General features: G+C 53.8%; 46 protein-coding genes, 1 tRNA gene, 3 other RNA genes and 1 pseudogene (2 of these 51 running past the window's edge). 34 read left to right on the forward strand and 17 right to left on the reverse strand.

Going from position 1 to position 57,671, the window contains the following annotated elements:
* Positions 1-223, forward strand: the 3' portion of a protein-coding gene (locus tag J4617_RS16115) for a DUF1778 domain-containing protein (protein WP_000965886.1). 65 nt of this gene lie to the left of the window's left edge; only the last 223 of its 288 coding nucleotides appear in the window; its start codon lies beyond the left edge, outside the window; its stop codon occupies positions 221-223.
* Positions 211-696, forward strand: coding sequence for a GNAT family N-acetyltransferase (locus J4617_RS16120; protein ID WP_000533909.1), 486 nt, complete (start codon positions 211-213; stop codon positions 694-696). The genes J4617_RS16115 and J4617_RS16120 overlap by 13 nt, the downstream gene beginning before the upstream one ends.
* 373 nt (positions 697-1,069) lie before the next feature.
* On the opposite strand, the gene cueP is transcribed toward J4617_RS16120, so the two are convergent.
* From cueP to J4617_RS16135, 3 genes are all read right to left on the reverse strand, one after another.
* Positions 1,070-1,609 carry a copper-binding periplasmic metallochaperone CueP gene (gene cueP / locus J4617_RS16125; RefSeq protein ID WP_000047140.1) on the reverse strand — a complete coding sequence of 180 codons (540 nt, stop codon included), beginning with the start codon at positions 1,607-1,609 and terminating at the stop codon, positions 1,070-1,072.
* 172 nt (positions 1,610-1,781) lie between these two features.
* Positions 1,782-1,994, reverse strand: coding sequence for an RNA chaperone/antiterminator CspA (cspA, locus tag J4617_RS16130; RefSeq protein WP_000014594.1), 213 nt, complete (start codon positions 1,992-1,994; stop codon positions 1,782-1,784).
* A 287-nt stretch (positions 1,995-2,281) separates the two neighbouring features.
* Complete coding sequence (locus J4617_RS16135) at positions 2,282-2,572, reverse strand: HTH-type transcriptional regulator (RefSeq protein ID WP_000455790.1); 291 nt, start codon at positions 2,570-2,572, stop codon at positions 2,282-2,284.
* A gap of 438 nt (positions 2,573-3,010) precedes the next feature.
* On the opposite strand from J4617_RS16135, the gene J4617_RS16140 reads away from it, so the two are divergent.
* Positions 3,011-3,721: a DUF3053 domain-containing protein gene (locus J4617_RS16140; RefSeq protein WP_000190524.1), complete on the forward strand. Its 711-nt coding sequence runs from the start codon at positions 3,011-3,013 to the stop codon at positions 3,719-3,721.
* Positions 3,722-3,770: 49 nt separating this feature from the next.
* On the opposite strand, the gene ghrB is transcribed toward J4617_RS16140, so the two are convergent.
* Positions 3,771-4,745, reverse strand: coding sequence for a glyoxylate/hydroxypyruvate reductase GhrB (gene ghrB, locus J4617_RS16145; protein ID WP_017465308.1), 975 nt, complete (start codon positions 4,743-4,745; stop codon positions 3,771-3,773).
* Between the two features lie 218 nt (positions 4,746-4,963).
* The gene (locus tag J4617_RS16150) at positions 4,964-5,626 is read right to left on the reverse strand and encodes an OmpA family lipoprotein (RefSeq protein WP_000747548.1); all 663 of its coding nucleotides are present in this window, start codon (positions 5,624-5,626) and stop codon (positions 4,964-4,966) included.
* A 152-nt stretch (positions 5,627-5,778) separates the two neighbouring features.
* Here J4617_RS16150 and J4617_RS16155 point away from each other — a divergent pair, with 152 nt between their 5' ends.
* A complete protein-coding gene (locus J4617_RS16155; protein ID WP_017465309.1) occupies positions 5,779-8,112 on the forward strand; it encodes a molybdopterin guanine dinucleotide-containing S/N-oxide reductase in 2,334 nt (777 codons plus the stop codon).
* On the opposite strand, the gene J4617_RS16160 is transcribed toward J4617_RS16155, so the two are convergent.
* Both J4617_RS16160 and tag read right to left on the reverse strand, forming a co-directional pair.
* On the reverse strand, positions 8,081-8,521 hold the full coding sequence (locus J4617_RS16160) for an N-acetyltransferase (protein WP_000619902.1): 441 nt from the start codon (positions 8,519-8,521) through the stop codon (positions 8,081-8,083). The genes J4617_RS16155 and J4617_RS16160 overlap by 32 nt on opposite strands.
* Positions 8,499-9,080, reverse strand: a complete 582-nt coding sequence (gene tag, locus J4617_RS16165; protein WP_001188418.1) for a DNA-3-methyladenine glycosylase I — start codon at positions 9,078-9,080, stop codon at positions 8,499-8,501. The genes J4617_RS16160 and tag overlap by 23 nt, the downstream gene beginning before the upstream one ends.
* A 156-nt stretch (positions 9,081-9,236) precedes the next feature.
* On the opposite strand from tag, the gene J4617_RS16170 reads away from it, so the two are divergent.
* The 11 genes from J4617_RS16170 (at position 9,237) to J4617_RS16220 (ending at position 18,514) form a co-directional block, all read left to right on the forward strand.
* Positions 9,237-9,941, forward strand: a complete 705-nt coding sequence (locus J4617_RS16170; RefSeq protein ID WP_000637070.1) for an autotransporter outer membrane beta-barrel domain-containing protein — start codon at positions 9,237-9,239, stop codon at positions 9,939-9,941.
* 517 nt (positions 9,942-10,458) lie between these two features.
* Complete coding sequence (gene lpfA / locus J4617_RS16175; protein ID WP_001519917.1) at positions 10,459-10,983, forward strand: long polar fimbria major subunit LpfA; 525 nt, start codon at positions 10,459-10,461, stop codon at positions 10,981-10,983.
* 84 nt (positions 10,984-11,067) lie between these two features.
* A complete protein-coding gene (gene lpfB / locus J4617_RS16180; protein ID WP_001082123.1) occupies positions 11,068-11,766 on the forward strand; it encodes a long polar fimbrial chaperone LpfB in 699 nt (232 codons plus the stop codon).
* 22 nt (positions 11,767-11,788) lie between these two features.
* The gene (gene lpfC, locus J4617_RS16185) at positions 11,789-14,317 is read left to right on the forward strand and encodes an outer membrane usher protein LpfC (protein WP_017465310.1); all 2,529 of its coding nucleotides are present in this window, start codon (positions 11,789-11,791) and stop codon (positions 14,315-14,317) included.
* A 17-nt stretch (positions 14,318-14,334) separates the two neighbouring features.
* Complete coding sequence (lpfD, locus tag J4617_RS16190; protein WP_000914255.1) at positions 14,335-15,414, forward strand: long polar fimbrial protein LpfD; 1,080 nt, start codon at positions 14,335-14,337, stop codon at positions 15,412-15,414.
* A 5-nt stretch (positions 15,415-15,419) separates the two neighbouring features.
* On the forward strand, positions 15,420-15,947 hold the full coding sequence (lpfE, locus tag J4617_RS16195) for a long polar fimbrial protein LpfE (RefSeq protein ID WP_000792957.1): 528 nt from the start codon (positions 15,420-15,422) through the stop codon (positions 15,945-15,947).
* Between the two features lie 217 nt (positions 15,948-16,164).
* Complete coding sequence (eptB, locus tag J4617_RS16200; protein ID WP_017465311.1) at positions 16,165-17,856, forward strand: kdo(2)-lipid A phosphoethanolamine 7''-transferase; 1,692 nt, start codon at positions 16,165-16,167, stop codon at positions 17,854-17,856.
* Positions 17,857-17,946: 90 nt separating this feature from the next.
* Positions 17,947-18,023 (forward strand) — tRNA-Pro (locus tag J4617_RS16205).
* Positions 18,024-18,057: 34 nt separating this feature from the next.
* Positions 18,058-18,191: non-coding RNA, RtT sRNA (locus tag J4617_RS16210), on the forward strand.
* Positions 18,192-18,226: 35 nt separating this feature from the next.
* Positions 18,227-18,360, forward strand: a non-coding RNA gene (locus J4617_RS16215) — RtT sRNA.
* A gap of 35 nt (positions 18,361-18,395) precedes the next feature.
* Positions 18,396-18,514, forward strand: a non-coding RNA gene (locus tag J4617_RS16220) — RtT sRNA.
* Here the strand turns inward: J4617_RS16220 and J4617_RS16225 are convergent.
* Complete coding sequence (locus tag J4617_RS16225; protein ID WP_000290707.1) at positions 18,505-19,512, reverse strand: substrate-binding domain-containing protein; 1,008 nt, start codon at positions 19,510-19,512, stop codon at positions 18,505-18,507. The two genes, J4617_RS16220 and J4617_RS16225, sit on opposite strands and share 10 nt — an antisense overlap.
* 149 nt (positions 19,513-19,661) lie before the next feature.
* Here J4617_RS16225 and J4617_RS16230 point away from each other — a divergent pair, with 149 nt between their 5' ends.
* From J4617_RS16230 to dppF, 7 genes are all read left to right on the forward strand, one after another.
* Complete coding sequence (locus J4617_RS16230) at positions 19,662-20,786, forward strand: aryl-sulfate sulfotransferase (RefSeq protein WP_017465313.1); 1,125 nt, start codon at positions 19,662-19,664, stop codon at positions 20,784-20,786.
* 57 nt (positions 20,787-20,843) lie between these two features.
* Positions 20,844-22,169: a uracil-xanthine permease family protein gene (locus J4617_RS16235; RefSeq protein WP_001136080.1), complete on the forward strand. Its 1,326-nt coding sequence runs from the start codon at positions 20,844-20,846 to the stop codon at positions 22,167-22,169.
* A gap of 555 nt (positions 22,170-22,724) precedes the next feature.
* Positions 22,725-24,332, forward strand: a complete 1,608-nt coding sequence (dppA, locus tag J4617_RS16240) for a dipeptide ABC transporter periplasmic-binding protein DppA (RefSeq protein ID WP_000028047.1) — start codon at positions 22,725-22,727, stop codon at positions 24,330-24,332.
* A 156-nt stretch (positions 24,333-24,488) separates the two neighbouring features.
* A complete protein-coding gene (gene dppB / locus J4617_RS16245) occupies positions 24,489-25,508 on the forward strand; it encodes a dipeptide ABC transporter permease DppB (RefSeq protein WP_000938843.1) in 1,020 nt (339 codons plus the stop codon).
* Positions 25,509-25,517: 9 nt separating this feature from the next.
* Positions 25,518-26,420, forward strand: a complete 903-nt coding sequence (gene dppC / locus J4617_RS16250) for a dipeptide ABC transporter permease DppC (protein ID WP_000084690.1) — start codon at positions 25,518-25,520, stop codon at positions 26,418-26,420.
* Between the two features lie 10 nt (positions 26,421-26,430).
* On the forward strand, positions 26,431-27,414 hold the full coding sequence (gene dppD, locus J4617_RS16255) for a dipeptide ABC transporter ATP-binding protein (RefSeq protein WP_001196509.1): 984 nt from the start codon (positions 26,431-26,433) through the stop codon (positions 27,412-27,414).
* Entirely contained in the window at positions 27,411-28,424 is a 1,014-nt protein-coding gene (dppF, locus tag J4617_RS16260; RefSeq protein WP_000103563.1) for a dipeptide ABC transporter ATP-binding subunit DppF, read from the forward strand. Before dppD ends, dppF begins: the two co-directional genes overlap by 4 nt.
* Before the next feature lie 100 nt (positions 28,425-28,524).
* On the opposite strand, the gene J4617_RS16265 is transcribed toward dppF, so the two are convergent.
* Together J4617_RS16265 and J4617_RS23070 are read right to left on the reverse strand one after the other, a co-directional pair.
* Positions 28,525-29,823 carry an aromatic amino acid transport family protein gene (locus tag J4617_RS16265; RefSeq protein WP_017465314.1) on the reverse strand — a complete coding sequence of 433 codons (1,299 nt, stop codon included), beginning with the start codon at positions 29,821-29,823 and terminating at the stop codon, positions 28,525-28,527.
* 117 nt (positions 29,824-29,940) lie between these two features.
* Positions 29,941-30,093, reverse strand: a pseudogene (locus J4617_RS23070) (PLP-dependent transferase); the annotation flags it as partial.
* Between the two features lie 373 nt (positions 30,094-30,466).
* Here J4617_RS23070 and J4617_RS16275 point away from each other — a divergent pair.
* Positions 30,467-30,574, forward strand: coding sequence for a type I toxin-antitoxin system toxin Ldr family protein (locus J4617_RS16275; RefSeq protein ID WP_001537650.1), 108 nt, complete (start codon positions 30,467-30,469; stop codon positions 30,572-30,574).
* Between the two features lie 81 nt (positions 30,575-30,655).
* On the opposite strand, the gene bcsG is transcribed toward J4617_RS16275, so the two are convergent.
* The 3 genes from bcsG to bcsE are packed head-to-tail and all read right to left on the reverse strand — an operon-like array spanning position 30,656 to position 34,091.
* Positions 30,656-32,335 (reverse strand): cellulose biosynthesis protein BcsG, encoded by a 1,680-nt coding sequence (gene bcsG / locus J4617_RS16280; protein WP_000192026.1) that lies wholly within the window; start codon positions 32,333-32,335, stop codon positions 30,656-30,658.
* Entirely contained in the window at positions 32,332-32,523 is a 192-nt protein-coding gene (gene bcsF / locus J4617_RS16285; RefSeq protein ID WP_000988321.1) for a cellulose biosynthesis protein BcsF, read from the reverse strand. Before bcsF ends, bcsG begins: the two co-directional genes overlap by 4 nt.
* Entirely contained in the window at positions 32,520-34,091 is a 1,572-nt protein-coding gene (bcsE, locus tag J4617_RS16290; RefSeq protein WP_072100722.1) for a cellulose biosynthesis c-di-GMP-binding protein BcsE, read from the reverse strand. The genes bcsF and bcsE overlap by 4 nt, the downstream gene beginning before the upstream one ends.
* Positions 34,092-34,335: 244 nt before the next feature.
* Between bcsE and bcsR the strand changes: the two genes are divergently transcribed.
* The 9 genes from bcsR to J4617_RS16335 all read left to right on the forward strand — a co-directional run bounded on the left by bcsR (position 34,336) and on the right by J4617_RS16335 (position 50,192).
* Positions 34,336-34,539 (forward strand): cellulose biosynthesis protein BcsR, encoded by a 204-nt coding sequence (gene bcsR, locus J4617_RS16295; RefSeq protein WP_000282616.1) that lies wholly within the window; start codon positions 34,336-34,338, stop codon positions 34,537-34,539.
* Positions 34,540-35,292 carry a cellulose biosynthesis protein BcsQ gene (gene bcsQ / locus J4617_RS16300; protein WP_000996122.1) on the forward strand — a complete coding sequence of 251 codons (753 nt, stop codon included), beginning with the start codon at positions 34,540-34,542 and terminating at the stop codon, positions 35,290-35,292.
* Positions 35,289-37,913 (forward strand): UDP-forming cellulose synthase catalytic subunit, encoded by a 2,625-nt coding sequence (gene bcsA, locus J4617_RS16305; RefSeq protein ID WP_017465316.1) that lies wholly within the window; start codon positions 35,289-35,291, stop codon positions 37,911-37,913. The genes bcsQ and bcsA overlap by 4 nt, the downstream gene beginning before the upstream one ends.
* Before the next feature lie 10 nt (positions 37,914-37,923).
* Positions 37,924-40,224 carry a cellulose biosynthesis cyclic di-GMP-binding regulatory protein BcsB gene (gene bcsB / locus J4617_RS16310; protein WP_000823809.1) on the forward strand — a complete coding sequence of 767 codons (2,301 nt, stop codon included), beginning with the start codon at positions 37,924-37,926 and terminating at the stop codon, positions 40,222-40,224.
* A gap of 3 nt (positions 40,225-40,227) precedes the next feature.
* The gene (bcsZ, locus tag J4617_RS16315; protein ID WP_017465356.1) at positions 40,228-41,337 is read left to right on the forward strand and encodes a cellulose synthase complex periplasmic endoglucanase BcsZ; all 1,110 of its coding nucleotides are present in this window, start codon (positions 40,228-40,230) and stop codon (positions 41,335-41,337) included.
* Positions 41,319-44,861, forward strand: a complete 3,543-nt coding sequence (gene bcsC, locus J4617_RS16320; protein WP_017465317.1) for a cellulose synthase complex outer membrane protein BcsC — start codon at positions 41,319-41,321, stop codon at positions 44,859-44,861. The genes bcsZ and bcsC overlap by 19 nt, the downstream gene beginning before the upstream one ends.
* Positions 44,862-45,034: 173 nt before the next feature.
* Positions 45,035-47,041 (forward strand): biofilm formation regulator HmsP, encoded by a 2,007-nt coding sequence (hmsP, locus tag J4617_RS16325; RefSeq protein ID WP_017465318.1) that lies wholly within the window; start codon positions 45,035-45,037, stop codon positions 47,039-47,041.
* A 157-nt stretch (positions 47,042-47,198) separates the two neighbouring features.
* A complete protein-coding gene (gene dctA, locus J4617_RS16330) occupies positions 47,199-48,485 on the forward strand; it encodes a C4-dicarboxylate transporter DctC (RefSeq protein ID WP_000858228.1) in 1,287 nt (428 codons plus the stop codon).
* A 219-nt stretch (positions 48,486-48,704) separates the two neighbouring features.
* The gene (locus tag J4617_RS16335) at positions 48,705-50,192 is read left to right on the forward strand and encodes a pitrilysin family protein (protein WP_001163180.1); all 1,488 of its coding nucleotides are present in this window, start codon (positions 48,705-48,707) and stop codon (positions 50,190-50,192) included.
* Between the two features lie 53 nt (positions 50,193-50,245).
* Here the strand turns inward: J4617_RS16335 and J4617_RS16340 are convergent, their stop codons facing one another.
* Positions 50,246-51,175, reverse strand: coding sequence for a sugar kinase (locus J4617_RS16340; protein ID WP_000037575.1), 930 nt, complete (start codon positions 51,173-51,175; stop codon positions 50,246-50,248).
* 228 nt (positions 51,176-51,403) lie between these two features.
* On the opposite strand from J4617_RS16340, the gene pdeH reads away from it, so the two are divergent.
* Both pdeH and J4617_RS16350 read left to right on the forward strand, forming a co-directional pair.
* The gene (gene pdeH / locus J4617_RS16345; protein ID WP_000595626.1) at positions 51,404-52,171 is read left to right on the forward strand and encodes a cyclic-guanylate-specific phosphodiesterase; all 768 of its coding nucleotides are present in this window, start codon (positions 51,404-51,406) and stop codon (positions 52,169-52,171) included.
* 109 nt (positions 52,172-52,280) lie between these two features.
* Complete coding sequence (locus tag J4617_RS16350) at positions 52,281-54,341, forward strand: AsmA family protein (RefSeq protein ID WP_017465319.1); 2,061 nt, start codon at positions 52,281-52,283, stop codon at positions 54,339-54,341.
* 39 nt (positions 54,342-54,380) lie between these two features.
* Here the strand turns inward: J4617_RS16350 and J4617_RS16355 are convergent, their stop codons facing one another.
* From J4617_RS16355 to J4617_RS16365, 3 genes are all read right to left on the reverse strand, one after another.
* Entirely contained in the window at positions 54,381-55,703 is a 1,323-nt protein-coding gene (locus J4617_RS16355) for an MFS transporter (RefSeq protein ID WP_001148981.1), read from the reverse strand.
* Between the two features lie 350 nt (positions 55,704-56,053).
* Positions 56,054-57,082, reverse strand: coding sequence for an inner membrane protein YhjD (gene yhjD / locus J4617_RS16360; RefSeq protein ID WP_001748883.1), 1,029 nt, complete (start codon positions 57,080-57,082; stop codon positions 56,054-56,056).
* A gap of 72 nt (positions 57,083-57,154) precedes the next feature.
* Positions 57,155-57,671, reverse strand: the 3' portion of a protein-coding gene (locus tag J4617_RS16365) for a LysR family transcriptional regulator (protein WP_000358042.1). 383 nt of this gene lie beyond the right edge of the window; 517 of the gene's 900 nt are visible here — the last part of the coding sequence; its start codon lies off the right edge, out of view — the gene reads right to left on this strand; the stop codon is at positions 57,155-57,157.

Consider the following 57,671-nt stretch of genomic DNA (forward strand, 5'->3'; position numbering starts at 1 on the left):
GCGGGCGCTCATTGATGCAGCTGCGGAAATCCTTCACAAGTCACGTACAGATTTCATTCTGGAAACGGCCTGCCAGGCTGCCGAGAAAGTGATCCTTGACCGCCGTGTATTTAACTTTAACGATGAGCAATATGAGGAGTTCATCAATCTGCTTGATGCACCGGTCGCAGATGATCCCGTTATCGAAAAACTGCTGGCAAGGAAACCTCAGTGGGACGTGTAACAGCACCAGAACCTTTGTCCGCTTTTCATCAGGTAGCTGAGTTCGTCAGCGGTGAAGCTGTGCTCGATGACTGGTTGAAGCAAAAGGGCCTCAAAAACCAGGCTCTCGGAGCGGCCAGAACATTTGTGGTGTGCAAGAAAGACACGAAGCAAGTAGCCGGTTTTTACTCTCTGGCCACCGGTAGCGTCAACCATACAGAAGCGACAGGCAACCTTCGGCGTAACATGCCAGATCCCATCCCTGTCATTATACTTGCCCGTCTTGCTGTCGATCTCTCATTCCATGGAAAAGGGCTTGGTGCTGATTTACTTCATGATGCAGTGCTTCGTTGCTATCGGGTTGCCGAGAATATTGGTGTACGTGCAATCATGGTTCATGCACTTACCGAAGAAGCCAAAAATTTCTACATTCACCATGGTTTCAAATCATCACAAACTCAGCAGCGAACATTGTTCCTTAGGCTCCCTCAATAGAATGCAAAGACTGTTACGTTCAAATCGCTATAAGCGATAATTTGATAGAACGTCTAAGGTTAGATTCAGGAAGAATACGACGAACAAAATATTGATGAGACAGGAATCCGCGTGATGCAAGAAAGCAACGGAATGGATAATCCGATTGCGGACAATGTTATTTAGTTATAGCCAGAAACAAAAAAGAGCCCATGTATTAAACGGATACTCTTTCTCTGATGCCCCGGTTAATCTGTCCAGGTTTTTGGGGTCAGTACAAAGTGAGGCCACCTCTGCCATTCTTGTGGCGTTATGCATTCTCAAGGCACCCTGTTAATTTTATCTTGTTGGCGCTTTGTAGGCCCGATAACCCATTATGTTATCGGGCATTTTTTTAACGTAATGGTAATTCCGTCAGACAGGTCTGGCTGTCATCTCTGGTGGCAATGGCATGTGACGCCGTTTTACCGTTGTAGCTTACTTCGAGCGTCCCTTCCATATTGCGCGGTAGCCAAACACCGATAAATCCGTTTCGATAGCTTTGCATCTCTTTTTGTACGATGACAGCGCCTTTACTGTCTGTCACTTTTACAGTGAACGGTTTATTCGGCATTTCTCCCTGACAGCCGGAAAGGCTGTGGTTAAAACAGGGGTGTGTCCGCCATTCATAGGGCGCAAAAGAGAGATAGAATTTGTCGCCTAACGGCAGCGTATAAATCTGCTCTCCGTCAGATAATTTGAGTTCGGTACTGGTAATCGACGCGGAGTAAGGCAAAGGACGGCTCTGCGGCGTCTGATCAATCGTATCCACGATCTGCTCAACCGTTTTTCCCGCCAGCCCGTGTTGCGCCAGAAAAGCGGATTCTGCGGATGCCGCAAGCGCGGAGCCGCTGGCGCATAAACCCAGAAGTAATAACCATGATGATTTCGACATAACTTCAATTCCTTGTGAACAATCTCCTTGCTTACTATAGGGGTTCCCCTAAGGGAAAGGTCAAAGGGACGCAGGGTAAAGTAATGCAAAGTTATGCTGGGGGAGAGGGGGGAATTGGAATAAAAAAATCCCCGCCATCAGGCAGGGATTCAAAATTCTGAGCTTTTTAAGCTTACAGGCTGGTTACGTTGCCAGCTGCCGGGCCTTTAGCGCCGCTTTCGATGGTGAAGGAAACTTTCTGACCTTCGTCCAGAGATTTGTAACCATCGTTCTGAATAGCGGAGAAGTGTACGAACACGTCTTTAGAACCGTCATCAGGAGTAATAAAGCCGAAGCCTTTATCAGCGTTGAACCATTTTACGATACCAGTCATTTTACCGGACATAGTGTATTACCTTTTAAAAAATAAGTGTGCCTTTCGGCGTTATGGCGTGCTTTACAGATTTTTTAAGCGTTAAGGAAATGCGCACTACGAGGGGTATCTAATGGATAACTCTTGAAGGGACTTGCCTTACTAAACTGCTTTAATGGTCTGTACGTCAAACCGTTGAGCACATTAACTCATGTAATGCCGGGCGATGCAACTTTTATTTTACTTTATTTCTCCAGGCCAGGAATCAGGCGGGGAAAACGGTCCTTACGCAGGACCGTTAAAACAGAAAATGGTAAAAATTACTCCATCAATTGCTTACTTAAGCGTGGGTTCGCCTGTATCAGGCGCATCAATTTAAGCTCTGCTGGCGTGGGTTTTTCGCGTTTCGATTCCCATTCCTGAACCATGGCAACCGTTACGCCCAGCGCTCTGGCGAATTCATCTGTTTTTAGTCCCGTTCCTCTCCGTAACTGTTCAAATTCGGTAAAAGGATTGGGTTTTTGCGTCAGGGTGATCTTTCGCGTTTCATCTTTAAAAACAATTTGTTCCAGGCTGCTCAGCAGCTCAAACATCGGATCTTTATATTCCATTGAGAACTCCTGTAAATCACACAGCGGGATCGTGAAATGCATCGAAGCCTCTTAAGAATAGTCGGGAAACTTGCGGGTGGGGGGCGACGCGCCGCCAGGAAGCGCTATCGATTCGTTTCGATGCCTTACGCTACGCGACTTTTAGGACGCTAACAATTTGATCCAGGAAGATATATCCGTCTTTCAGAAAATAATTGTAAAGATTAAAAAAATATTACATCGCCCGCTGGAAAGCTTTCTTGCCGCGTTTTTTATCGCAGTGTCAGGCCAAAAATTAACAATAAAATAACAAATTAAGCATTGATGCAGATAAACATAATTTTCCGCTACAAGATCGCGTGGAAAGGGTATCCTGCAAGCCTGACCTGGACTATCCTTGTAAGCCGTCAGGCACGCAGGTGTCGTTGTGCGCATTTTTGGGTGAAAGGAGTATTAACAATGGCGACAGGTAAGTCCTGCTCTCGCTGGTTTGCGCCTGTTGTGGCGTTATTAATGGTGTTTAGCCTGAGCGGGTGTTTTGATAAAGAAGGCGATCAGCGCAAAGCGTTTGTCGATTTCCTGCAGAATACAGCAATGCGTAGCGGAGAGCGTTTACCAACGCTGACGGCCGATCAGAAAAAACAGTTTGGTCCGTTCGTGTCTGATTACGCGATACTGTATGGCTACTCGCAGCAGGTAAACCAGGCGATGGATTCCGGTCTGCGCCCGGTGGTCGATAGCGTTAACGCCATCCGCGTTCCGCAGGATTATATGACGCAACGCGAGCCGCTGCGGCAGGCAAATGGTTCGTTAGGCGTGCTGGCGCAACAGTTGCAGAATGCAAAACTGCAGGCTGATGCCGCGCATGGCGCGTTAAAGCAGGCCGATGACCTGAAACCTGTGTTTGATCAGGTCTACAAAAAAGTAGTCACCGTGCCGGCAGATGCTTTGCAGCCGCTGATCCCGGCGGCGCAGATCTTTACGCAGCAGTTGGTACAAGTGGGCGATTATATTGCGCAACAGGGCGAGCAGGTGAGCTTTGTCGCGAACGGCATTCAGTTCCCGACCTCACAGCAGGCCAGCCAATATAATGCGTTGATTGGGCCGTTGGCCTCGCAGCATCAGGCGTTTAATCAGGCCTGGACGGCGGCGGTAAACGCGACCCAGTAATGACAGTCTGCCCGATAAGCGCAAGCCAGCGCTTATCGGGCCTGTAGCGTTATCCCGCCGCTTGCGGATTGACGCAGTTCTTCTCTATTTTTCCCTGCAGCGCATCAATCAAATTATCCACCGCACAGGCCATCATGTTGTAGCGCGTCTCATGCGTTGCCGAGCCAATATGCGGCACCGCGACGACATTAGACATGTTCAGCAGGGGCGAATCCACAGATAGCGGTTCATGCTCAAAGACATCCAGACCTGCCGCATATATTTCACCGTTTTGCAGCGCGGCAATCAGCGCGTTTTCATCGACCACCGGGCCGCGTCCGGCATTAATAAAAATGGCGGACGATTTCATTCTGGCAAACTGTGTTGCGCCAAACAGATGTCGCGTTTCTGCCGTTAGCGGCAGGATCACGCAGACAAAATCAGCCTCCTGCAACAACGTATCCAGATCGCAGTAGCGGGCGTTAAACCGGTCTTCCGCCTCCTGATGCCGACGACGGGCGTGATAGAGAACCGGCATGGTAAACCCAAAGTGCGCTCGCTGCGCCAGCGCCATCCCGATACGCCCCATCCCAACGATACCGAGTGTTTTGTGATGCACATCGACGCCAAACCATGCCGGGCCAATGCTTTCCGTCCATTCACCCGCCTTAACCCGTTCTGCGACGTCCACCACGCGGCGGGCAGTGGCCAGCATTAACGCCATCACCGTATCGGCAACGGTTTCCGTCAAAACGGTAGGCGTGTGCATCAGGACTATTTTGCGGGCAGTAAGGGCGTCCACCTCGACATTATCGTATCCCACCGAGATGGTCGACGCCGCGCGTAGCGCCGGCATTTTTTCCAGCAGCGCGCGGTTAACGGTTTCGCTGGTGCCCAGAAGGCCTTGCGCGCTGGCAAATGCCTGCGCGTGTCGCGCGACCGTTTCCGGATGCAGGTTCGGTACCTGGGTGACGGTAAAATGCGCCTCCAGGCGATGCAGCAAATCATCAGGCAGGGTTTTGTAGAGAATGATGGACGGCTTCATGCGACTCTCCATAAATCAAAAGGTAAGCGCGGCATGCGCCAACCGGAACAGGCTTATTATTAACCCGCTTAGCAATAATCGACCAGCCGATTTTCCCGTTGTCGGCAGCCGTATCGTGGTAAATGGTGAATGAATACCGAATAATGCGAGGTGTATCCGGTCTGGCGAGGGAATAATGCAGGCCGGGTAAAGCATGCCGCCTTACCCGGTACGGTAGTTTACTGCAATGGACTCAAGGTAATTTCGACGCGGCGGTTTTGCGCTTTACCTTCTGCCGTACTGTTGCTGGCGATCGGGTTCGCCGGACCCATTCCGCTGGTACGGATACGGCTGGCGTCGACGCCCTGGGTGATCAGCGAGCTGGCGACGGAGTCAGCACGCTGCTGCGACAGACGCATATTCAGATCGTGGCTACCGGTACTGTCGGTGTAGCCCACCACATTGACGGCGGTCTTGGGATACTCTTTTAGCACCATCGCCACGCCGGTCAGCGTGTTAGCGCCTGCCGGTTTCAGCGTCGCGCTGCTGCTGTCGAAGGTGACATTATTCGGCATATTCAGAATGATATTATCGCCGCTTCGCGTCACGCTAACACCTGTGCCCCGCATTTTGTCACGCAGTTTCGCTTCCTGTACGTCCATGTAGTAACCCACGCCGCCGCCCAGCGCCGCGCCAGCCGCCGCGCCAATCAGCGCGCCTTTACCGCGATCTTTTTTTGAGGAGGAGAGCGCGCCGATGCCTGCGCCGACCAGCGATCCAATACCCGCGCCAATGCCGGATTTACCTGCTTCGCGTTCGCCGGTGTAAGGGTTTGTTGTGCAGCCAGATACTGCCAGGGCGCCGCTCACGATGGCAGCAATCACAAATACACGTTTTTTCATCTTAAATCCTTATCACTTTTTTATTTTTACCACAGCGACCGTGGCGGTTGATTATGACGTCTGCACATGAAGAAAATTCCAGGGAAAACTCTGAAATTTGTAAGTAACATTGATCGGCAAAATAAATAATCCCAATAATTCAGGAGCGAACCTTGACCCACGCACCATCGCGTCATTCGGTATTGACCGCCGCACACTGGGGGCCAGTCCGTGTTGAAACCGACGGAGAACGCATTTTTGCTTCATATGGCGAACTCCCGACGGCACACCAGAACTCCCTGCAAACCGTTGTGCATGACCAGGTACACAGCAAAACGCGGGTTCGCTTCCCGATGGTGCGTAAAGGGTTCCTGGCTTCTCCCGATAAGCCGCAAGGCATACGCGGGCAGGATGAATTTGTTCGCGTAAGTTGGGATGACGCGCTGGATCTGATCCACGCTCAGCACAAACGTATTCGCGAAAGTTATGGGCCATCGTCCATCTTCGCCGGCTCCTACGGTTGGCGTTCGAACGGCGTATTGCATAAAGCGGCTACACTATTGCAGCGTTACATGGCGCTGGCGGGAGGGTATACCGGCCATCTTGGCGATTATTCCACCGGCGCGGCGCAGGCTATCATGCCTTATGTGGTGGGTGGCAACGAGGTTTACCAGCAGCAGACTAGCTGGCCGGTGGTGCTGGAACACAGCGAGGTGGTGGTGCTCTGGAGCGCGAACCCGCTGAATACTCTGAAAATTGCCTGGAATGCCTCGGATGAACAGGGGCTCGACTATTTTGCGGCGTTGCGACAAAGCGGCAAGCGCCTGATCTGCATCGATCCGATGCGATCGGAAAGCGTCGACTTTTTTGGCGATAAGATGGAGTGGATCGCCCCACATATGGGCACCGATGTAGCGTTAATGCTGGGGATCGCCCATACGCTGGTGGAAAACGGTTGGCAGGATGAAACGTTCCTTGCCCGCTGCACGACGGGTTATGACCGCTTCGCCGACTATCTTTTGGGCACGACCGACGGTACGGCCAAAACAGCGGAATGGGCGGCGGAAATTTGCGGCGTTTCTGCGGTGAAAATCCGCGAACTGGCGGAAATATTTCATCATAACACCACCATGTTGATGGCCGGTTGGGGAATGCAGCGTCAGCAGTTCGGCGAGCAAAAGCACTGGATGATCGTTACGCTGGCCGCAATGCTGGGGCAAATTGGTACGCCTGGCGGCGGGTTTGGTTTTTCTTATCATTTTGCTAACGGCGGAAACCCGACGCGCCGCGCCGCCGTGTTAGCGTCGATGCAGGGAAGCATCCCTGGCGGGGTCGATGCGGTAGATAAAATACCGGTGGCGCGTATTGTCGAGGCGCTGGAAAACCCCGGTGGGTTTTACCAACACAATGGGATGGATCGCCGCTTCCCGGATATTCGTTTTATCTGGTGGGCGGGCGGCGCGAACTTTACCCATCATCAGGATACCAACCGTCTGATTCGCGCGTGGCAAAAACCGGAACTGGTCGTTATCTCGGAATGTTTCTGGACGGCCGCCGCGAAACACGCGGATATTGTTCTGCCTGCGACCACCAGCTATGAGCGTAACGATTTAACCATGACCGGCGACTATAGCAATCAGCATTTGGCGCCGATGAAGCAGGTCGTGTCGCCCCGGTGGGAGGCGCGGAATGATTTTGACGTTTTTGCTGAACTGAGCGAACGGTGGGAAGTCGGCGGTTACGCTCGGTTCACCGAAGGAAAAAGCGAGCTGGCGTGGCTGGAGACTTTCTACAATATTGCCGCCCAGCGTGGCGCCAGCCAGGGGGTGACGCTGCCGCCGTTTGCCGCATTCTGGCAGGCTAACCGTTTACTGGAGATGCCGGAAAATCCCGCCAACGCGCAGTTTGTGCGCTTCGCGGATTTTCGCCGCGATCCTGATAACCATCCGCTAAAAACGGCCAGCGGCAAAATCGAAATCTATTCTGCGCGCATTGCCAGCTATGGTTACGCGGATTGTCCCGGTCATCCGATGTGGCTGGCGCCGGATGAGTGGCACGGGAACGCCGATGCGGGGCAGGTTCAGCTACTTTCCGCGCATCCGGCGCACCGTCTGCATAGCCAGCTTAACTACAGTTCGTTACGGGAGCGGTATGCGGTGGCCGGACGCGAACCGGTGACGATTCATCCGCAGGATGCGACAACGCGCGGAATCGTCGATGGCGATACGGTACGCGTCTGGAATCATCGCGGGCAGGTTCTGGCGGGCGCGGTCGTTACCGACGGAATTCGGCCTGGCGTTATCTGTATTCACGAAGGCGCATGGCCGGACCCTGAACCTACCGCAGGCGGCATATGCAAAAACGGCGCGGTAAACGTCCTGACAAAAGATCTTCCCAGTTCCCGGCTGGGGAACGGTTGTGCGGGCAACACCGCGCTGGTCTGGTTTGAGAAATATACCGGCCCGGCGCTACCGCTTACGGCGTTTGATCCGCCTGCCAACTCATAATCCAGGTGGGGTGGGCGGTATCCTCCTGCCAGGCGCTATCTTCAATACGAAAACCAAGCGCATGGTAGAAGTTTACGGCGGATTGATTTTTCTGGTAAACCTCAAGGCTCAGCAGAGGAAAACGTTGCTGGACATATTCCAGAAGCGCTTTGCCAATGCCGTGTCTTAACGCGTCGGGGGCGACAAACAGCGCCCCGACAAAACGGGCTTCCAGTACGCTGACGAAGCCTTTCAGTTGTCCATTTTCCTCCCATACCCAGGTTTGTGCGGCGGGTAAATAGACGTCGCGTACAATTGCTTCGCTCTCGTGCCAGTAACGTTCTTCGATAAAGGGATGGGCATAAATGGTACTTTTCATCCACAGCGCCAGAATAGACGCCATGTCTTCACTCTGGGATTTGCGAATCATGTTTTTCTCCCGGATGGCAAAAACAGCCGGTAATATGGTCGTTGACCAGTCCGCACGCCTGCATAAAGGAGTAACAGATAGTCGTACCGACAAACTTGAAACCGCGTTTTTTCAATGCCTTAGCAAGCGCATCGGACGCAGGTGTTGAGGTGGGGATCTTATCCAGGCTGGCCGCCTGGGTGATCTGCGGCTGGCCATCAACGAATGACCAGACAAAATCGGCGAAAGACTCGCCGTTTTGCTCCATCGCAAGCCAGGCGCGGGCGTTACTGATAATGGCCTGAATTTTACCGCGATGTCGTATGATGCCCGTGTTCTGCAGCAGGCGTTCAACATCCTCCTCCTGCATAGCTGCGATGCGTACCGGGTCAAACTGATGAAAACAGGCGCGGTAGTTCTCCCTCTTTTTAAGCACGGTGATCCAGGATAAACCGGCCTGTTGACCTTCAAGACAGATCATTTCAAACAGCTTTCTGCTGTCAGTTTCCGGTACGCCCCACTCGTTATCATGATAGGCAATATAAAGGGGGTCCTGGCTGACCCAGTCGCAACGCTGCATAGACTTCCTCGTTATTGTGGTTACCGCGAAAATTTCCTTCAACCCGCCTTGACGGGCCCGCTAAAAGGACAATAGTTAATACAGGGCTGATGCCCGACATCCTTCATTCAATGACAATAATATCGCCGAATTCGGCTCTACTCTGGAGTCGCGTTGATGATTGTAAGAAAACGCCGTGGTCGCCGGACATTGCGTTGTCTGGCGGGCCTTATGGCCTGCTCGTTTTTTATCAATACCACGTATGCCTGGCAACAAGAATATATCGCTGAAGCGGCTCCGGGGCATACGACGGAACGCTATACCTGGGACAGCGATCACCAACCGAATTACAACGACATACTGGCCGAACGTATTCAGTCTACGCAAAATACAGTGGGGCCGGTGCTTAGCCTGGCGGATGAAACCCCGCTTGATGCGACCAGCGGTATCAGTATGGGCTGGAATTTTCCGCTTTCCCGACGCGTGACCACTGGGCCGGTCGCGGCGCTGCATTACGACGGTTCGACGTCATCAATGTATAACGAATATGGCGATAGCGCGACGACATTAGCGTTTACCGATCCGTTATGGCACGCCAGCGTCAGTACGTTAGGCTGGCGGGTAAACTCGCAGTTCGGCGATGTCCGTCCCTGGGCGCAAATCAGCTATAACCAACAGTTTGGGGAGAATATCTGGAAAGCGCAGTCCGGGTTGAGTCGTATGACCGCAGGAAATCAGGCGGGAAACTGGCTGGATGTCACCGTAGGCGCGGACGTGTTACTTAACCCGCACCTGGCGGCGTATGCGGCGTTTTCCCAGGCGGAAAATAGCGCTACGGATAGCGATTATTTGTATACCCTGGGGGTGAGCGCCAGGTTTTAACTTAAAAATTATAATCGAAACGCAGTGATAACAGCTCTTGTGGCGGAAGTAGGGTGCTAACCTTCTGCGTTATCTTTGCGCTGTTAATTATCTCGCTGGCACTTTCCACCACTATTCGCCAGCCGCAGTGGGAGGGGGTTAGCGAAGCGTCTGCGTAACACATGCAACACCAGGCGTACAGTGCACCCATTTGGTGCCCTTTTTTTTATTTAGCACAAATACCTAATCAATTGTAGTTAAAAAAACGTCTAATAAATAAGGAAGACATTTAACTTATTTATGAATAGGAAGAAATAATATATTAATTATATTAATTTATTCTTAATAAAAAATTACATTTATGTACGTTGCATTTGTAACATATTGATTTCTATTCTTTTTAAGATTAACTAACAATTATTTTTATATATACTAATTATAGTATCCAATACCCACCTCTATACACTCCATTTCCTCACAGAATGCAGATAATCCTAAGGATGCGTTCTGTTATCTACCGTCATAAATGGAGTTTTTAATGAAAAAGGTTGTTTTTGCTCTGTCTGCTCTCGCTGTAGTTTCCACTTCTGCTTTCGCTGCTGAATCTGGTGACGGCACCATTAAATTCACAGGTGAAATCGTTGACGCGCCATGCGTCGTTTCTACTGACTCCCAGAACCAGGAAGTTGTGCTGGGTCAGGTTAAGAAAAATATCTTCAAAGCCATTGGCGACAAGTCTTCTTCTAAGCCTTTCCAGATCAAACTGGAAGACTGTGACATCACCTCTAATACCAAAGTTAACGTAAGCTTCAATGGCGTTGGTGATACAGACGATGCGACACTGGTTTCTGTTAACACTGAAGCAGGTGCGGCAACTGGCGTGGGCATCGGTATCTACGACAACGCTAACAAGCTTGTTGAAATGAACACCGGTAAATCCACCACTACGTTGGCTGCTGGTCAGACCGTGCTGTACTACACCGCTAACTACGTTGCAACAAAAGATACTGTAACCACTGGTTACGGTAACGCAGAAGTGGACTTCAACCTGTCCTACGAATAATCGAATTTTCGTTAATACAGACAATCATAATGGCAACGGAAATCCCGTTGCCATTTTTTCCAGCGGAGGCTCAGGAAGAGAATCATGAACCGCTCACGTTTGATATCTTGCACAGCACTGGTGCTGGCGTTGATTGCTCAAAACAGTTTTGCCGGAGGCGTGGCATTAAGCAGCACGCGTGTTATTTATGACGGTAGTAGAAAGGAAGCTTCTCTTACGGTAAATAATAAAAGCACCACGGATGAATTTCTCATTCAGTCATGGATTGATGATGCTAACGGTAATAAAAAGACGCCCTTTATCATCACTCCACCGTTATTTAAATTAAGCCCGACTAAAAATAACGTTTTACGTATTGTTAATACGACGAACACGTTACCGCAGGATCGCGAGTCCGTTTATTGGATTAACGTAAAAGCTATTCCTGCCAAAAGTGAAGACGCGGAAGCTAAAAACGTACTGCAGATCGCCGTACGTACCCGCTTAAAACTGTTCTATCGCCCGGCGGGCCTGAAAGGCAATAGCATGGACGGCTGGAACAAACTGCAGTTCACCAGCGCAGGGGCTAACCAGATCAAAGTGGAAAACCCATCTGCCTTTAACCTGACGTTTAATAAATTTTATGCCAACGGCCGTGATATTGAAAAAACGGGAATGGTTCCGGCAAAAGGCTCATTGAATATTGAACTGCCAGCCGGCACCGGCAAGGTAAGCGAAGTTAAATACAACATTATTAATGACTTTGGCACGGCTGGCGACATGTTGACACAGCGCGTTAACTAACACGTTTTAAAGGATTATTACTATGACATGGACGCATCTTCCTCTGGGCAATAAGACCTTGCGTTTCACGCAGTCTGCGCTTGCGCTGATGATAGCGGGTACGCTCCCCGCGTATGCGGGAACATTTAACCCGCGCTTTCTGGAGGATGTGCCGGGTATTGATCAGCACGTTGACCTTTCAATGTATGAATCCAATAAAGCTGAACACCTGCCAGGTAAATACCGCGTCTCGGTGGTGGTCAACGAAAAAAAAATGGAGTCTCGCACCCTGGAGTTTAAGGCAGCGACAGAGGCGCAGCGCGCAAAAATGGGTGAATCCCTGGTGCCGTGCTTAAGCCGCGTGCAGCTTGAAGATATGGGCGTGCGTATTGATAGCTTCCCGGCGCTGAAAATGGCCCCGCCTGAAGCCTGTGTTGCTTTTGACGACATTATTCCCCAGGCCGCCAGCCATTTCGACTTTGCAGACCAGACCCTGATCATGAGCTTCCCGCAGGCTGCGATGAAGCAGACAGCGCGCGGTACGGTGCCAGAATCGCAGTGGGACGAAGGGGTGAATGCCCTGCTGGTGGATTATAACTTTTCCGGCAGCAACGCCAGCTATGACGCACACGACAGTGAAACCAGCTACAACAGCGACAGCTACTATCTGAATCTGCGCAGCGGTATGAACCTGGGGGCATGGCGGTTACGTAACTATAGCACCTGGACGCGAAACGACGGTAACAACACATGGGATAACATTGGCACATCCTTAAGCCGTGCCATTGTACCGTTGAAATCACAGCTGACGTTGGGGGATACCTCCACTGCCGGTGATATTTTTGACAGCGTTCAGATGCGCGGTGTGCAGTTAACTTCCGACGAAGAGATGCTGCCTGACAGCCAGCGCGGGTTTGCGCCCGTCATCCGGGGTATTGCCAAAAGTAACGCCGAAGTTACCGTTGAGCAGAACAACTACGTTATTTACCGTACGTTTGTTCAGCCGGGTGCGTTTGAAATTAACGACCTGTATCCAACCTCAAACAGCGGCGACCTGACGGTCACCATTAAAGAATCGGACGGCAGTGAGCAGAAGTTCGTTCAGCCGTTCTCCTCGGTGGCGCTCCTCCAGCGCGAAGGCCATCTCAAATACAGCCTTTCCGCCGGGGAATACCGTGCCGGGAACTATAACAGCGCCGAGCCGAAATTCGGGCAGCTTGATGCCATGTACGGCCTGCCGTATGGCTTTACCGTTTACGGTGGTGCGATCTTCTCTGACGACTATTACTCGCTGGCGGGAGGATTAGGTAAAAACTTCGGCTATATCGGCGCGATCTCCATCGATGTAACCCAGGCAAAAAGCAAGCTGGCAAATGAGGATAATTCGGAAGGTCAGTCTTATCGTTTCCTCTACTCCAAGAGCTTTAACAGCGGTACAGATTTCCGTCTGCTGGGTTACAAGTATTCGACCAGCGGCTATTACACCTTCCAGGAAGCGACGGATGTGCGCAGCGATGCGGACAGCTCTTATAGCCAGTACCACAAACGTAGTCAGATTCAGGGCAACGTGACGCAGCAACTGGGCGCCTGGGGCTCGGTCTATTTTAACGTCACGCAGCAGGACTACTGGAACGATGAAGGTAAACAGCGTTCGCTGAATGCCGGTTATAACGGCCGTATTGGCCGCGTGAACTACAGCGTTGCTTACACCTGGACGAAAAGCCCGGAGTGGGATGAGAGCGATCGTTTACTGTCATTCTCCATGTCGATTCCACTGGGACGCGTGTGGAGTAACTACCACCTCACGACCGATCAGCATGGCCGAACCAACCAGCAGTTAGGGGTGAGCGGCACCGCGCTGGAAGACCACAACCTGAACTATAGTGTGCAGGAAGGCTACGGCAGCAACGGCGTGGGTAACAGCGGCAGCGTGAACCTGGATTACCAGGGCGGCGTGGGTAGCGCCAGCCTGGGTTACAACTACAACCGTGACGGCCAGCAGGTGAACTACGGTTTGCGCGGCGGTGTGATAGCCCATAGCGAAGGTATCACTCTTTCTCAACCGCTGGGTGAATCCATGGCCATTATCTCCGCGCCGGGCGCGCGCGGCGCGCACGTGATCAACAACGGTGGTGTGGAAGTGGACTGGATGGGTAATGCGGTCGTGCCTTACCTTACTCCGTACCGTGAAACGGAAGTCTCACTGCGAAGCGACAGCCTGAACAACCAGGTTGACCTGGATACCGCCTCCGTCAACGTAGTGCCGACACGCGGCGCGATTGTTCGTGCCCGCTTCGATACCCGAGTGGGCTATCGCGTGCTGATGAATCTGACGCAGGCCAATGGCAAAGCGGTGCCGTTTGGTGCTACCGCCACGCTGCTGGATACCACAAAAGAGTCCAGCAGCATTGTGGGTGAAGACGGTCAGCTTTATATCAGCGGGATGCCGGAGAAAGGTGCCCTTCAGGTGAACTGGGGTAAAGACCAGGCACAGCAATGCCGCGTGGCGTTTACGCTGCCGGAACAACAGGATAATACCGGCGTGGTGATGGCGAATGCCGTCTGCCGGTAACAGGGAAGGAAACGATTATGTTGAAAAAGTTGATAATGTTTACGGGCCTGTTGGGCGGGTCGGTGCTGTTTTCGGGGCAGGCGCTGGCAGCGGCAGATTTTGGACCATGTACTCCTGAAGGTGGAACACATATCTTCAGTGCCACCATAAATAAAACAGTTTCAGATACGTCAAAGAACACAACGGGTGCGACCTTCGTAGATTTCGATAGCTGGAATTTAGGTGGAACCTATGCGATGTCCTGTGAATGCCCTGATGATACCTCTCTTATAAATGACACCTTATTTAAGGCTGTGGTTCCTCTGGCCTTTGTTACGAATATAGAGAGTCGCTCCTATTACCAGATCAATAATAATATTGCCATTGCGAGCGATGTACTGATTTCGGGGGGACGAGGAGAATACGTTAACACACCGTTTGAGAATGTAGGTAACCTGACAAACAACCGCTCTCAGTGTTCGCAAAATGCAAGTAGTAAAGATGCAATATGGACATCCGGTGGCAAAGGTCACTTATCGCTCTATATTCTCCATCCGTTTGTGGGTGAAAGTATTATACCTAGCACCAAAATAATGGACCTTTTTGTGACAAAGAAACCCAGTGTATATGGCAGTATACCTGCGTCGTCTGTATATATCAGTGGTTCAATTACGGTACCTCAGGGCTGTGAACTCTCCAGCGGCAGCACGCTGGAAATTCCGTTTGGGGAATTTAAGGCCACTGATTTTAAAGATCGCAAAGGACAAGTTGCAAAGAACGCCACGAAATTCACCAAAGAGCTGCAGTTTAAATGCACCAATATTTCCGATGGCGTAAAGATCTTCCTGCGTATTGAGGGAATGCCAAACGCTAATGATTCGAATGCCATCGACATGGGCAACCCGGATATCGGTGCCGTCATTGAGGGCGCTAACGGTAAAATTTTGGTGCCAAATGACGCCAGTGTTAATCAGGAGCTGAGCGTATCGGGTCTTGTTGACGACACGCACCGTACCGCCTCAACGACCATTTCGGCTTACCCCATCAGTACCACCGGCAAATTGCCGGCCGCCGGGGATTTCGAGGGAATTGCCACCATGCGTATTGATGTGGAGTAAGCAGGATGAAAAACCTTCATGCTTTGATGCCAGCGTGTTTACTGCTTACCGCTTCCGCGATGGCGGCACCGTCGAATATCGGTTCTGCTGGTGATATCCACTTTACCATTACTATTAAGGCGGCTACCTGTGAACTGGAAAACGACAGTATCGACGTCAATATGGAGACCGTGGTGCTTCAGCGCCCGGTAAAAGTGGGTAAAGAGCTGAACCAGAAAAACTTTAGCATCGGCTTAAAAGATTGCGCGTATGCCACAAAGGCCAGCGTTACGATGGACGGTTCTCCGGACCCGACTGACCCCTCGCTTTTTGCCCTGGATAGCGGCGGCGCGACGGGCGTGGCGTTAAAAATTAAAACATCTGGTGGGGAGCAACAATACCCCTCCAGTACCGACTCTACGCCTGTCGAACACACTGTCTGGTTTGATGGTACGAACAAGCTGAACTATATCGCCAGCTATGTGCCTGTTAAGCCGGATGCCACCGTTGGCACAGCGAATGCGACGGTGAATTTTAGCGTCACATACGAATAATCACTGAGGGCCAGTTCGCTGGCCCTTTTCCATTTTTAGTGATTTTTTGTAAAAATCTTCTCCGATCACACTCTCCGTTGCCACTTTCCCCTCTGCTTGTGGTCTACTTAACCGTGCTTGTAGACTTTCTTACATCTGCGTTAGCCGCATATTTACCTGTTTGATTACAGAATCGTTGTACAGGTCGTTTTTATCCCGATTCCCAGGGTTTGTTTGCATGAGATACATTAAATCGATGACGCAACAGAAACTTAGTTTCTTGCTTGCGCTCTATATCGGTCTGTTTATGAATTGCGCCGTGTTTTACCGCCGTTTCGGCAGTTATGCACAAGAATTTACCATTTGGAAAGGCCTCTCCGCAGTTGTCGAACTGGGCGCCACGGTGCTGGTCACTTTCTTCTTACTTCGTCTTCTTTCACTGTTTGGCCGACGCGTCTGGCGTGTGCTGGCCACGCTGGTGGTGCTGTTTTCCGCTGGCGCCAGTTATTACATGACCTTCCTGAACGTGGTGATTGGCTACGGCATTATTGCGTCTGTTATGACCACCGATATCGATCTCTCGAAAGAGGTGGTGGGGCTGCACTTTGTATTGTGGCTGATTGCCGTGAGCGTGCTTCCGCTCATCTTTATCTGGAGTAACCACTGTCGCTACACGTTGTTGCGCCAGCTACGTACGCCGGGGCAGCGTTTTCGCAGCGCCTCTGTAGTGATACTCGCAGGCGTAATGGTGTGGGCGCCTATCCGCCTGCTGGATGTACAACAAAAAAAGGTTGAACGGGCGACAGGTATCGACTTACCCAGCTATGGCGGCGTGGTGGCGAACTCCTACCTGCCCTCAAACTGGTTATCTGCGTTAGGGCTGTATGCCTGGGCGCAGGTAGATGAGTCGTCGGACAATAATTCGTTAATAAACCCGGCCAGGAAATTTACCTATGTTGCGCCGAAGGATGGGGATGACACCTACGTCGTTTTCATTATCGGTGAGACGACCCGTTGGGATCACATGGGGATTTTCGGCTACGAGCGTAATACCACGCCGAAGCTGGCGCAGGAAAAAAATCTGGCGGCGTTCCGCGGCTATTCCTGCGATACCGCGACGAAGCTTTCTTTACGCTGTATGTTTGTACGGGAAGGCGGGGCGGATAATAACCCGCAGCGTACCTTAAAAGAGCAGAATGTGTTTGCCGTTCTCAAACAGCTCGGATTCAGTTCCGATCTGTACGCCATGCAGAGCGAGATGTGGTTCTATAGCAATACCATGGCGGATAATATCTCCTACCGCGAGCAGATCGGCGCCGAGCCGCGTAACCGCGGTAAAACGGTTGATGACATGCTGTTGATTGATGAGATGCAGAACTCGCTTGCCCAGAACCCGGAGGGTAAGCACCTGATTATCCTGCATACTAAGGGGTCGCATTTTAACTATACGCAACGTTATCCGCGCAGCTACGCTCAGTGGAAGCCCGAATGTATTGGGGTCGATAGCGGCTGCACGAAAGCGCAGATGATCAACTCTTATGATAACTCCGTGACCTATGTGGATCACTTTATTACCAGTGTGTTCGATCAGCTACGTGATAAAAAAGCGATTGTGTTCTACGCGGCTGACCACGGCGAGTCGATTAACGAACGCGAACATTTGCACGGTACGCCGCGCAATATGGCGCCGCCGGAGCAATTCCGTGTTCCGATGCTGGTATGGATGTCGGATAAATATCTTGCCAGTCCGCAACATGCGCAGATGTTCGCTCACCTGAAACAGCAGGCGGAGATCAAAGTGCCGCGTCGTCATGTGGAGCTGTACGATACGATAATGGGCTGCCTGGGGTATACATCGCCGAATGGCGGCATTAACCAGAACAACAACTGGTGCCATATTCCCGATGCGCAGAAAGTCGCCGCGAAGTAGGTTGTCTGCCGACTTTCTCGCCGATTGAATTGTATTTTGCGACTAAGGGATTGACGGGCGTGCGCCTGAGCAGTAAGATGCGCCCGCATTCGGTGATTGGCGCAGCCTGGTAGCGCACTTCGTTCGGGACGAAGGGGTCGGAGGTTCGAATCCTCTATCACCGACCAAATTCAGAAACCCTGCTCAACGAGCAGGGTTTTTTGTATCTGAAGTCTGACGAGGATGAGAACCTCCGGGGGCAAGAGGTTCGACTCGAGCGAAGCGAGAGAACGTTGCGTCAGCAACGGCCCGCAGGGCGAGCCACGCAGTGGCGAGTCATCCTCTATCACCGACCAAATTCAGAAACCCTGCTCAATGAGCAGGTTTTTTTTGTATCTGAAGTCTGACGAGGATGAGAACCTCCGGGGGCAAGAGGTTCGACTCGAGCGAAGCGAGAGAACGTTGCGCCAGCAACGGCCCGCAGGGCGAGCCACGCAGTGGCGAGTCATCCTCTATCACCGACCAAATTCAGAAACCCTGCTCAACGAGCGGGGTTTTTTGTATCTGAAGCCTGACGAGGATGAGAACCTCCGGGGGCAAGAGGTTCGACTCGAGCGAAGCGAGAGAACGTTGCGTCAGCAACGGCCCGCAGTGGCAAGTCATCCTCTGTCACCGGCAGGTTGACGCTCGCACCACCAGTTCAGGCATGATCCCGTCGCTGTGACTGACCTTCTTGCCCGCCAGCAAATCAAATAATAGTGTGATTGCCTGTCGCGCCACCTCATCAAGATGCATATTCACTGCCGTCAGCGGCGGCAGCGATTCGCGCGCGCGGATACCGTCATAGCGAGTAACCACCCGCATTTGTTCAGGTATGGCGATGTCTTGTTCCTGAAAAGCGCGTACCGCGCCGCTGGCAAAGGTGTCGATCAGCACCAGCACGCCGTCAACGTCGGGATGTGCCTGTAATAGCTGCTGCGCGGCCTGGTAGCCGGCATTTTCACCCTCGCTTTCATTGAGAGAGTAGACGACGGGGGCCTGGCGTCCCGCGCACCAGCGCTGGTAAGCCGCTTCGCTCTCCAGAACTGATGTTCGCCGTGTGTTACCGACAAATAACGCACATTTGCTGGCGCCGGAGGCCTCCAGATGCGTTAGCAGAAGCTGTGCTGTTGCCGCCGAGTGCAGCTCCACCCACGGCACAGGCGTGTCGGTCCCCGGCGTGCGGCCAATGGTGACGCAGGGAATGCCCGCTTGCGCCAGCGCCTGGAGCTGCGGGTCGTTCTCCGCCGGCTCAATCAGGATCGCCGCGTCAAAGCTGACGGCATCCAGTGGATTTGCCCCCGGCGGCACCAGAATCAGCGCATGCTGTTTTTCCAGCGCCATCATCGCGGACGTTAACGCCACCTCCATCATAAATCCCAGTCGTGACGCGCCGGAGGCAATCGCCAGCGGCACCGAAGAGAGCAAGGCAATGGTATTGGTTTTGCCGGTTCGCAACTGGCGGGCGCGAATATTCGGCGTGTAGTTGAGCGCAACAATGGCCTCTTCAATACGCCGTCGCGTCTGCGGCTCGACAAAGCGGGTGTTGTGCAAGGCATTGGATACCGTCCCTGGCGACACGCCTGCATGGCGGGCAACATCAATCAACTTTGCGCGTTTTTTATTTTGAACAGCCATCTGCTTCCTGACCTGCGAAAATTTGCGCACAGGGTAGCATATTTACCAGACGGTAACGTTTGCTTTTTTTCAGTGAGGATCGTAAAAAACTCTTCATTAAAACGTTTTAATGGGGTATTTTGGCGCAAATTTATTCCTCAGGAGGCGATGTGGCACACTTAACTCAGGACTCGACTTTCACCCTTGGACGCCGTCTGGCGGGCCTTATCTACGCTGATAATGCGAAGAGCTTTGGCGGCTATACGCTTTTTGCGCCGCAAACCGCCGAAGGGCGGGTTTACCTGGTGGACGAGCAGGGCGAAGTCGCGCATCAGTGGCAGCTTCCGGTTCGCGCCGGGCGTGATGCGGTGCTGCTGCCGAACGGTAATCTGGGGTATAACGGCAGCCACCGCACTTCAGCGAACCTCTATCCGGCGTGGGATCTCTGGCACGGCGGCGACTTCTACGAAGTGACGCCGGATAACGAAATCGTCTGGCATTACGAAGATATTTACCATCACCATGATGCGCAATGGTTGGCGAACGGTAATCTGCTGTATACCGCCGCGTCGCCGTTGCCTGCCGATATCGCCGCCCGTGTTACCGGCGGCGACCCGCGCCGCGATGCGCCGGACGGCATCATTCAGAGCGACGTCGTCAAAGAGGTCAATCGCGACGGTGAAGTGGTCTGGGAATGGCGCGCCTGGGAGCATTTGAATCCGGAAGATTTCCCGATTCATGATATTTTCGACCGCCGCCACTGGCCGATGATTAACGGCCTGTCCGTCACCCGTGATGGCCTGGTACTGATGAGCCTGCGTACCACTTCCGGCGTCATTGCCGTGGATAAAGAGAGCGGGAAGGTTATCTGGCATGCAGGGCCGGAAGTCGTAGCGCAGCAGCACACGCCGGTTGAGATGGAGAACGGGTCGATTCTGGTTTTCGATAACGGCAACCTGCGTCCCGGCGTCACCTCGCCGCATTCCACGGTGCTGGAGTTCGATCCGCAGACCAAAGCGATTACCTGGCAGTATCGCGATATCTTCCCGCCGGCGTTTTTCTCGCCGTATATGGGGAGCGCGCAGCGGCTGGCGAACGGCAACACCTTTATCTGTGAATCGGCGTTTGGCCGCCTGTTTGAAGTCACCCCGGAAGGCGAAACGGTATGGGAATATATCATTCCGTTCTTTAATGAATATCCGGAGCACCTCAGTAAAGGCATTATTCCTGGAAAACAGAACAGCGCCTTCCGTGCGCATCGCTATGCCGCTGATGCCATTAGTTGGTTGAAATAATACAGACCGCCAGCCCGCGCTGGCGGTTATTTTTTTGATGTTTTATGGGAGTTAATCATGCCGCAACCTGGCCTTACTACGCCGGATAACGATGCATTACCCTGGCAAACCACCTTACTTTTGGCGCTTCAGCATGTGCTGGTCGTTGCCGCCACCCCCATTACCTCCGTCTTTCTGATCGCCAAAGCGCTCCACTTTACCGATACGGTGACCGCCTCGGTACTTAGCGCGACCTTTCTGATGTGCGGTCTGGGCGCTATTCTGCAAAGCCTGGGTGTGAAAGGGGTGGGCGCGCGTTTGCCGTTTATTATGGTACCGGGGGGCGCGCCGATTGCGATTTTCGTTGCGATCGCTTTACAGACCAATATCCAGACCGCGATTGGCGCTGTAATTCTAACCTCGCTGTTCTACTTTATCGCGTTGCCGATTTTCCGCCGCTGCCTGCACCATTTTCCCCCCTTTATCATTGGCATCATGCTGCTAATGGTGTCGATTAACCTTATTCGCCTGTACGGCGGGTTGATCATTGGCCAGCCAGGGAGCGCCGACTTCGCTCATCCAACCAGTATCATTTTATCGCTGGGAACTATCCTGATAACGCTGATTTTCGCGCTGGCGTTTAGCGGTATTTTGCGCCAGCTGGCGGTGATGTTCGGCCTTTTAGCGGGAACGTTGCTGGGAATGGCGCTGGGCAGCACCGATTTTAGCGGTGTTAGTCACGGGCCGCTGTTTAGTTTTCCACAGCTTTTGCCGTTCGGCTGGCCGATTTTTGATCTCTCCGCCTCGCTGCCGTTGCTGATTTACGCGGTCATCTCTATGGCTGAAGCAACCGGGCAAACGATTGCGACCGCGGAAATAGTCAATTCCACGCAAAATGTGCAGCAGGCGATTCCACGCACCATTCGTGGTGATGCGGTAATGTCGCTGCTGGGGGGGATTTTTGGCACCTCCTTAATTATCACCTCCGGCGAAAATATTGGGGTGGTACGCACCACTAATGTGAAATCGCGTTTCGTGACTGCGGCTGCCGGAGGATTGTTAATCCTGATTGCCATATTCGCGCCGCTGGTACGTCTGGCGACCTGTCTGCCAGGTTCGGTGGTGTGCGGTACGGCGGTGATTGTCTTCAGCATTATCGGGGTTATCGGCATTGATATGATCGCTCGTGAACCGTTGCACACACCGGGCAAAACCTACGCGCTGGCAATGGGGCTGGCGATGGGCATGCTGCCTATTCTGGTGCCGGGTCTTTATCAAAATTTCCCTTCAGGCGTGCAGATGGTGTTTGGTAACGGCATGGCGGCGGGGACGTTGACGGCGATTCTGGTGAACTCGTTGTTTAACTGGAGCGAAAAGCGCACGCAGGCCAGGGTCAAAAGTTAGTTTTTGTGATCGCGGTAGGCCGCACGACGGCCTACTTATTTACAATTTTGTGACATATTCGATGGTGTTTTTCAATGTCCGGATCACTCTTTTTTGCACACGGCTTATGGATAACCTCAGCATTTTCGCCTGTGCGTTTTAGCGTTAGTGGTATTAATCGCTCAGATAATCAACATATCGAAAGAAATTTTTCAATTAATGTCTAATTGTTAATCACTAACTGTTGCAAAATATTAAGTGAATAACTCTGCCTTTCTGCCTATAGCACAAATTTCCCTGCTGAAAATACCCTTCTGAACTTTTTTTAATCTTTGTTTGTTAATTCTCACCGTTGTTGTAAAAGCTGGTTACCTGTATTGACGTTTTGACATTCTATTGACAGATTGTAGGGAATGAGGGGCATTTTATGGAGAATCCGCACTGCAACTCAGTCGATTATGCGAACGGAATCCCCACCTCTCACTACTGACCTGACCAGGTAAAAAACAAAAAAGGCCGGGCGGTAAAAGCCTTTGCAAAGGGCAAAACAACATACATCACAATTGGAGCAGAAGAATGAGTATTTCCTTGAAGAAGTCAGGGATGCTGAAGCTTGGTTTGAGCCTGGTGGCCATGACCGTTGCAGCAAGCGTGCAGGCCAAAACCCTGGTTTATTGTTCAGAAGGCTCGCCGGAAGGCTTTAACCCACAGCTCTTTACGTCTGGCACCACCTATGATGCCAGCTCCGTACCTATCTATAACCGTCTGGTTGAATTCAAAACCGGCACCACGGAAGTGATCCCGGGTCTTGCTGAGAAGTGGGATATCAGCGAAGACGGTAAAACCTATACGTTCCACCTACGTAAAGGGGTGAAATGGCAATCCAGCAAGGATTTCAAACCCACGCGCGAGCTGAACGCCGATGATGTCGTGTTCTCTTTTGACCGGCAGAAAAACGAGCAGAACCCGTACCATAAAGTGTCTGGCGGCAGCTATGAATACTTTGAAGGCATGGGGCTGCCGGATCTGATTAGCGAAGTGAAGAAGGTCGACGATCACACGGTGCAGTTTGTGCTGACGCGTCCGGAAGCGCCGTTCCTTGCCGATTTAGCCATGGACTTCGCCTCTATTCTTTCCAAAGAATATGCTGACAACATGCTGAAAGCCGGTACGCCGGAAAAAGTGGATCTGAACCCGGTCGGCACTGGCCCGTTCCAACTGGTGCAATATCAGAAAGACTCCCGCATTCTCTACAAAGCCTTTGACGGCTACTGGGGCACGAAGCCGCAGATTGACCGTCTGGTCTTCTCCATCACGCCTGACGCCTCTGTGCGTTACGCCAAACTGCAGAAGAACGAATGTCAGGTGATGCCGTATCCGAACCCGGCGGATATTGCGCGCATGAAAGAAGATAAAAACATCAACCTGATGGAGCAGGCTGGTCTGAACGTGGGTTATCTCTCCTATAACGTACAGAAAAAACCGCTGGATGATGTCAAAGTTCGCCAGGCGTTGACCTATGCCGTGAATAAAGAGGCCATCATCAAAGCCGTTTATCAGGGCGCGGGCGTTGCGGCGAAAAACCTGATCCCGCCGACAATGTGGGGCTACAACGACGATATTAAAGACTACGGCTACGATCCGGAAAAAGCGAAGGCGCTGCTGAAAGAAGCCGGTCTGGAAAAAGGCTTCACCATCGATCTGTGGGCGATGCCGGTACAGCGTCCCTATAACCCGAATGCGCGTCGTATGGCGGAAATGATCCAGGCGGACTGGGCGAAGATTGGCGTTCAGGCCAAAATTGTCACCTATGAATGGGGCGAATACCTCAAGCGCGCTAAAGATGGCGAGCACCAGACGGTGATGATGGGCTGGACCGGCGATAATGGCGATCCGGATAACTTCTTCGCCACGCTGTTCAGCTGCGATGCCGCCCAGCAAGGCTCCAACTATTCAAAATGGTGCTACAAGCCGTTTGAAGACCTGATTCAGCCTGCGCGTGCGACCGATGACCACAACAAGCGTATTGAGCTCTATAAACAGGCCCAGGTTGTGATGCATGACCAGGCGCCAGCGCTGATCATCGCTCACTCCACGGTTTATGAGCCAGTGCGTAAAGAAGTTAAAGGCTATGTGGTTGATCCATTAGGCAAACATCACTTCGAAAACGTCTCTGTCGAATAATTAAAAGAGCGCTGCGCCCCGGTGTTGTGTAGGCCGGATAAGCGCAGCGCCATCCGGCGTAATGCTTTATCCGCGATGCAGTTTGCGTGGGATAAGATTTGTGAGCAATACAGACTCACGGTTCCAGGCCGTGCGTCATGAGAGAGAATTCGGGTTATGTTGCAGTTCATTCTCCGACGTTTGGGACTCGTTATCCCGACGTTTATCGGTATTACCCTTCTCACCTTTGCCTTTGTCCACATGATCCCCGGCGATCCGGTGATGATCATGGCGGGTGAGCGAGGTATTTCCCCTGAGCGTCATGCTCAACTGCTGGCTGAACTCGGTCTTGATAAACCGATGTGGCAGCAGTACCTCCATTATATCTGGGGGGTGATGCATGGCGATTTAGGCATCTCGCTGAAAAGCCGAATCCCTGTATGGGACGAGTTCGTACCTCGCTTTAAAGCGACGCTGGAACTTGGCGTCTGCGCCATGATTTTTGCCGTCGCCGTGGGGATTCCGGTGGGCGTGCTGGCCGCAGTGAAGCGCGGTTCTATCTTCGATCACACTGCTGTTGGCCTGGCGCTGACCGGTTACTCTATGCCTATCTTCTGGTGGGGCATGATGCTGATCATGCTGGTCTCCGTCCACTGGAACCTGACGCCGGTTTCCGGGCGCGTGAGCGATATGGTGTTCCTTGATGATACCAATCCGTTGACGGGCTTTATGCTGATCGACACCGCTATCTGGGGCGAAGAGGGTAACTTTATTGATGCGCTGGCGCATATGATCCTGCCTGCGATGGTGCTCGGCACAATCCCGCTGGCCGTCATTGTGCGTATGACCCGTTCGTCGATGCTGGAAGTGCTGGGGGAGGATTACATCCGTACCGCACGCGCCAAAGGGTTGACCAGGATGCGCGTCATTATCGTCCATGCTCTGCGTAACGCCATGCTGCCAGTCGTCACCGTGATCGGCCTGCAGGTCGGGACGCTGCTGGCAGGCGCGATTCTGACAGAAACTATCTTCTCGTGGCCCGGTCTGGGGCGCTGGCTGATCGATGCGCTGCAACGCCGCGATTATCCGGTAGTGCAGGGCGGCGTGTTACTGGTAGCGACGATGATTATTCTCGTCAACCTGCTGGTAGACCTGCTGTACGGCGTGGTGAACCCGCGTATTCGGCATAAGAAGTAAGGGGCCATCATGTCACAGGTTACTGAAAATAATGTTAATGCCGCACCGGCGCCCATGACGCCATTGCGGGAGTTCTGGCACTATTTCAAACGCAATAAAGGCGCGGTCGTCGGGCTGGCGTATGTTCTCATCGTGATCCTGATTGCGGTGTTTGCCAACTTTATTGCGCCGTACAACCCGGCAGAGCAGTTCCGCGATGCGCTGCTGGCGCCGCCGGTCTGGCAGGAAGGCGGCAGTTGGGCGCATATTCTGGGAACGGATGATGTTGGTCGCGATGTCCTCTCGCGCCTGATGTATGGCGCGCGTTTGTCACTGCTGGTCGGCTGTCTGGTGGTCGTCCTGTCGCTGGTAATGGGGATTATTCTCGGCCTGGTCGCGGGCTACTTCGGCGGTCTGGTCGATAACATCATCATGCGCGTGGTCGATATTATGCTGGCCCTGCCGAGCCTGCTGCTGGCGCTGGTGCTGGTGGCGATCTTCGGCCCCTCCATCGGCAACGCTGCGCTGGCGTTGACGTTTGTGGCGCTGCCGCACTATGTCCGCTTAACCCGCGCGGCGGTTCTGGTAGAGGTGAACCGCGATTATGTGACTGCCTCCCGCGTGGCGGGCGCAGGCGCGATGCGTCAGATGTTCGTCAATATTTTCCCGAACTGCCTTGCGCCGCTGATCGTTCAGGCGTCACTGGGCTTCTCTAACGCCATTCTCGATATGGCTGCCCTCGGCTTTCTTGGCATGGGCGCACAGCCGCCTACGCCGGAATGGGGCACCATGCTCTCTGACGTTCTGCAGTTCGCGCAAAGCGCCTGGTGGGTCGTGACCTTCCCGGGGCTGGCGATTCTGCTGACGGTACTGGCATTTAACCTGATGGGTGACGGTCTGCGTGACGCGCTCGATCCCAAACTGAAGCAGTAAGAGGTTCGAGATGGCGTTATTAAATGTAGATCAATTATCGGTGCACTTCGGCGACGAAGGGACACCGTTCAAAGCCGTCGACCGCATTAGCTACAGCGTGAAGCAGGGTGAGGTGGTCGGGATTGTCGGCGAGTCTGGTTCCGGCAAATCCGTCAGCTCGCTGGCAATTATGGGGCTTATCGATTACCCAGGCCGCGTGATGGCGGAAAACCTGCTCTTTAACGGACAGGATCTGAAGCGCATTTCCGAGAAGGAACGTCGCAACCTGGTGGGCGCTGAAGTGGCGATGATTTTCCAGGACCCGATGACCAGCCTCAATCCTTGCTATACCGTTGGCTTTCAGATTATGGAAGCCATCAAGGTACATCAGGGCGGGAACAAGAAAACCCGTCGTCAGCGAGCGATTGACCTGTTGAACCAGGTGGGTATTCCCGATCCGGCTTCTCGTCTGGATGTCTATCCGCACCAGCTTTCTGGCGGCATGAGTCAGCGTGTGATGATTGCGATGGCCATAGCCTGTCGACCAAAGCTGTTAATTGCCGATGAACCGACCACGGCGCTGGATGTGACCATTCAGGCGCAAATCATTGAGCTGCTGCTGGAGTTGCAGCAAAAAGAGAACATGGCGCTGGTGCTGATTACCCATGACCTGGCGCTGGTGGCGGAAGCGGCGCACAAAATTATCGTCATGTACGCCGGGCAGGTCGTCGAAACCGGCGCTGCGCAGGATATTTTCCGCGCGCCGCGTCATCCCTACACCCAGGCACTGCTACGCGCGTTACCAGAGTTTGCTCAGGACAAAGCGCGCCTGGCGTCGCTGCCGGGCGTGGTGCCGGGGAAATATGACCGACCGACGGGCTGTCTGCTTAACCCGCGCTGCCCCTACGCCACGGACAGATGTCGTGCGGAAGAACCTGCTCTCAACCAACTGGACGATGGACGTCAGTCAAAATGTCATTACCCACTCGATGATGCCGGGAGGCCCACACTATGAGTACGCATGAGGCCACCTTGCAACAGCCGCTGTTGCGGGCTATCGACCTGAAAAAACACTATCCGGTGAAGAAGGGGATCTTTTCTCCGGAACGGCTGGTAAAAGCGCTGGACGGCGTGTCGTTTAATCTCGAACGCGGTAAAACGCTGGCCGTAGTGGGGGAGTCCGGTTGTGGAAAATCCACACTGGGTCGCCTGCTGACGATGATTGAAACGCCAACCGGCGGCGAGCTTTATTACCAGGGGCAGGATCTGCTTAAACACGATCCGCACGCGCAGAAACTGCGGCGGCAGAAAATTCAGATTGTGTTTCAGAACCCCTACGGTTCCCTGAATCCACGCAAGAAAGTGGGGCAAATTCTGGAAGAGCCGTTGCTGATCAATACCAGCCTGAGTAAAGCGCAGCGTCGTGAAAAAGCGCTGGCGATGATGGCGAAGGTGGGGCTGAAAACCGAGCACTACGACCGCTATCCGCATATGTTCTCCGGCGGCCAGCGTCAGCGTATCGCTATCGCCCGCGGTCTGATGCTTGATCCGGACGTAGTGATTGCCGACGAACCGGTCTCCGCGCTCGACGTGTCGGTGCGCGCCCAGGTGCTGAACCTGATGATGGATTTGCAACAGGATATGGGGCTGTCTTATGTCTTTATCTCGCACGACCTGTCGGTGGTGGAACACATCGCCGATGAAGTGATGGTCATGTACTTAGGCCGCTGCGTGGAGAAAGGGACCAAAGAGCAGATTTTTAACAATCCACGTCATCCCTATACCCAGGCGTTGCTCTCCGCCACGCCACGGCTGAATCCGGACGATCGCCGTGAGCGGATTAAGCTGACCGGCGAGTTGCCGAGCCCGCTGAACCCGCCGCCGGGCTGCGCCTTCAACGCCCGCTGCAGCCGTCGCTTCGGACCCTGTACGCAGTTACAGCCGCAGCTTAAAGAGTACGACGGCCAGTTGGTGGCCTGCTTTGCCGTCGATCAGGATGAAAATCCGCAGAAACCGCTGAGTTAATTGCGTTTTATGCCGGATGGCGGCTGCGCCTTATCAAGCCTACACCGTACCTGTAGGCCTGGTAAGCGTAGCGCCACCGGGCATGGCTCTCCGGTACGACTTATTCAATCAATTTTAATAACGGCGACAGGCACAACAATATTCCATATAACAGAATAAGCCAGGTTTTCAGGCCGCGTAATTTTTCCAGTTGCGCTACTTTATAAATCAGGAAAAAGGGAATAATACACGCGACAATGCCATAAAGCGGACTGCCTAACTGGAAAAAGACCAATACTGAGACGCGAAACGAAACCCAAATAACCAGAGTAACCACGATAAAGACACAGATTCCAGATGTCAGTAACAGTGGGTTGACGTTTTTGACATCCATAATACGACTCAATACATTCAGTACAATACCTTTAAGCGCTTCGTGAAAACCTAAATAAATACCAAAGAACGCGGTAAGTACGGCAAAAATATTGAGGATGGTAGAGGTAATGTGGATGATATGGCCAGGGATTACCTGAGCTGCCAGCGCAAGGGCGGAAATATTCTGCTCGAATGCTGATACCGCCTCTTCATGACTAATCGAAAAGGTAAACGAGAACGAGAAAAAGAGAATAATGGCAATCAGCGTAATATAGCTAATGCGATGCGTGCGAATCGCCATCCGGGTGGCCAGCACACGGTCAGGTTCGCGCTTACGATAGGCGATGTTCATTGGGTTTAGCACCTGAATGAAGACCGCAGAAAAGAAGCAAAATGGGATAGTGAGCAGTACGTCGCGAAAGAAAACCGATGCGGCGGGAAAGGCGGAAATATTATCAAGATTCCAGTGTGGGATCATCGCGAAACCGAATATCAGAATGATCCCGACTTTTACCACCACCATCGGGCCGGAAATTTTAAATAATAACTTTTCCCCGCCGGAGGCAATCGCCACCAGCACGGCGAAAATCACGACTTTATAGATAATAGACTGCGAAAGATCGGCCTCAGTAAGGCCGAAGGTTTTGATATAGGAGGCGCTATCAAACACCACCGACAGGGAGTAAATAAACACCCCGTGGATAATCATAAGAAAATAGATTACACCGAGAAAAATGCCCCAGTTTTTGCCAAGATAGTGACTGATAATATCCGTATAATCGTCACAGGTTTCGCTTTCAGATAACGTTTTTAGATAAATATCCTGCACAATATAGGTAGCGGGATAGGCGATGATAAAAGCGGTAATAAATACCCAGATCCCCTTGAGACCGATTTGCACTGGCATTAAGACGGTACCGGCGCCGATCGCCATTCCGATACACAAGAGCACCCAGCCAAAATCATATTTTGTAAACGGTAATCTCGTTGAAAGCGGTGTGGTCGTAGCGTTACTGTTATTTAATGGTAATGTGTCGTCCTGCATAGAGCCCCCTGCCCAAAATATACGCAGCTCTCTCATAAAGAATGCTGCCTATAACCAGGCTATAGTGCCTTGATACCCGATGCGGCAAACCGGTGACAGCGGTTCGCCGAGCAATCGTCAGAATGCTGCTTTTCTGCTGGCGCGTTCAAGGTCATGAATAATATCGTCGGGATCTTCAGGTCCCGCTGAAAGACGGATAAGTTCGTCGGTAATACCTGCTTTTAGCCATTCCTCTGGCGCAACAGGCGAATATGTCATAGACGCAGGATGCTGAACGAGGGTTTCGGTATCACCGGGACTGGCCGCGAGGAGGCATAATTTACAGAATTGAGCGGCTGACTGCCAGCCTCAGAAATGCTGAATGTATTCTGGCAAATAAAAGTAGTCGTCTGCGAAGCGTCACGCAGATTGCACGTTAGCGCCGTGCCGGGACGGGGATTTTGCCGTAATATCAGCAGCAAGCCGGGTTTACCCGGTGAGGCGCAATGTTGCGGGGGCTTGATCCCCGGCGGCATTGGTTGCTGGAAAGAGAAAACCTCCGCACGTTGACTGGTATAAACCTGGCAACCTGACGGAGGCTAAACTTGATCCTCAACACATCAAGGATAGCCGCGAACGGTTGCCATTGCAACAAGGCGGCTATATGACGCTTACGCAGTTGGGCGTGGCCTTCTGGCACGATCTGGCAGCGCCGATCATTGCTGGCATTATCGCCAGTGTGATCGTCAACTGGCTACGTGACAGGAAGTAACGCGTTTTGAGCGTCTGTCCGCCGTAATGGCAACATGCGCCCGAACCAGGCCGCAGGGGAAACCTTGCGGCCTTTTTCGGTTTACTGCGGGTAAGGCACCCAGTCGCCGCCATTCAGACGAACGTAGGGCTTACCCTGGTACTGAATCACCACCGCATTAGCGTTTTCTGAAACCGGCGCGGTTTGCGGCAGATTGCTGGTCAGCTTGTTCCAGTTCACACTGTCTTCGGTAAAGAGCTTACCGTCCACGGCGCGTACGACCAGTTCGGAAATCGCCAGGTAGCTGCTCGGCTGATTAATATCAATCGGCGCGCCCTCATGCGGGGCTTTCATGCCAAAAAATTTCACGCCCGCCGGGACGTTGGTGATGGAGGGGCTGGGAATATCGCGCAGGCCTGAGATCTGCATTCTGTCGCCCTTCAGCGCGCCGCCGTGCTCCGGTACGACGACTACCATCACCTTACGCCCGGATTTCTCCAGTTCGGTAAAGAAGGCGTCCAGTTCATCGAACAGTTTCTGCGCGCGGATTTTATAATCCGCCGTTTTGCTGACGCCGGGGAAGTGGTTGCCATCGTGCAGCGGCAGCAGGTTAAAGAAAGTCGCGGAGCGGGAATTGGCTTCACGTTCTTCCCCTGTCAACCAGCGGTTCAGGACCGCCAGATCGTCATATACCGGCGAGCCGTCGAATGACAGCAGGGCGGTTGGCAGGCCGGACTGGTTCATCAGTTCGCTCTGCATACCGCCGTTTTCGCGAACTTCTTTCAGGAAGCCGCCAAATTCACCGTTATGATCCATCATCAGATGCTGAGTAAAGCCCAGTTTCGCCAGATTATCAAACAGATAACATTCGTTATTGGCTGGTTGATAAAGTCGGGTATGCGAAGGTTGACCACAGCTGGCGCGCAGCAGACGAATGGCCGCCGGGCCGCTGTAAGACGTACCGGAATTAAAGTGTTTAAACAAAATGTCAAAGTGCGACCATAGCGGATGTGACATCAGGCCTGCCGCTTCGACATCCGACCAGGAGAGCGAACAGATATTGATGACCAATAGGTCGAACGGCTGCGCATCAGGCGGAAGCTGCGCCGGGAACGTCGTTTTCCGCTTTTCTTCCGCGGCATAGAAGGTGTTCAACCAGGCGTTCAGATTCGCGGTCGTCGGCGGCGCGGTTTGCGCAGGCATATCGCCGATGACCGGCTTATCGCCCGCTGTCGCGACGGTAGCGGCTGCATTACCGCCAGTCGTCGTCACCGTATCGGTTGGCTGGCCTGCTGGCCACAGCGTAAAAACCGGGCCGGTTAATGTCAGGACATTCAGCCATACCATGATGGCGACCACAAACACCGTAACCCGAATCCACTGTGATAAAAAAAGCCAGGCAACCAGCAGTACGAAGATGGCGCCGATCATTTGCCAGTTAATAAAACGGGCGATCAGATCGAGCAGATAACCGGAGCTGAATTCCGCTACCTGCGTCCCCTGGCTCATAATGCTTTGCGGGCCGGGCAGCCAGGTATCATGCCAGAACAGCGCGAAGCCGACGGGAATGGCAATCCAGTGGCGCAACCGGTGAAGGCGATATTTTGGTATTGGCATGAGCAGAAACGCCATGAATACCAAATTCAGTAAAGGATGAAAATTCAGATAGCCTGCCCACAGCAGGCCAAACTTGACCAGAAAATAGAAGTTCCAGCCGGAAAGACCGCGCCAGTATTGCCAGAGCGGAGAAGGCATTGATGGAGTTTGAGTATGCTGAGTCATTTTTTGTCTGCCTTGACTTTCGTAGCGCGGCGCAGAGTTCCGGCTGGTTTTACATAACGAGGTTTGGCAAATAGCAGCCGGGTTGTATCACTGATACGGCGTAGCGAATGACGCGCCAGATAGCCCAGCGGAAAGAAAATCAGCGCGCAAAAAAGAATAATTTGCACGATATCGCTGATGGTCATCATGATGCACGCTCCGCGGTGTCGTCGAGCAGTCGCAGGGGTTCAGGAATACGACGCCAGATGCGGCCATCGTGTTCGGCATTTATTACCGGGTCGGCGCGTTTTGCCAGCGGTAGCGGCGTTCCCCACAGTTCCGGCGACAATAAGCGCATCTGCACCAGCTCGGCGCTGATTTGTTTATCTTCGAACCAGACCATACGATTAGAGAAAATATCGCCCGTCGGCAAAGGGAAAATATGGTTTAACGCGGTATCCAGATCGTTGACCCGGCAGAATGATAAAAACAGCACCAGACGGTTGCCGCCGATGGTCATAATATCGCCGGTTCGGTTTGGCCGACATAATGTCAACGCCTGCTCAACCCGAATGCCCGGCACCGGGCGCAGCGCGACCAGAACGCCTTTCCCGTCGGCGGGGAGCAGGGTGTTGCTCATCATCGTATGGATGGCATCGCAGAAGGTATCCCACGGCTGAAAACCGCGCAGTTTCAACGGCTGCGTCATCGACAGTAGCGTGGTGATGTCTTCCGGTACGTAACGGTTGAACTGCTGCCCCTGCACGCTTTCAATAAGCGTCAGACAGCGTGAAAGCGGGGCGTTCCAGGGAATGATCATATTCGCGCCGCAGCCCAGCAGCAGGCGCTCATCGGTGGCGCGCAAACTGGCAATATTTTCGCGCACGACAATTTTCAGCGCGCTTCCCCGTTGGCGCCGCAAAGTATGAATGCGACGAGCAAGCGGCTCGATTTGGTTGTTCTGTGTAAGCGAAAAAATGATTGTCGCGGCCTGCGCCGTGCGCGCGTCGTTGAATAGCGCTTCGTTATTGTCGAAAAGCGTCCAGTGTTCCGAGAGCGGCGGCGCGCCTTCAAGGACGGCGACGTGGCTAAGAATGCGTTTTTCGTCGCTACGCGGCTGAATTGCCGTCTCCTCCTGATGGGATAGCGTCCAGCGTTCGTCCTGCTGACACAGCAATAACTGCTGTCGGGCGCTGACGCCTTTTTCGTTACACCAGAAGGCAATATCGAACAAATGTTGGTCGCCCTGAAAACGTAAACTGGCGAGGCCAAAAAGTGAGCGATACTCGCCCATCAACAACGAGGACTGTTTATCGCTATTATTACAAGGGTTAATAACCAACAATGAACAGTGATGAAAACGAGTCCATTTATTCATTTTTTCCAGCCATTTATGCAGGCTTTCTGACGTTATATTCCGCCACGTGTTATTTGCACAAATAAGAATGAAAAAGTAATGCGTCGGGTTAACAGAACAAAGCAAATCGTGGGGCAAAGAGTATAGCCCTTTTTCTGAATCCGGCATGGTAAATAAGCGGATTTTCTCCGGACCGTGAGATTCATCTAATTTGATTACTTTGCCAGGATCGCCTTCCATGCCGATGACGGCGACATTTGCATTCTCCGTTTGTGACGCAATCGTTTGATTCACCAGGCTGATGGCATCTTGCTGGCGATCGGCGTTAACCCACCAGACGCCGCCGGTTGGCATATGGCGCAGTTCATCCCATAATGATGAGATGCCGAGAGAAAATACGGGGTCCACAGTGTCCCTCATGTCACTATTTTAACTGTTTATCAGTTTACTAGCGAAAGCACAGAAATAAACCTAACATTGAAATTAAAACGCATCAGATTTAGCATGTGAATCAATTTGTCCGGCAGGATGCCCTGTAACTCTGCGCTTTGCATTTTTACACATTATAAATGATGTCACGGAAAGATGAAAAATGCGCGTTCTCCCGTATTGACGACGGGGCGTAATGCTGCCAGTGAGAAATATTTAAAAAGGAGCAACCAGAATGTATAACAATGAACCTGGCGCTCAGTCCGATCCAACGTTGGGCTACACTTTTCAAAATGATTTTCTGGCATTAAGCCAGGCGTTTTCACTACCCGAAATAGATTATACCGATATTTCCCAACGCGAACAGTTGGCGGCGGCGATTAAAAGATGGCCACTCCTGGCTGAATTTGCGCAACCACATTCATTAAGGAAGCCATGAATGGCGATTCTGGGACTGCAGGGCGTGCGCGGCGGGGTGGGAACCACATCTCTCACCGCAGCACTCGCCTGGGCGTTACAAATCTTAGGGGAAAATGTCCTGGTGATTGACGCCAGCCCCGATAACCTGCTGCGCATGTCGTTTAACGTCGACTTCGTCCATCAGGGCGGTTGGGCGCGATCGTTGCTGGACGGCCAGGACTGGCGCGATGCCGGGTTACGTTATACCTCACAGCTTGATCTACTGCCGTTTGGACAGCTCACCGCGCAAGAGCGGGAAAATCCGCAGGCCTGGCAGGAGACGCTGGGAGAGATCGGATCGGCTATCCAGGCGCTGAAAGCGAGCGGGCGTTATAGCTGGATTTTACTGGACTTGCCCTACGGCGCGTCACCGCTGACACGGCAACTGGTGAGCCTCTGCGACCATACGCTGGCGATAGCCCGGGTTGACGCTAACTGCCATATTCGCCTTCATCAGCAGGCGTTGCCTGCCGGAGCGCATATTCTGATCAATGACTTACGCATTGGCAGTCAGTTACAGGACGATCTGTACCAGGTCTGGCTGCAAAGCCAGCGCCGGTTGCTGCCCATTGTGATCCATCGCGATGAGGCGATGGCGGAGTGCATGGCGTCGAAACAGCCGTTAGGCGAATATCGCAGCGATTCGTTAGCCGCCGAAGAGGTGTTAACGCTGGCGAACTGGTGCCTGCTGCATGATGCGGGCGACAAAACGTCCGCCGGGAGCCTGCGATGAGCGCCCTTTCCCGGTGGCTGCTTATCCCGCCGGTTAGCGCGCGTTTGAGCGAGCGCTATCAGGGTTACCGCCGCCACGGCGCGTCGCCGTTTAGCGCAGCGCTCGGCTGCCTGTGGACGATTCTGGCGTGGATAGTGTTTCCGCTTGAGCATCCGCGCTGGCAGCGTATTCGCGACGGGCATAAAGCGCTTTATCCGCATATTAACGCCGCCCGCCCGCGCCCGCTGGACCCGGCCCGTTACCTCATTCAGACCCTCTGGCTGGTGATGATCTCGTCGGCTAAAGAACGTCATGAACCGCGCTGGCGGTCATTTGCGCGCCTGAAGGACGTTCGTGGACGTTACCATCAATGGATGGATACCTTACCGGAACGGGTGCGCCAAAAGACAACGCATCTGGAAAAGGAAAAAGAGCTGGGACATCTTAGCAACGGCGCCCGGCGTTTTATTCTGGGCGTTATCGTGACCTTTTCACTGATACTGGCGCTGATCTGTATTACGCAGCCATTTAACCCGCTATCGCAATTTATCTTTCTGCTGTTGCTGTGGGGCGTTGCGCTGTTGGTACGACGTATGCCGGGACGCTTTTCCGCGCTGATGCTCATCGTGCTGTCGTTAACGGTCTCCTGTCGTTATATCTGGTGGCGCTATACCTCGACGCTAAATTGGGACGACCCGGTCAGTCTGGTGTGCGGGCTGATTCTGCTGTTTGCGGAAACCTACGCCTGGATTGTGCTGGTGCTGGGGTACTTCCAGGTGGTGTGGCCGTTAAATCGTCAACCGGTGCCGTTGCCGAAAGAAATGTCGCAGTGGCCGACGGTGGATATTTTTGTACCGACCTATAACGAAGACCTTAATGTGGTCAAAAATACCATTTACGCTTCGCTTGGCATTGACTGGCCGAAGGACAAGCTGAATATCTGGATCCTTGATGACGGCGGGCGTGAATCATTTCGTCATTTTGCCCGACATGTTGGCGTGCATTACATTGCCCGCACCACGCATGAACACGCCAAAGCCGGCAACATCAACAATGCGCTAAAACACGCGAAAGGCGAGTTTGTGGCGATCTTCGATTGCGACCATGTGCCGACACGCTCGTTTCTGCAAATGACAATGGGCTGGTTCCTGAAAGAAAAACAGCTGGCGATGATGCAGACGCCGCATCATTTCTTCTCCCCGGACCCGTTTGAGCGCAACCTGGGACGTTTTCGTAAAACGCCTAACGAAGGCACGCTGTTTTACGGACTGGTGCAGGACGGTAACGATATGTGGGACGCCACTTTCTTTTGCGGATCGTGCGCGGTGATTCGCCGTAAGCCGCTGGATGAGATTGGCGGTATCGCCGTTGAGACGGTGACGGAAGATGCGCATACTTCGCTCCGGCTGCACCGGCGAGGTTATACCTCAGCGTATATGCGCATTCCGCAGGCGGCGGGGCTGGCGACGGAAAGCCTGTCGGCGCATATCGGGCAGCGTATTCGTTGGGCGCGGGGTATGGTGCAAATTTTCCGCCTCGATAACCCTCTGTTTGGTAAAGGCTTAAAACTGGCGCAGCGGCTGTGCTACCTCAACGCGATGTTCCATTTCTTGTCCGGCATTCCGCGCCTGATCTTTCTGACCGCGCCGCTGGCTTTTCTGCTGCTGCACGCCTATATCATTTATGCGCCTGCGTTGATGATTGCGCTATTTGTGATACCGCACATGGTCCACGCCAGCCTGACTAACTCGAAGATTCAGGGCAAGTATCGTCACTCTTTCTGGAGTGAAATCTATGAAACGGTACTGGCATGGTATATCGCACCGCCGACTCTGGTCGCGTTGATCAATCCGCACAAAGGGAAATTTAACGTCACGGCGAAAGGCGGGCTGGTGGAAGAGAAGTACGTCGACTGGGTAATCTCGCGTCCGTATATCTTCCTTGTCTTGCTTAACCTGCTCGGCGTGGCGGCGGGCGTATGGCGATACTATTACGGGCCGGAAAATGAAACGCTGACCGTCATCGTTAGCCTGGTGTGGGTCTTCTACAACCTGGTCATTCTCGGCGGCGCGGTTGCGGTTTCGGTAGAGAGTAAACAGGTCAGGCGCGCGCATCGGGTCGAGATTGCCATGCCGGGGGCCATCGCCCGCGAAGATGGACATTTGTTCTCCTGTACCGTACATGACTTCTCCGACGGCGGGTTAGGCATCAAGATCAACGGTCAGGCGCAGGTGCTGGAAGGGCAGAAAGTGAATCTGTTGCTTAAACGCGGGCAGCAGGAATATGTCTTTCCAACGCAGGTGGTGCGCGTAACAGGCAATGAGGTCGGGCTGCAACTGATGCCGCTCACCACCAAACAACATATTGATTTTGTGCAGTGTACCTTCGCTCGCGCCGATACGTGGGCGCTTTGGCAAGATAGCTTCCCGGAAGATAAACCGCTGGAAAGCTTGCTGGATATTCTGAAGCTGGGCTTCCGCGGATATCGCCACCTCGCGGAATTCGCGCCGCCTTCAGTAAAAGTAATTTTCCGATCGTTGACGGCGTTAATTGCCTGGATTGTATCGTTTATTCCGCGTCGCCCGGAGCGGCAAGCGGCGATACAGCCGTCGGATCGGGTTATGGCTCAGGCTCAACAATGATGATAATGCGATGAAAAGAAAATTGTCCTGGATGTGTGCGGCGGTAATAGGATTAAGCGCGTTTCCTGCTTTCATGACGGCGGCGGCGCCTGCTACGCCGCCATTGATAAATGCTGAACCCACCGAGCCTGCGCCGTCGCCCGCAACTGAGGCGCCCGTCGTGGCGCAGACCGCGCCTTCGCGCGAGGTCAAGCTGACCTTTGCGCAAATCGCGCCGCCGCCGGGTAGTATGGCGCTGCGTGGCGTTAACCCTAACGGCGGCATTGAATTTGGTATGCGCAGCGATGAAGTGGCGTCGAAAGCGGTGCTGAATCTGGAATATACGCCCTCGCCGTCGCTCCTGCCGGTTCAGTCGCAGCTCAAGGTTTATCTCAATGATGAACTGATGGGCGTACTGCCGGTGACAAAAGAGCAGTTGGGGAAAAAGACGCTGGCGCAGGTACCTATCAATCCGCTATTTATCACCGACTTTAACCGGGTGCGGCTGGAGTTTGTCGGCCACTATCGCGACGTGTGTGAAAACCCGGCCAGCAGTACTCTGTGGTTAGACATCGGGCGAAATAGCGCCCTGGATCTGACCTATAACATGCTGGCGGTGAATAACGATCTGTCCCACTTCCCGGTGCCGTTTTTCGACCCGCGGGATAACCGTCCGGTGACGTTGCCGATAGTGTTTGCTGATATGCCGGATCTGGCGCAGCAGCAGGCGGCTTCTATTGTCGCGTCCTGGTTTGGCTCGCGGGCGGGCTGGCGCGGTCAGCGCTTCCCGGTGTTGTATAATCACCTGCCGGATCGCAATGCGATCGTGTTCGCCACCAACGATCGACGCCCCGATTTCCTGCGCGATCATCCTGCGGTTAACGCGCCGGTTATCGAGATGATGAGCCATCCGGATAATCCGTATGTGAAGTTGCTGATCGTGTTTGGTCGAGATGATAAAGACCTGTTGCAGGCGGCAAAAGGTATCGCGCAAGGGAATATTCTCTTCCGTGGTTCCAGCGTGGTGGTCAACGATGTAAAACCGCTGCTGGCGCGCAAACCGTATGATGCGCCGAACTGGGTGCGTACCGATCGCCCGGTCACTTTTGGCGAGCTGAAAACCTATGAAGAGCAGCTCCAGTCGAGTGGGCTGGAGCCGGCGCCCATCAACGTTTCTTTGAATCTGCCGCCGGACCTCTATTTGCTGCGTAGCAACGGTATTGATATGGATCTCAACTACCGTTATACCTCGCCGCCGACCAAAGACAGTTCACGGCTGGACATCAGTCTGAATAACCAGTTCCTGCAAGCCTTTAGCCTTAACAGCACGCAGGAAACTAATCGACTCCTGTTGCGCTTGCCGGTACTTCAGGGACTGCTGGATGGTAAAACGGATGTGTCTATTCCGGCGCTCAAACTGGGGGCGATGAACCAACTACGTTTTGACTTCCGCTACATGAATCCGATGCCGGGCGGGTCGGTGGACAACTGTATTACCTTCCAGCCGGTACCGAATCATGTGGTGATAGGGGATGACTCCACTATCGATTTTTCGAAATATTACCACTTTATCGCGATGCCGGATTTACGCGCGTTCGCCAATGCGGGTTTCCCGTTCAGCCGGATGGCCGACTTGTCTGACACGCTGGCGGTGATGCCGAAGACTCCAACCGAAGCACAAATGGAAACGCTGCTGAATACGGTCGGCGCCATTGGCGGGCAGACCGGTTTCCCGGCAATTAATCTGACCATCACCGATGATAGCGCTCAGATAGCCGACAAAGACGCCGATCTGCTGATTATTGGCGCTATTCCGGGCAAGCTAAAAGACGATAAGCGTATCGATCTGTTGGTACAGGCGACACAAAGCTGGGTAAAAACCCCGATGCGGCAGACCGCTTTCCCGTCGATTATGCCGGATGAGGCCGATCGCGCGGCGGATGCGCAGTCCACCGTCACCGCCAGCGGCCCGATGGCGGCGGTGGTGGGCTTCCAGTCGCCGTTTAACGATCAGCGCAGCGTGATTGCTCTGCTGGCTGACAGCCCGCGCGGTTACCAGCTACTGAACGACGCCGTGAACGACAGCGGTAAACGCGCCGCGATGTTTGGTTCCGTGGCGGTGATCCGCGAGTCCGGCGTTCACAGTCTGCGCGTTGGCGATATCTATTACGTCGGACATCTGCCGTGGTTTGAGCGGCTGTGGTATGCGCTGGCGAATCACCCGGTGCTGCTGGCGGTACTGGCGGCCCTCAGTGTGGTATTACTGGCGTGGGTATTGTGGCGTCTGCTACGTATTCTCAGTCGCCGTCGTCTCGACCCTGACCATGAGTAACGCATGATGACTATGCTGCGCGGGTGGATAACGATGTTCGTCATGCTGACGGCAATAAATGCGCAGGCAGCCTGTAGCTGGCCTGCGTGGGAACAGTTCAAGAAAGATTACATTAGCCAGCAGGGACGCGTTATCGATCCGGGCGATGCGCGAAAAATTACCACCTCCGAAGGGCAGAGCTACGCCATGTTCTTTGCCCTGGCGGCGAACGATCGACCGGCGTTCGCGCAATTGTTTAACTGGACGCAAAACAATCTGGCGCAGGGATCGCTGCGTGAACATCTGCCCGCCTGGCTGTGGGGACAAAAAGATCCCGACACCTGGTCGGTGCTGGACAGCAACTCCGCGTCCGACGGCGATATCTGGATGGCATGGTCGCTGCTGGAGGCCGGTCGCCTGTGGAAAGAGACGCGTTATACCGAGGTGGGCACGGCGTTGCTAAAACGCATCGCCCGCGAAGAGGTCGTGAATGTGCCGGGGCTGGGCTCAATGCTGCTACCTGGCAAAATCGGCTTTGCCGAGGCGAATAGCTGGCGTTTTAACCCAAGCTATCTGCCGCCGCAGTTGGCGCAATACTTTAGCCGTTTTGGCGCGCCGTGGTCGACGTTACGGGAAACCAATTTGCGGCTTTTGCTGGAAACCGCGCCGAAAGGTTTCTCGCCGGACTGGGTGCGTTATGAAAGCAAGCAAGGCTGGCAGTTGAAAGCGGAAAAGACGCTGATCAGTAGCTACGATGCGATTCGCGTCTATTTATGGGCGGGAATGATGCATGATGGCGATCCGCAAAAAGCGCGTTTACTGGCGCGATTTAAACCGATGGCGACGTTAACGATGAAAAACGGCGTTCCACCGGAGAAAGTGGATGTCGTCAGCGGGAACGCGCAAGGGACGGGGCCGGTCGGGTTTTCCGCCGCCTTACTGCCTTTCCTGCAAAATCGCGACGCCCAGGCCGTGCAGCGACAGCGGGTCGCAGACCATTTTCCTGGCAGCGATGCCTATTACAACTATGTGCTGACTCTCTTTGGCCAAGGCTGGGATCAGCACCGTTTTCGCTTCACCGTCAAAGGTGAATTATTACCTGACTGGGGCCAGGAATGCGTAAGTTCACGTTAAGTCTCATGCAGGCTTTTTTGCCGGCTGGCGGTCGAAACGCCTTACCTGGCAAAAGGGGCGTTTCTCGGGCATTGTTGGGTTTATCGCTTGGTATGGCGCTAACACCGCTTGCCGGCGCAGCGACCTCCGCGCAGCAACAGTTGCTGGAGCAGGTTCGGCTGGGCGAGGCCACGCACCGTGAGGACTTAGTCCGTCAGTCGCTCTATCGCCTGGAGCTGATCGACCCCAATGATCCACAGGTTATCGCCGCCCGTTTCCGCTATCTGTTGCGGCAGGGGGATAGCGACGGGGCGCAGAAGTTACTTGACCGGCTGGCGCAACTGGCGCCGGAGTCGACGGCGTATCAATCTTCCCGCACCGCGATGCTGCTCTCCACGCCGCAAGGACGCCAGTCTTTGCAGGAGGCGCGTTTACTGGCGACGACCGGCCATACTGAACAAGCGATCGCCAGCTACGACAAGCTGTTTAAAGGTTATCCGCCGGAGGGCGAACTGGCGGTCGAATACTGGACGACCGTGGCGAAATTGCCCGCCCGCCGTCACGAAGCGATTAACCAGCTACAGAAAATCAATGCCGTCAGTCCGGGTAATAACGCTCTGCAAAATGCGCTGGCGCAACTGTTGTTCGCCAGCGGGCGGCGCGATGAGGGATTCGCGGTGCTTAAACAGATGGCGAAATCCAGTACGGGACGCAGCGCGGCCTCCGCCATCTGGTACCAGCAGATAAAAGATCTCCCGGTGAGCGACGCCAGCGTAAAAGCGTTGCAAGACTATCTGACGCAGTTTAGCGAAGGCGATAGCGTGTCTGCCGCCCGCGCCCAGCTTAGCGAGCAGCAAAAACAGTTAGCCGATCCGGCGTTCCGCGCGCGCTCGCTGGGCATCGCGGCGGTTAATGCCGGAGAAGGCGGTAAGGCCATTGCGCAATTGCAGCAGGCGGTGAGCGCCCGGCAGGACGACAGCGAGGCGGTCGGCGCGCTGGGGCAGGCATACTCACAGCGTGGCGATCGCGCCCGCGCCGTCGCGCAGTTTGAAAAAGCGCTGGCGATGGCGCCGCACAGCAGCAGCCGCGATAAGTGGGAGAGTCTGCTGAAGGTCAATCGCTACTGGCTGTTAATTCAGCAGGGCGACGCGGCCTTAAAAGCGAATAATCTGGCCCAGGCGGAGCGTTTCTATCAGCAGGCGCGAGCAGTGGATAACACCGACAGCTACGCGGTGCTGGGGCTGGGGGATGTGGCGATGGCGCGCAAAGATAATGCCGCCGCCGAACGTTATTATCAGCAGACGCTGCGTATGGATAGCGGTAATAGCAATGCTGTACGCGGGCTGGCGAATCTTTATCGCCAGCAGTCGCCGCAAAAAGCCGCCGCGTTTATCGCTTCTCTTTCCGCCAGCCAGCGGCGCAGTATCGACGATATCGAACGCAGTCTGGAAAATGACCGTCTGGCGCAGCAGGCGGAAACGCTGGAAAGCGAGGGCAAATGGGCGCAGGCCGCAGAACTGCACCGTCGTCGGCTGGCATTAGATCCGGGGAGCGTGTGGGTAACGTACCGACTGTCACGCGATCTGTGGCAGGCCGGGCAGCACGCCCAGGCCGATGCGCAAATGCGCTCTCTGGCGCAGCAGAAGCCAAACGATCCGGAACAGGTCTATGCTTATGGGCTTTATCTTTCCGGCAGCGATCGGGACCGGGCGGCGCTGGCGCATCTCAATACCCTGCCGACCAGCCAGTGGAACAGCAATATTCAGGAACTGGCGGGCCGATTGCAAAGTAACCAGGTGCTGGAAAGCGCTAACCGCTTGCGCGATAGCGGCAAAGAACGCGAAGCGGAAGCGTTGTTACGTCAGCAGCCGCCCTCTACGCGCATTGCGTTAACGTTGGCGGACTGGGCGCAGCAGCGTGGCGATAATGCGGCGGCCCGCGCCGCTTATGACGCCGTTCTGGCGCGGGAACCGGGTAATGTCGATGCCATGCTGGGGCGGGTAGAAATCGACATCGCACAGGGCGATAACGCCGCGGCGCGCGCTCAACTGGCGGCGCTGCCTGCGTCGCAAATCACCTCTATTAACATGCAGCGCCGCGTCGCGCTGGCGCAGCTCCAGCTTGGCGATATCACGGCGGCGGCGCGGATCTTTAACCGCATTACGCCGCAGGCAAAAGCACAGCCGCCATCAATGGAAAGCGCAATGGTATTGCGTGACGCCGCCGCTTTTCAGGCGCAAACGGGCGAGCCGCAGCGGGCGCTGGAGACCTACAAAGAGGCAATGGTCGCCGCGGCGATTACGCCGGTTCGTCCCCTGGATAACGATACCTTTACCCGCCTGACGCGCAATGATGAAAAAGATGACTGGCTAAAACGCGGCGTGCGTAGCGATGCGGCGGAGTTGTACCGTCAGCAGGATCTCAATGTCACGTTGGCGCACGATTATTGGGGGTCGAGCGGGACTGGCGGTTACTCCGATCTGAAGGCGCATACCACGATGCTTCAGGTGGATGCGCCCTGGTCGGACGGACGGGCGTTCTTTCGTACTGATATGGTGAATATGGATGTTGGCCGCTTCTCTACGGATGCGGATGGAAAATACGATAATAACTGGGGTACCTGTACGCTGGAGAAATGCAGCGGACATCGTAGCCAGGCCGATACGGGCGCGAGCGTGGCGGTCGGCTGGCAGAATGAGACCTGGCGCTGGGATATCGGCACGACGCCGATGGGCTTTAATGTCGTTGATGTGGTCGGCGGCGTCAGCTATAGCGACGATATCGGGCCGTTGGGTTATACCCTGAACGCGCATCGTCGCCCGATCTCCAGCTCACTGCTGGCGTTTGGCGGGCAAAAGGACGCCAGCAGCAATACCGGCACCAAATGGGGCGGCGTGCGGGCCAACGGCGGCGGCGTCAGTCTCAGCTATGATAAAGGCGAAGCAAACGGTGTCTGGGCGTCGCTCAGCGGCGACCAGTTAAGTGGTAAAAATGTGGAAGATAACTGGCGCGTGCGCTGGATGACCGGTTATTACTATAAGGTGATTAACGAGAATAACCGCCGCGTTACCGTCGGGCTGAATAACATGATCTGGCATTACGACAAAGATCTGAGCGGTTATTCACTGGGTCAGGGCGGTTATTATAGCCCGCAGGAATACCTGTCGTTTGCGGTGCCGGTGATGTGGCGGCAGCGTACGGAAAACTGGTCGTGGGAGTTAGGCGGCTCGGTATCCTGGTCGCACTCCCGCAACCGTACCATGCCGCGTTATCCGCTGATGAATTTGATCCCGGCAGATTATCAGGAGGATGCGCGTGACCAGACCAACGGCGGCGGCAGCAGTCAGGGATTTGGCTATACCGCGCGGGCGCTCATTGAACGCCGGGTCACTGCCAACTGGTTTGTGGGTACGGCTGTCGATATTCAGCAGGCGAAAGACTATACCCCCAGTCATCTGCTGCTGTATGTCCGTTATTCCGCAGCGGGCTGGCAGGGGGATATGGATTTACCGCCGCAGCCTCTGGTGCCTTACGCTGACTGGTAATCATTGCGTCAGGCCTACGAATTGACAGGCGTCGTAGGCCTGAGAAGCGCAGCGCCATCAGACGCTATCATTAACCGTTATTCAGAAAAGTCCTTTTCAGATACAGCCTCTCTTAATGCCGCTGCAATCGGGTATACTCAGGCGGCAGTCCGGGATATCCAGGGAGAGTCAATTTGCGCGTCAGCCGCTCGTTAACAATTAAACAGATGGCAATGGTTGCGGCCGTTGTCATGGTGTTTGTTTTTGTCTTTTGCACCGTTTTGTTGTTCCATCTGGTACAGCAGAACCGCTACAACACGGCTACGCAACTGGAAAGTATCGCGCGATCTGTTCGGGAACCTCTTTCTTCCGCGATTCTAAAAGCGGATCTCCCCGGCGCGGAAACCATTCTGGAAAGTATTAAACCTGCGGGCGTGGTGAGTCGCGCCGATGTGGTATTGCCGAATCAGTTCCAGGCGTTGCGTAAGCGCTTCATTCCTGAACGCCCCGTCCCGGTTATGGTGACGCGTCTCTTCGAACTGCCGGTACAAATTTCTTTGCCGGTTTATTCGTTGGAGCGTCCTGCCAATCCGCAACCGCTGGCCTACCTTGTATTACAGGCGGATTCGTACCGTATGTACAAGTTCGTCATGAGCGCGCTCTCTACGTTAGTGACCATTTACTTACTTTTATCGCTGATCCTGACGGTGGCCATCGCCTGGTGCGTAAACCGCCTGATTGTGCATCCGCTGCGCAAAATCGCCCGCGAGCTGAACGACATTCCGCAGCAGGAGCTGATCGGACATCAGCTGGCGTTGCCGCGTCTGCATCAGGATGATGAAATTGGGATGCTGGTGCGCAGCTATAACCTCAACCAGCAGCTTATGCAGCGTCAACGCGAGGAGCAAACGGACAACGCGATGCGTTTTCCGGTTTCCGAGCTGCCCAATAAAGCCTTTTTAATGGCATTGCTGGAACAGGTTATCACCCGCCAACAAACCACCGCGCTTATCATCGTGACGTGCGAAACGTTGCGTGACACGGCAGGCGTGCTGCAAGAAACGCAGCGGGAGATTCTATTACTGACGCTGGTTGAGAAGCTGAAGTCGGTGCTGGCGCCGCGCATGGTGCTTACGCAGGTCAGCGGGTATGACTTTGCCATTATCGCCCACGGCGTTAAAGAGCCGTGGCACGCCATCACATTAGGTCAGCAAATACTCACTATCATTAATGAACGACTGCCCATCCAGGGTATTCAATTGCGCCCAAGCTGCAGTATTGGCATTGCGATGTATTATGGCGATCTGACCGCCGAAGAGCTCTATGGGCGCGCCGTCTCCGCCGCCTTTACCGCGCGCCGAAAAGGTAAAAATCAGATCCAGTTCTTTGACCCGACGCAGATGGAGGCCGCTCAACAGCGTCTTACCGAAGAGAGCGATATCCTTACCGCGCTGGATAACCATCAGTTTGCCATTTGGCTGCAGCCGCAGGTCGAGATGCGCAGCGGCAACGTATTAAGCGCCGAAGCCTTATTACGTATGCAGCAGCCGGACGGTAGCTGGGAATTGCCGGAGGGGCTGATTGAGCGCATTGAATCCTGCGGCCTGATGGTCACGGTGGGCCATTGGGTGCTGGAAGAGTCCTGCCGCCAGCTTGCCGCCTGGCAGGAGCGCGGCGTGACATTGCCGCTCTCCGTCAATCTTTCCGCGTTGCAGCTCATGCACCCTGGCATGGTGTCGGATCTGCTGGAATTGTTAAACCGCTATCGTATTCAACCGGGTACGCTGATTCTTGAGGTCACTGAAAGCCGCCGTATCGACGATCCGCACGCTGCCGTCGCTATCTTACGTCCGTTACGTAATGCTGGCGTGCGTATCGCACTGGATGATTTTGGCATGGGTTACGCGGGGCTGCGCCAGTTACAGCATATGAAGTCGCTACCGGTCGATATCCTTAAAATTGATAAAATGTTTGTCGATGGGTTACCGGATGATCACAGTATGGTGACGGCGATTATCCTGATGGCCCGCAGTCTTAATTTACAATTGATTGCCGAGGGCGTGGAGAACGAGGCGCAACGCGCGTGGCTGGAACAGGCTGGAGTCAACGTCGCGCAAGGCTTCCTGTTTGCTCGGCCCGTTCCCGCGGATATCTTTGAAGAACGGTATCTGTCGCACGAAAATCCTGATTACAAAAGTTAAAAAAGGTCGCGCTTGTGCGAGCCAGCTCAAACTTTTTAACATTTTTGTTTCAATTATGATCCTGGCGCATTTCTGTCATGTTGTGTGGGTGTTATTTTAAGGCCGCAGGTTACTCATAACCTTACAAGACCTGTGGTTTTTACTTCAAGGACACCCTATGAAAACCTCTCTGTTCAAAAGTCTTTATTTTCAGGTCCTGACAGCAATCGCCATTGGTATTCTCCTTGGCCATTACTATCCTGAACTGGGCGCACAAATGAAACCGCTTGGCGACGCGTTCGTTAAGCTCATTAAGATGATCATCGCTCCTGTCATTTTCTGTACTGTCGTGACGGGCATCGCAGGCATGGAAAGCATGAAAGCGGTGGGCCGTACCGGCGCGGTCGCGCTGCTTTACTTTGAAATTGTCAGTACGATTGCGCTGATTATCGGTCTTATCATCGTCAACGTTGTGCAACCTGGCGCCGGGATGAACGTCGATCCGGCAACGCTGGATGCGCAGGCGGTGGCCGTTTATGCCGCACAAGCCAAGGAGCAGGGCATTATTGCCTTCCTGATGGATGTCATACCGGGCAGCGTGATCGGCGCGTTTGCCAGCGGCAACATTCTGCAGGTCTTACTGTTTGCGGTGTTGTTTGGTTTTGCGCTGCACCGTTTGGGCAGCAAAGGCCAGCTCATTTTCAATGTGATTGAGAGTTTTTCGCAGGTCATTTTCGGCATCATCAATATGATCATGCGCCTGGCGCCGATTGGCGCATTCGGCGCGATGGCCTTCACCATCGGTAAATACGGCGTCGGTTCTCTGGTGCAACTGGGGCAGCTCATTATCTGCTTCTATATCACCTGTATTCTCTTCGTGGTGGTGGTGCTGGGGACGATTGCACGGGTAACGGGCTTTAGCATTTTTAAATTTATTCGCTATATCCGGGAAGAATTACTCATTGTGCTCGGCACCTCCTCTTCCGAGTCAGCGTTGCCGCGTATGCTCGATAAGATGGAAAAACTGGGGTGCCGTAAGTCGGTGGTAGGGCTGGTGATCCCGACGGGGTATTCGTTCAACCTCGATGGCACCTCTATCTACCTGACGATGGCGGCGGTGTTTATCGCCCAGGCGACCAACAGCCATATGGATATCTTCCACCAGATAACGCTGCTGGTCGTGTTGCTGCTCTCGTCAAAAGGCGCCGCGGGCGTGACCGGAAGCGGCTTTATCGTGCTGGCGGCCACTATCTCCGCCGTGGGACATTTACCGGTTGCGGGACTGGCGTTAATCCTCGGTATCGACCGCTTTATGTCCGAAGCGCGCGCGCTGACTAACCTGGTGGGTAACGGCGTGGCGACGGTGGTGGTTGCCAAATGGGTGAAAGAGTTAGATCACCAAAAGCTGGACGATGTGCTTAATAATCGTGCGCCGGATGGCAAAACGCACGAAATTTCCTCCTAATCTCGCCACTTATGCCCGTAGTCCCTTCCAGGACTGCGGGTGTTTGCGCATAATTGACCCCTGCGCCCAAAGCATACAGCATGATGCTTAGGGATTATTTCACTTCTTCCGTGACATTTTTAGGTTCTCGCGGTCTAACACGAAGTGTTTTTACGTCATATTCAGGCATCCCTGCCGGGGCTGTCTTTTTATTACCAGGATTGTTGATCAGGGGTTCACATGCAGGGCACAAAAATTCGACTCTTAGCGGGCAGTCTGTTGATGTTGGCCTCTGCCGGCTATGTGCAGGCAGATGCGCTCCAGCCCGATCCGGCATGGCAACAGGGGACGCTGGCTAATGGGTTACAGTGGCAAGTGTTGGCTACGCCTCAGCGCCCCAGCGATCGTATTGAAGTTCGTCTCCAGGTTAATACCGGTTCGCTCACCGAAAGTACGCAACAGAGCGGGTTCAGCCATGCGATTCCCCGTATCGCGCTGACGCAAAGCGGTGGTCTGGATGCCGCACAGGCACGTTCTTTATGGCAGCAAGGGTTTGATCCGAAACGTCCCATGCCGCCCGTTATTGTTTCTTATGATTCCACGCTCTATAACCTCAGTTTACCCAATAACCGTAACGATCTGCTGAAAGAAGCGCTGACCTATCTGGCTAACGTCTCCGGTAAATTAACCATTACGCCAGAGACGGTGAATCATGCGTTAAGCAGCGAAGATATGGTTGCGACGTGGCCAGCAGATACTAAAGAGGGCTGGTGGCGTTATCGGCTGAAAGGGTCGGCGTTATTGGGGCACGATCCCGCGGAACCGTTAAAGCAGCCGGTAGACGCAGCCAAAATTCAGGCTTTCTATGAAAAATGGTACACCCCGGATGCCATGACGCTGATTGTTGTCGGCAACATTGATGCGCGCTCCGTCGCCGAGCAGATCAATAAAACGTTCGGTACGCTGAAAGGTAAACGCGAAACGCCCGCCCCGGTGCCGACGCTTTCGCCGCTGCGGGCGGAATCAGTGAGCATTATGACCGATGCGGTGCGCCAGGATCGTCTCTCCATTATGTGGGATACGCCGTGGCAACCGATTCGCGAGTCGGCGGCGCTGTTGCGCTACTGGCAGGCGGATCTGGCGCGCGAAGCGCTGTTCTGGCATATCCAGCAAGAGCTTACTAAAAATAACGCGAAAGATATTGGTCTGGGGTTTGACTGCCGGGTTCTGTTCCTGCGCGCGCAGTGCGCCATCAACATTGAATCACCTAATGATAAGCTCAATACCAATTTGAGCCTGGTGGCGAATGAACTGGCGAAAGTACGCGATAAAGGTTTGTCGGAAGAGGAGTTTACTGCGCTGGTGGCGCAGAAAAATCTCGAATTGCAAAAGCTGTTCGCGACCTACGCGCGTACCGATACTGACATTTTGACTGGACAGCGTATGCGCTCACTGCAGAATCAGGTGGTGGATATCGCGCCGGAGCAGTATCAGAAGCTGCGTCAGAATTTCCTCAACAACCTGACCGTCGATATGCTCAATCAGAATCTACGTCAGCAGCTATCGCAGGAGATGGCATTAATTTTGCTGCAACCGCAAGGCGAGCCGGAATTTAATATGAAGGCGTTAAAGGCGACGTGGGATGAAATCATGGTCCCGACAACTGCCGCCGCTGTTGAAGCAGATGAGGCGCATCCGGAAGTGACGGAGACACCGGCGGCACAGTAAGCTGCCGCCTGTCGGCCCGGTAAGCGCAGCGCCACCGGGCAAGAGCGAATGACTTACTGCGGCATCGCGTCGTGCGGAATAATGGCCCCACGGTACTGAATCACCGTGCTGGCCGTCAGGTGTCCGCGCTTCGCGGCATCCGTCGCGCTGCCGCCCGTCAAACGAACGGCCAGATAACCGGCGCTGAAGGAGTCGCCTGCGGCAGTAGTGTCTATCACTTTCTCTTTCGGCAGTTTCACTGCCGGAACGTCAATGAGCGCCTCGCCCTGAATCGAGACCAGGCAAGAGTCCGCCCCGCGTTTTACCACCACTTCCTGCACGCCTGCCGCATGGGTGCGGGCAATGACCTCTTCCACGGGTTGCTGACCCCATAGCGCGTCTTCATCGTCCAGTGTCAGGAAGGCGATATCAGTACATTCCAGCATCTTTTGATAGACCTGCTGCGTTTCTTCGCGACTTGTCCATAAACGCGGGCGATAGTTATTATCAAAAATGACTTTCCCGCCGTTGGCCCGGCATTCACGCAATAAAGACAGCAGCTTATCACGGCTGGTCGGGCTTAAAATCGCGAGGCTAATGCCGCTCAGGTAGAGATAATCGAAGGTCGCCAGCGCCTCGCAGATAGCCGCTGACTGCTCGCTCTCCAGCCAGAATTTCGCTGCCGCTTCGTTACGCCAGTAGTAGAAGGTACGCTCGCCAGTGTCATCGGTTTCGATGTAATAGAGGCCTGGCAGGCGATTTTCCATCCGCTGCGTTAGCGAGGTATCCACATTTTCATGCTGCCACGCCTCCAGCATCTGTTGGCTGAAACTGTCGGTACCCAGCGCCGTCACATAGTGAACGGCCAGAGCGGCAGAATCGACCTGACGGGCAATATAAACGGAGGTATTCAGCGTGTCGCCGCCGAAGCCGCGCTGAACATCAGCGCCTTTCTGCGACAGCTCAATCATGCATTCGCCAATCACGGCAATCTTTTTAGACATAGTCGTGAACCTGATCTGTAAAAATTAGCGTTAGTGTGCGCTGTGGATGTTTAGTGGTCAATGATATTAAAACATCGGTCCATTATTTTTTTGAGCAAGTGCGTATTTTTGACAAGTTTCGGGGTCTGTTTTTATTTTGCCAGGGACCGAGGGTAAAGTTCTCTGCCTGAACGCCGATAACCTTTGACGAGTCCGGACAGTCACACTCCCATTAACAGGACAACTGAGATGATAAAGCAGGTTATCCAGCAGCTACGCGTTCCTGATGCAGGTATAGAGAATTTGCAGGAACGGCGCTATTGGCTGCAATGCGAGCGTGCCTATACTTACCAGCCGATATACCAGACAGATGGCCGTCTGATGGCGGTTGAACTTCTCACTGTCGTCACCCATCCTGATAACCCTTCCAGACGTATTGCCCCGGATCGTTATTTCGCGGAGTTAGCGGTTCGACACCGCATTGACGTAGTGAAAGAACAACTTCATCAGCTCGAACAAAAAGCGGATTTTTTCACTCGCCATCACTTATTGGCATCGGTCAATGTCGACGGCCCTACGCTGATTGCCATGCGACGACAGCCGGACATTCTGGCAGCGATGGAGCGCTTACCCTGGCTGCGTTTCGAACTGGTGGAACATATTCGTTTGCCGAAAGACTCCTCTTTCGCCTCGATGTGTGAGTTCGGCCCGCTGTGGCTGGATGATTTTGGTACTGGTATGGCCAATTTTTCAGCGCTGAGCGAAGTGCGTTATGACTACATTAAAGTGGCGCGCGAGCTGTTCGTCATGCTGCGTCAGTCCCCGGAGGGACGCAACCTGTTCACTCTGCTGCTGCAACTGATGAACCGCTACTGCCGCGGCGTTATTGTCGAGGGCGTGGAGACGCTGGAAGAGTGGCGTGATGTGCAGCGTTCGCCCGCCTTTGCCGCCCAGGGCTATTTTCTTTCTCGACCCGTGCCGCTGATATCGCTCGAAGAGGTGATTCTGACCCTGTAACGCCAGACTGTTCCCGTAATACGTGGTATTACGAGGCGCGGTCATCCTCCTTTTTCGTCTGGCTGAACTATCTTTAGGACAGGCAAGGGAAGAAGTGAGGAAATAACACATGACTAAAGCAGGCAAAATAACCGCCGCCATCACAGGGACTTTCTTGTTGTTGATCGCCATAGTGATTTTGTTGATCGCAACATTTGACTGGAACCGCCTCAAACCGACCATCAACCAGAAAGTCTCTACCGAATTGAACCGGCCTTTCGCTATTCGCGGCGATTTAGGCGTGGTGTGGGAACGCCAAAAACAGGAGACCGGCTGGCGAAGCTGGGTACCGTGGCCGCATGTTCACGCGGAAGACGTCATTCTCGGCAATCCGCCGGATATTCCGGAAGTCACGATGGTGCATCTGCCACGCGTTGAGGCGACGCTTGCCCCACTGGCGCTCCTGACCAAAACCGTCTGGCTGCCGTGGATCAAACTGGTGAAACCCGACGCGCGTCTTATTCGTCTGTCCGAGAAAACCAATAACTGGACCTTTAACCTCGCGCAAGACAAGAATACGGACCCCAATGCTAAACCTTCCGCCTGGTCCTTCCGGCTGGATAATATTCTCTTCGACCAGGGGCGAATCGCGATCGATGATAAGGTCAGCAAGGCGGATATCACTATTCTGGTCGATCCGTTAGGCAAACCGTTGCCGTTCAGCGAAGTGACGGGAACGAAAGGCAAAGCAGACAAATCCACCGTGGGCGACTATGTCTTCGGCCTGAAGGCGCAGGGGCGTTATAACGGGGAACCGTTGACCGGTACGGGGAAAATAGGCGGTATGCTGGCGCTACGCAGCGAAAGTACGCCTTTTCCTGTGCAGGCCGATTTCCGCTCTGGTAATACGCGGGTGGCTTTTAGCGGCGTGGTGAACGAACCGATGAAAATGGGCGGCGTCGATCTGCGGCTTAAATTCTCTGGCGATTCACTGGGCGATTTATATGATTTAACCGGCGTGCTGCTGCCGGATACGCCGCCGTTTGAGACCGATGGGCGATTGGTAGCGAAAATTGACGCCGAAAAGTCATCGGTATTTGATTATCGCGGTTTTAACGGGCGCATTGGCGACAGTGATATCCACGGCTCCCTCACTTATACCACCGTTAAACCGCGCCCTAAACTGGAAGGCGATGTCGAATCGCGCCAGTTACGACTGGCCGATCTTGGGCCGCTGATTGGCGTGGATTCCGGGAAAGACGCTGAGCAGTCGAAACGGTCTGAACAGCGCAAAGGCGAGAAGAATGTTCAGCCGGCGGATAAAGTGTTGCCTTACGATCGCTTTGAAACCGACAAATGGGACGTTATGGACGCCGATGTCCGGTTTAAAGGCCGACGTATTGAGCATGGCGGCAGTCTACCGATTAGCGATCTTTCGACCCATATCATCCTGAAAAACGCCGACTTACGTCTACAGCCGCTGAAGTTTGGTCTGGCAGGCGGCAGTATTGTCTCCAACATCCATCTGGAAGGGGATAAAAAGCCAATGCAGGGGCGGGCGGATATACAGGCGCGTCGGCTGAAGCTTAAAGAACTGATGCCGGATGTGGAGCTGATGCAGAAAACGCTGGGCGAGCTGAACGGCGATGCGGATATTCGCGGAACGGGCAACTCGGTCGCCGCGCTGCTTGGCAACAGTAACGGCAATCTCAAATTATTGATGAATGATGGATTGATTAGCCGCAACCTGATGGAAATCGTGGGGCTGAACGTCGGCAACTATATTGTCGGGCAGATTTTTGGCGATGACGAAGTGCGGGTTAACTGCGCGGCGGCGAATCTCAATATTGCGAACGGCGTGGCGCGACCGCAAATTTTTGCTTTTGATACAGAAAATGCGTTGATTAACGTGACCGGTACGGCGAGCTTCGCCTCTGAACAGCTCGATTTAACCATTGATCCGGAAAGTAAGGGGATTCGTATTATTACGCTGCGATCGCCGCTGTACGTGCGCGGGACATTTAAAAATCCGCAGGCGGGCGTCAAGCCCGGCCCGCTGATTGCGCGCGGCGCGGTTGCGGCAGCGCTGGCGACGTTGGTAACGCCCGCCGCCGCGCTATTGGCGCTCATTTCGCCCTCTGAGGGCGAAGCCAATCAGTGCCGGACGATTTTAACGCAGATGAAGCAGTAACGTGAAACGTAGCGCCGGATGACGCCATCCGGCGCCCTATTACAACGCCTGATGACGCGTCTCATGGGTTAACAGCAGTGCAATCAGCGTCAGCGCCGCCATTGACGCCAGGTAAACCCCTACCGCCGCCAGCCCGTAGTGGCTTTGCAGCCATGCGGCAATATACGGCGCGACGGAAGCGCCCAGAATCGATGAGACATTGTAGGAAAACGATGCGCCGGTATAGCGCACTTCCGTCGGAAATAGCTCCGGCAGCAGCGCTCCCATTGGGCCGAAGGTCAGCCCCATCAGGCTCAGGCCTAACAACAGGAACACGAATACCAGCGCTGGATTGCCTGAACCCAGCAGCGGGGTAAAGGCGAACAACGCGAAGAGAATGATGAGCGTGGTAATGATGACCATGCTTTTCCGACGGCCAAATGCGTCCGCCAGCAGGCCGGCGACGGGCACCATCACGCCGAAACCAATCACCGCCATCATCAGCATCCACAGTATTTCATTGCGCGGCAAGCCAAGCCCCACCGGCGCGGCGGCAGTGCTGTAAGTCATGGAATAGACGGTCATGATATAGAACAGCGTGTAGGTCGCCAGCATAATAAACGTGCCGAGAATGGTTACGCGGACATGCTTCGTCAGCAACGTGCCCAGCGGTATTTTTACCTGTTTTTTCGCTGCGGCAACTTTCGCAAACACCGGCGTTTCATGCAGCGACACGCGCACATACAGGCCGATAATCACCAGCACCGCCGAGAAGATAAACGGCACGCGCCAGCCCCAGCTCATAAACTGCTCGTCGGTCAGCAGCCAGGAGAGCAACAGGAAGGTGCCATTGGCAAAAAAGAAGCCGATCGGCGCGCCCAACTGCGGGAAGGAGCCATACAGCGCGCGTTTGCGCGGCGGCGCATTCTCCGTCGCTAATAACGCCGCGCCGCCCCATTCGCCGCCCAGCCCCAGTCCCTGACCGAAACGCGCCAGCGCCAGCAGCAGCGGCGCGAAAATACCTATCGTCGCGTAGCCCGGTAACAGACCGATAATGACCGTGGAGATCCCCATCGTCAGCAGCGAAGCCACCAGCGTGACTTTGCGGCCTACCCGGTCGCCGAAGTGGCCGAATAGCGCAGAGCCAATCGGACGCGCCACAAACGCGATAGCGAAGGTGGCGAGCGATTGTAGCGTTGCCGCAGTGGGATCGCCCTGGGGGAAGAAGATAAGGGGGAACACGATCACCGCAGCGGTGGCGTAAATATAGAAGTCGAAGAACTCAATCGCGGTGCCGATAAGCGAGGCAATAACGACTTTATTGCGTGAGTTTACCGGAACATGTTCCTGCTCATGGTCGAGTGTTGTGGCGGTTGCTTGCATACTATTTTCTTATTTTTAGCGAACGAATAGCCATATTACGCACAGCAAAAGTTATATTTCAATGTGTAACAAAAGCCAAAAATGGTCAAAAAAAGCGCAAAAAGGGGATAATGTTTAAGCCAACCATTTTGCGTCTATGAAATGCTTCACATAAATTTAGAATTAGTGGATAAAACTGGTTTCTGGTTAAATAAAAGTTAATTACTGGATTTATATGCTGAAACAATGAGATGAGGCGGAAGGACGTGCCTGATTGTACCGCCGGGTACGCTTTGCTTGCCCGACCTGGGTCAACACAGCAGTAGGCCGAATGACGACGCCGTGCGTGCCATTCGGCAGCAAGCCGCAGACTAGCGTTGCGTTTTACCCGGCATTCGCGGGTCGTCCTTATATTCGGCGGTGGCTATCCAGGCCGCACAGAATAACGTCAGGCGGGCAAAAAAGTAGAAGAATGCCATCAGACCGAGTACGGAGCCAAACGCCGCGCCGGAAGGCGATTTCACCAGTGACGGCAGCGTATAAGTCATAATGATTTTAATCACCTCAAAACCGATAGCGGCAATAAATGTCCCGCGAATCAACGCTTTTTTACGGGGACGATGGCGAGGCAGTCGCCAGAAAATCCAGAAGAAAAGCAGATAGTTGGCAAAAATAGAGATGGCCAGACCGATCAAATGCCAGGCCGGTTTTAACCATTCGATGCTGTCGAGATACAAGGCGGAGATGATCATCTGCTGGGCGGAACCGGCGATGGAAGTAATGGACAGCGTAATGATTAAAGCGATTAATAATCCAATCAGCGAGATAAAATCGCGCAGATATTTGAGCCAGATTTTCTCCTGATCCTGCGGCTTGCGCTCCCAGACGTCCCGTGACTGGGCGCGAATCGCTTCTCGCAGGTTGCCCATCCAGTTAACGCCGGAATAGAGCGCGATACCCAGTCCGACCAGCCCTACCGTGGTACGCTGTTGAACCGCCGTATTAATCGTATTTTTAAGCGTGGACGCCAGCGTAGGATCGCTCACATTCATCAATATCTTGCTGAAAATATCTTCCAGTAGATTAGGGTGCGAGGCGAGGATAAAACCTGCCGCGGCAAAGGACACCATCATTATCGGGATCATCGACAGAAACGAAAAGTAGGTGATAGCCGCGCCAAACTGATTACCCAGTCGATCGTTAAAACGTTCGGTCGCGCGAATGAGGTGGGCCACCATTGGTTGACGCTGAATTTTTTGTATCAGGGAGGTGACGGAATGCAACGCCTGATTTGCCTTTTCGTTTTTTTCCGGGGCGTCATGCGGCTGCGTTTCTATTTTTTGTATCGGGTCGTGCTCCAGTTCCTGAATAGGGCGTTTTACGTCATTTTCCTGCGTCATCAGGTCGGTAGTCCTTCATCATTAATAGAATATGTCAGTATAGCTTCTCCCCGGTGGATGCTGAAAATGCGGCTACTCTGCGGCCTCTTTAATGGTTTCCGTCAGCCATACCATAAACAGGTGTACCCGGCGGGAAAGATTACGGCGATGGGGATAATGCAGCGTCACCGGCAGTGGAGCGGCGCGATATTGCGGTAAAATTTCAATGAGCGTTCCGGCGCGTAACGCCTCCCGTACAGCAATGCGCGGCGTCTGAATGATCCCTAATCCTGCCAGACAGGCCGTATGCCAGGTCTCCGTACTGTTTACCGTTAGCATTCCGCCGGTTTTTACCCACTGCATACCGTGGGGAGTTTCAAAGGCAAAACCCGGTGAAGAGACTCCCGGCGTCAATGAATAATGCACCATCGCATGTGAGGCGAGGTCGTCAAGGTTTTCTGGATACCCAAAGCGCGCCAGGTATTGTGGGCTGGCGCAGTTCACCCTTCTCAGTTTGCCAAGCGGGCGCGTCAGTATCCCTGGCGCATGTAGTGGTTCTGTGCGCACCACGCAGTCGAAATCCTCCCGTAGTAAATCGACCTGTCGATCG

Source organism: Salmonella sp. 32010601201800023SM (assembly GCF_017572235.1).
GTDB lineage: Bacteria > Pseudomonadota > Gammaproteobacteria > Enterobacterales > Enterobacteriaceae > Salmonella > Salmonella enterica.

What these genes read in the sequence shown, in the direction of transcription:
- cueP (WP_000047140.1), bottom strand. Translation starts at nt 1,609, where the DNA reads ATGTCGAAATCATCATGGTTATTACTTCTGGGTTTATGCGCCAGCGGC.
- cspA (WP_000014594.1), bottom strand. Translation starts at nt 1,994, where the DNA reads ATGTCCGGTAAAATGACTGGTATCGTAAAATGGTTCAACGCTGATAAA.
- J4617_RS16135 (WP_000455790.1), bottom strand. Translation starts at nt 2,572, where the DNA reads ATGGAATATAAAGATCCGATGTTTGAGCTGCTGAGCAGCCTGGAACAA.
- J4617_RS16140 (WP_000190524.1), top strand. Translation starts at nt 3,011, where the DNA reads ATGGCGACAGGTAAGTCCTGCTCTCGCTGGTTTGCGCCTGTTGTGGCG.
- ghrB (WP_017465308.1), bottom strand. Translation starts at nt 4,745, where the DNA reads ATGAAGCCGTCCATCATTCTCTACAAAACCCTGCCTGATGATTTGCTG.
- J4617_RS16150 (WP_000747548.1), bottom strand. Translation starts at nt 5,626, where the DNA reads ATGAAAAAACGTGTATTTGTGATTGCTGCCATCGTGAGCGGCGCCCTG.
- J4617_RS16160 (WP_000619902.1), bottom strand. Translation starts at nt 8,521, where the DNA reads ATGATTCGCAAATCCCAGAGTGAAGACATGGCGTCTATTCTGGCGCTG.
- tag (WP_001188418.1), bottom strand. Translation starts at nt 9,080, where the DNA reads ATGCAGCGTTGCGACTGGGTCAGCCAGGACCCCCTTTATATTGCCTAT.
- J4617_RS16170 (WP_000637070.1), top strand. Translation starts at nt 9,237, where the DNA reads ATGATTGTAAGAAAACGCCGTGGTCGCCGGACATTGCGTTGTCTGGCG.
- lpfA (WP_001519917.1), top strand. Translation starts at nt 10,459, where the DNA reads ATGAAAAAGGTTGTTTTTGCTCTGTCTGCTCTCGCTGTAGTTTCCACT.
- lpfB (WP_001082123.1), top strand. Translation starts at nt 11,068, where the DNA reads ATGAACCGCTCACGTTTGATATCTTGCACAGCACTGGTGCTGGCGTTG.
- lpfC (WP_017465310.1), top strand. Translation starts at nt 11,789, where the DNA reads ATGACATGGACGCATCTTCCTCTGGGCAATAAGACCTTGCGTTTCACG.
- lpfD (WP_000914255.1), top strand. Translation starts at nt 14,335, where the DNA reads ATGTTGAAAAAGTTGATAATGTTTACGGGCCTGTTGGGCGGGTCGGTG.
- lpfE (WP_000792957.1), top strand. Translation starts at nt 15,420, where the DNA reads ATGAAAAACCTTCATGCTTTGATGCCAGCGTGTTTACTGCTTACCGCT.
- eptB (WP_017465311.1), top strand. Translation starts at nt 16,165, where the DNA reads ATGAGATACATTAAATCGATGACGCAACAGAAACTTAGTTTCTTGCTT.
- J4617_RS16225 (WP_000290707.1), bottom strand. Translation starts at nt 19,512, where the DNA reads ATGGCTGTTCAAAATAAAAAACGCGCAAAGTTGATTGATGTTGCCCGC.
- J4617_RS16235 (WP_001136080.1), top strand. Translation starts at nt 20,844, where the DNA reads ATGCCGCAACCTGGCCTTACTACGCCGGATAACGATGCATTACCCTGG.
- dppA (WP_000028047.1), top strand. Translation starts at nt 22,725, where the DNA reads ATGAGTATTTCCTTGAAGAAGTCAGGGATGCTGAAGCTTGGTTTGAGC.
- dppB (WP_000938843.1), top strand. Translation starts at nt 24,489, where the DNA reads ATGTTGCAGTTCATTCTCCGACGTTTGGGACTCGTTATCCCGACGTTT.
- dppC (WP_000084690.1), top strand. Translation starts at nt 25,518, where the DNA reads ATGTCACAGGTTACTGAAAATAATGTTAATGCCGCACCGGCGCCCATG.
- dppD (WP_001196509.1), top strand. Translation starts at nt 26,431, where the DNA reads ATGGCGTTATTAAATGTAGATCAATTATCGGTGCACTTCGGCGACGAA.
- dppF (WP_000103563.1), top strand. Translation starts at nt 27,411, where the DNA reads ATGAGTACGCATGAGGCCACCTTGCAACAGCCGCTGTTGCGGGCTATC.
- J4617_RS16265 (WP_017465314.1), bottom strand. Translation starts at nt 29,823, where the DNA reads ATGCAGGACGACACATTACCATTAAATAACAGTAACGCTACGACCACA.
- J4617_RS16275 (WP_001537650.1), top strand. Translation starts at nt 30,467, where the DNA reads ATGACGCTTACGCAGTTGGGCGTGGCCTTCTGGCACGATCTGGCAGCG.
- bcsG (WP_000192026.1), bottom strand. Translation starts at nt 32,335, where the DNA reads ATGACTCAGCATACTCAAACTCCATCAATGCCTTCTCCGCTCTGGCAA.
- bcsF (WP_000988321.1), bottom strand. Translation starts at nt 32,523, where the DNA reads ATGATGACCATCAGCGATATCGTGCAAATTATTCTTTTTTGCGCGCTG.
- bcsE (WP_072100722.1), bottom strand. Translation starts at nt 34,091, where the DNA reads ATGAGGGACACTGTGGACCCCGTATTTTCTCTCGGCATCTCATCATTA.
- bcsR (WP_000282616.1), top strand. Translation starts at nt 34,336, where the DNA reads ATGTATAACAATGAACCTGGCGCTCAGTCCGATCCAACGTTGGGCTAC.
- bcsQ (WP_000996122.1), top strand. Translation starts at nt 34,540, where the DNA reads ATGGCGATTCTGGGACTGCAGGGCGTGCGCGGCGGGGTGGGAACCACA.
- bcsA (WP_017465316.1), top strand. Translation starts at nt 35,289, where the DNA reads ATGAGCGCCCTTTCCCGGTGGCTGCTTATCCCGCCGGTTAGCGCGCGT.
- bcsB (WP_000823809.1), top strand. Translation starts at nt 37,924, where the DNA reads ATGAAAAGAAAATTGTCCTGGATGTGTGCGGCGGTAATAGGATTAAGC.
- bcsZ (WP_017465356.1), top strand. Translation starts at nt 40,228, where the DNA reads ATGATGACTATGCTGCGCGGGTGGATAACGATGTTCGTCATGCTGACG.
- bcsC (WP_017465317.1), top strand. Translation starts at nt 41,319, where the DNA reads ATGCGTAAGTTCACGTTAAGTCTCATGCAGGCTTTTTTGCCGGCTGGC.
- dctA (WP_000858228.1), top strand. Translation starts at nt 47,199, where the DNA reads ATGAAAACCTCTCTGTTCAAAAGTCTTTATTTTCAGGTCCTGACAGCA.
- J4617_RS16335 (WP_001163180.1), top strand. Translation starts at nt 48,705, where the DNA reads ATGCAGGGCACAAAAATTCGACTCTTAGCGGGCAGTCTGTTGATGTTG.
- J4617_RS16340 (WP_000037575.1), bottom strand. Translation starts at nt 51,175, where the DNA reads ATGTCTAAAAAGATTGCCGTGATTGGCGAATGCATGATTGAGCTGTCG.
- pdeH (WP_000595626.1), top strand. Translation starts at nt 51,404, where the DNA reads ATGATAAAGCAGGTTATCCAGCAGCTACGCGTTCCTGATGCAGGTATA.
- J4617_RS16350 (WP_017465319.1), top strand. Translation starts at nt 52,281, where the DNA reads ATGACTAAAGCAGGCAAAATAACCGCCGCCATCACAGGGACTTTCTTG.
- J4617_RS16355 (WP_001148981.1), bottom strand. Translation starts at nt 55,703, where the DNA reads ATGCAAGCAACCGCCACAACACTCGACCATGAGCAGGAACATGTTCCG.
- yhjD (WP_001748883.1), bottom strand. Translation starts at nt 57,082, where the DNA reads ATGACGCAGGAAAATGACGTAAAACGCCCTATTCAGGAACTGGAGCAC.